Source organism: Kitasatospora sp. YST-16 (assembly GCF_026802215.1).
GTDB lineage: Bacteria > Actinomycetota > Actinomycetes > Streptomycetales > Streptomycetaceae > Kitasatospora > Kitasatospora cineracea.
In genome coordinates this window covers 6372671-6427580 of sequence record NZ_CP113837.1, presented here as the reverse complement: position 1 = coordinate 6427580, position 54910 = coordinate 6372671, and the positions used below count along the sequence as shown (strand labels likewise).

Sequence of the window (54910 nt, the reverse complement as noted above, 5' to 3'; positions counted from 1 at the left end):
TTCCCGTCCTCGTGCACGGCCGCCGGGCGGACGGTGAGCTGCGTGTTCCCGGCGGGCCTGCCGCCGCTGCGGTCGGCGACGGCGCTGGTGCCGGTGCGGGCGGACGCGCAGCTGCCCCACGGCCTGCGGACCGCGGGGCAGGTGCGGGTGGTGAGCGCGGACGACCGCGTCCCGGCGAACGACCGGACGGCGTTCGCGCTCACCGTCACGTGAGGGTCCGTCAGCGGTAGACCCGCAGGTAGTCGGCGCTGAACGAGACCGGCGCGCTGCCGCTCGCCGCCGGGTGGTACTGGCCGGCGCTGAGCGACAGGTTGAGGATCGGGTAGGCCGACCAGTTCGCGCCGACGCCGGTGCCGTCGGAGAACACCTTCGCCCCGTTGACGTACCAGTCGACCGAGTCGGCGCCGTAGTAGGTGCCGATGGTGACCCAGCGGTCGGGGGCGACCGCGTTCGCGTCGGTGTGGTACTTCAGGCCGGAGCGGATCCGGTTGGAGAGTTCGAGCAGGTTCGGGTTGTCGGGGTGGTACTCGAAGCTGTCGATCTCGTTGTTGCCGTCCTTCCAGGTCCACAGCGCGGGCCAGGCGCCGGTGCCGGCGGGCAGCTTCACCCGGGCCTCGATGTAGTCGCCGGTGCGGACCTGGAAGCCGTCCTTGCTGTACTCGGTGGTGAGCAGGCCGGTGTCCCAGGCCTGCTTGCCGTTCTCCAGGGTGTGCGCGGAGGGGGTGGCGGTGAAGGTGGCGACGCCGCCGGAGACGGTGACGGCGGACGGGGCCAGCCAGTCCAGCTTGTTGTCGTCGGGGTTGTGGCTGCCGTAGCGGTAGGCGCTGCTGCGGTCGCCGGTCCACTTGCTGCCCCAGGCGATCGGCCCGGAGAACTCCTCCGACCAGGTCAGCGACTTGCCCGGGACGGGCGCCTGGCCCGGGGCCGGGTCCGGCGCCGTCGGCGTGGTGGGCGTGGTCGGGGCCGTGGGCGTGGTCGGGGCCGTCGGCGTGGTCGGCGCGGTGGTGGCGCCGGCGACGGTGAGGGTGCGCGAGGGCAGGTTGTGCCAGCCGCCCGCGGTGTCCTGCCAGAACCCGAACTGGGTGTAGGTGCCGGCCGGCAGGGTGCGCGCGCCGGTGGTGACGGTGACGCCGCCGGAGCAGATCCGGACGTTGCTCGCGCTGCCGGGGAAGTCGAGGTTGGCGCCGGCCGCGTCGCGGATGCCGACGCCGACGGTCTTCGCGGTGAAGCAGCGGTTCGCGTGCAGGGTCAGCGAGGCGGTGCTCGCGCTGCCGGCGGTCATCCCGGCCGGGGCGAGCCGGTCCTGGACGACGGTGGTGCCGGTGGCGGCGCCGGCGGGTCCGGCGGCCAGCGGCACGCCGACCAGCGCGGCGGCGCCGGCCAGCACGCCGAGACGGGCGGGGGTGGCAAGGGGTGTGGGTCGCATGGGACGGGTTCCTCCGCGACGCCTGCGAGGTGAGCTGTCGGGTTCGGGCGCCGAGGCCGCCCGGCCGCGCGAAGGCGCGGCTTCACCCCGAGCCATGCCTGGGCCCGCCGCCGGGCAGGGGCGGGGGAAGGCGTGGCGTACTGCGGTGGGTCCCCCGCTCCCGCCCGTGGTCTGTGCTGTGGGACGACGCCGTCGGTCGGGCGGGATTCGGCGTCCCGTCGGCGGGTGCGTCCGGTCCTGGACGCACCCGCAGGCTAGGCAGATTGTCGCTTTGTCTCCAAGGGGCCGGGGCCCGCTGAGAGCACTCTCACATCGCGCTCCGTCATCCCGGCCGGGCGCCGACCTGGGCGGTCACGGCGGGGGCCCGGGCGAGTTCCAGGTGGTCGAGGCCGCCGAGCAGCGCGGTGCCGCCGACCGTCGGGACGCCGGTGGTGTCCAGCGCGCCGGCGGTGGACACCAGGCCGCCGCCGGGGCCGCGGGTCTCGTTCAGGATGCCGGGGATGTCCGCCGAGCCGCCCGCCGGCAGTGCGGTGGACGGGGACCTGAGCGGGTGGCGCACCGGGCATCCTCGGACGGGGGCGACGGGGGGTCCGGGCACGGTAGGGGCGGTGGCGCCCGGGCCCCGCGGGTCAGGGCCGCGCCCCGCGGGCGCCGCTGGTGGCGGTCCGGCACGCGGCGGCGGGGTGGTGCGGCGGTGACCCTGAAGTGAAGTGTTCGCGCCAAGGGTTCCACCGGATCCGACGGGGCGTCACACTGCTGGCATGCGAATGACTCTACGCGCGTTGAAGATCCGTGCCGCCTCGGTCGCCGCCCTCGGCCTGCTGACCCTCGCCCCGACCGCCGTGGCCGCCGGCCAGGCGCACGCCGCCGTCAGCGGGAACATCTGCTACACGGCGCTGCCCAGCCAGGGCCGCGACACCATCCGCCTGATCGACGCGGGCGGGCCGTTCCCGTACTCGCAGGACGGCGTGGTGTTCCAGAACCGCGAGGGCGTCCTGCCCGCGCAGTCCACCGGCTACTACCACGAGTACACCGTGATCACCCCGGGCAGCCCGACCCGCGGCACCCGGCGGATCATCACCGGCAAGGTCCACCACGAGGACTACTACACGGCCGACCACTACGCGTCGTTCCGCCGCGTCGACTTCGGCTGCTGACCGGAGCCCCGGTCCGATAGGTTGGGCGGGTGCGGCCGACCCGGTCGCACCCGCCCGCCGATCCGACCCGCCCGAAGGACCGAGGACCTCCATGAACGCCCCCCTGCCGGGCTTCGCCGGCCGCACCTACCTCTTCGAGGTCGACAACGGCGCCTCCTTCCGCAACTCCTACTCCGCGGACGGCACCCGGCTGCGCTGGGAGGGCCTCGGCGAGTCGGCCGGCCAGTACGAGGACGTCCCGCTGCACGTCGCGGCCGTCGCCCCCGGCGTCTGGTTCGTCTCCTGGACGGAGCGCAGCGGCATCACCGTCAGCCACGTCATGGACCTCACCGCCCTGACCGTGAAGGTCTTCTGGACCTGGGAGGGCGAGACCGGCCGGGTCGGCGAGCTGCACACCGGCACCCTCACCCCGGCCTGACCCTCCCCCGCCCTTCCGCCCCGGCGCCCACAGCCTCGAACGCTCGGCCCCTCAGGCTTTCAGCCGCTGCGACAGGAACCGGAACCCGGCCGGCAGCAGCTTGATCCAGGTCGTGTAGTTGTGCCCGCCGTCGGGGACGGAGGCCACCGCGGTGGCCAGCGGCGGCTTCGCGGCGGCGGTGAACGCGTCGGCCTCGGCGCGGAAGTCGCCGTCGCCCTTCTCGGCGCCGCTGAGCATGACCCCGGTGGCGGGCATCGGCAGGTTGCGCAGCCGCCACAGCAGGTCGGCCTCGTCGCGGCGCTGCTGGCTGCCCTTGAACAGGTCGCCGGTGGTGACGTCCTCGGCGGCCTTCAGGTAGCCGGAGATGGAGACGCCGCCCGCGAACACCTCGGGGTGGCGCATGGCGAGCTTGGCGGCGCAGTAGCCGCCGGTGGAGTTGCCCATCACGCCCCAGCCGCCGGGGCCGTCGGCGGTCCGGTAGGTGGCGCCGATCGCGCGCGGGACGTCCGCGGCGAAGTAGGTCTCGGCCTGCGTCCCGCCGGGGACGTCCTCGCACTCGGGGTCGGCGGGCATCGCGGGCGAGGGGCGCATCAGCACCAGGACGGTGGGCTGCATCCGGCCGGCCCGGATCTCGTCGAGGGCGACGCCCGGGTAGTTGAAGCGGGTGATCAGGGCCTTGGCGTCGCCGGGGAAGCCGGTCATGGCGATGACCGCGGGGAACCTGCGCCGCTCGTTGCCGGGCTGGAAGTACTGCGGCGGCAGGTAGACGTACCCGTCGGTGCTCAGGCCGGTGCGGGCGCCGGGGATCCGCACCGCGCGGATCGCGCCGACCCGCTCCGGGTCGCGCGGGCCGCCGGTGTTGACCGGTTCGCTGCCGGTCTCCTGGGCGGGCAGCACCGGGAGGTCCGGCGGGTCCGGCTGCCGGGAGGCCGTGGCGGACGGGGCCGGGGCGGCCTGGGCGGCGGGTGCGGCGGCGGCCTTCACAGCGACCGGGGCGTCCGGTCCGGTGCCCAGCAGGTCGTTCCAACTGCTGTAGAACGAGAAGTAGTTGTTGGCCAGCAGGCCGATCACGGCGAGCAGCGCGAGCTGGCTGCCGAGCAGCATGCCGATCCGTCCGAGCACCGCCCGCCAGTGCCGCCGGGCGAGGGCGGGCCACCACCAGACGGTCGCCCCGAGCGCCGCCACCGCGACCTCGATCGTGAACAGCAGCAGTGTCGTGCTGGTCAGCCCCATGCCCCGTGCTCCCCGTGCCTTCCGCTCGCGGTGTTCCCCGCGCGGCGCGGCCGGGCCGGTGGGCGGGGTGCGCGCGCGGGGGTGCGGCAAGCAGTATGCCCGCCGCCGGGGTGACGCCCGCACCCGCTCCCGCGGTTCCCCCGCCCCGGGCCGGTCGGTCCGGGGCGGGGGCGGGGGTGTCAGGCGTGGGTGCCGCCGTCGATCCGGATCTCGGTGCCGGTGACGAACGCGCCGTCGTCGGAGGCCAGCATGGCGATCACGCCGGCCACCGTCTCGGGGCCCGCGAAGCCCTGGCCGATCGCGGGCTGCAGCTTGGCGAACCACGCCATGTCGGCGTCCGCGGGCAGGCCCGGGTCGGCGGTCATGCCGGAGGCGATCGAGCCGGGCGCGACGCTGACGGCGCGCAGGCCCTGCTTGGCGTACTCGGCGGCGATGGCGTGCGTGAAGGACTGGATGCCGCCCTTGGACGCGGCGTACGCGGCCATGTAGGGGTGGGCGAAGGAGGCGGAGGTGGAGGAGAAGTTGACCACCACGCCGCGGCCGGTGGCCAGCAGCGCGGGCAGCGCCTCCCGGGTGACCAGGAAGGTGCCGGTGAGGTTGACGGCCAGCATCCGGTTCCAGAACTCCAGCGTGGTCTGCTCGGTGTGCGCGGAGCGCAGGATGCCCGCCGCGTTGACCAGCGCGTCCAGGCCGCCGAGGGCGGTGATGGCGCCGCCGATGCCGTCCCGGACGGACGCCTCGTCGGAGATGTCGACCACCGCGGTGGTCAGCCGGTCGGCGGTGCCGTCGGCCTCGGCCTGCTGCCGGGTGGCGGCGAGGCTGGCCTCGACCACGTCGGCGGCGACCACGGTGCCGCCCTCGGCGAGGATCCGGTGGACGGTGGCCTGGCCGATGCCGGAGCCGGCGCCGGTGATCAGGACGCGGCGGCCTTCGAAACGCTTCATGACGGGGGTCTCCCTGCGGTGCGGGTGGATCGGGAGGTCGGCTCGGCCTCTCGCCATGCACGGTACGCCTCGATGGCACGTTGTGCCACATCCGCATTCCGTGCCGTTCCCCGGCTAGGCTGGGCCCGCCCACACCACCGGCCGACCGCACCCACCGGGGGACCCGCAGAGATGTCCGAGCCCGACCGCCCGCAGCCCGACCGCCCGCAGCCCTCCCTCACCGAGCGCCGCAAGGCCGCCACCCAGCAGGAGATCGCCCTCGCCGCCGCCCGCCTGTTCGCCGAGCACGGCGCCGAGGGCACCACCGCCGAGGACGTCGCCCGCACCTGCGGCATCTCGCTGCGCACCTTCTACCGCTACTTCCGCACCAAGGAGGACGCGGTCGCCCCGCTGCTCGCCGAGGGCTCCCGCCAGTGGATCGCGCTGCTCGCCGGCACCGCCCCCGGCACCCCGCCGCTCACCGCCCTGCTGGACTCCGCCCGCGCCTCCCTCACCCCCGCCCCCGGCCGGGCCGCCGAGGCGCTGGACTGGACCCGCGGCCTGCTGCGCGCCATGCCCGCCGACCCGGCGCTGCGCGACGTCTGGCACCGCGTCCACCACGACGCCGAGAGCGCGCTGCGCCCCGTCCTGGCCCGGCTGGCCGGCCTCGACCCGGAGGGCCTGGACGCCCGGCTGCTGGCCGCCGCCGCGAACACCGCGATGCGGCTGGCCGTCGAGGCCTGGGCCGCCGGGGACGCGCCCCCCGCCGGGGCCGCCGCGCTCGCCGACACCGTCTTCCGCCGCCTCACCGGACCGCTCCTGCCGCCCGCTTGACGCTTGACGCTTGACGGGCCGCGGCCGCCGGGGCCTCAGACCGGGACGACGGCCACCGGGCAGTGCGCGTGGTGCAGAACGGCGTGCACGGGCGTGCCCAGCCGCAGGCCGAAGCGCGGTGCGGGCTCGTGCCGGGAGAGCACCACCAGGGCGGCGGTCCGGGACGCCTCCACCACCGTCGCGGCGGCGGAGCCGGTCAGCTGGTGGCTCTCCACCTCGACGTCCGGGTACTCCGCGCGCACCGGGTCGCAGGTGCGGCGCAGCAGCTGCTCGTGCAGCCGGGACTCCTCCCCCAGCTCGTCGACCATCGGCGCCATCCGCCCGACGTCGGCCACCACCGGCGACCAGGTGTGCACGGCCCGCACCGGCAGGCCCCGGCGGGCGGCGGTCTCGCAGCCGAAGCGCAGCGCGGCGGCGTCCCGCTCGTCGTGCAGGGCGACCAGCACCGGCCCGTCGGGGTGGTCGGTGCCGCGGACCACCACGGCCGGGCAGGTGGCGTGCGCGGTGACCCGCAGGCTGACCGAGCCCAGCAGCAGCGAGGCGAACCCGCCGTGGCCCCGGGTGCCGAGCACCGCGAGCGAGGCGTGCTCGGCGGCGGTCAGCACCGCCTCGGCGGCCTCCCGCGGCACCACGTCCCCGGTGATCCGCAGCCCGGGGTGGGCGGCCTCCAGGGTGGCCTGCACCGCCTCCAGCAGTTCCGCGGCCTCCCGCAGGATCAGGTCGGTGACGGTGGTCCCGGTGCGCGGCGAGAGGGTCACCGTCCCGGTGTTGACGGCGTGCACCAGGTGCAGTGCCGTCCCCCGCCACTCGGCCTCCCGGGCGGCCCACTCGGCCGCCTCCGCCGCGGGCACCGACCCGTCGACCCCCGCCACCACCCCGTTCGCTGCCCTGATCTCCATGGCGCACTCCTCCGGGCCGGGTCGCCCCGGCCGCTCCCCTCCAGCATGCGCCGCCCGCCCCGGCCCGGACAAACAGGGACGGCCGGGCCCCGGCGGCGGGGAGCGCCCGGGTCCGGCCGGGGCGGGCGCGGGCGTGCCCGGCGGGGCGTCAGTTGCCGGTGGTGGCCTGCCATTCGGCGCGGTAGTCGTCGAAGATGGTCTTCAGGTGGTGGCCGATCTTGAGGTAGTCGAGGTCGTCGAGGTTGGCCAGGGAGACCCGGACCGACCATTCGGGGCCGTCGAAGCCGCCGCCGTTGAGCAGGACGACGCCGGTCTGCTCGGCGAGCCGGAAGAGCGGTTCGGTGGGTTCGTAGTTCTTCTGCAGGTAGGCGGCGAAGTCGGGTCCCGAGGTGCGTTCGGCCTCGGCGAGCAGGTCGAGTTCGACGTAGTAGCCGGCCCGCTTCGGGTCCTCGGAGATCCGCATGCCGGAGCCCTCCAGCAGCAGGTCCAGGCGCTGCTTGACGACGGCCTGCACCTTGGCCTTGTACGCCTTGCCCTCGGGGAGCATCGCGAAGAGCGAGAACAGGGTGAGCTGGGCCTGCTGCGGGAGGGAGAGCCCGGCGGTGTGGTTGAGGGCGACCTGGCGGGAGTCGGCGACCATGCGGTCGATGAAGCGGATGCTGCCGGGGTCGAGGCTGAGGCTGCCGTAGCGCTTGGCGAGGCGGTCCTTCTCGGTCTGCGGGAGGGCGGCGAGGGCGTCGTCGATGACGTTGTCGCGCTGCAGGCCGATGACGCCCAGGCGGTGGCCGGTGGCGCCGTAGTGCTTGGAGTAGGAGTAGACGAGCAGGGTGTTGCGGGGCAGGTCGGCGGCGATGCTGCGGAAGTGGTCGACGAAGGTGCCGTAGACGTCGTCGGTGACGATGATCAGGCCGGGGTTGTCGGTGGCGACGATGGACTTGATCTGGTCGGCGACCCGCTGGGAGAGGGCGAGCGAGGGCGGGTTGCTGGGGTTGACCAGGCAGACGAGCTTGACGGCGGGGTCGGCGAGCTTGGCGACCTCCTCGGCGGGGTAGCGCCACTCGCGCACGCCGGCCTCGGCGAAGGAGGACGCCTGGACCTGGACGACGTCGAACTCGTAGGTGTCGAGTTCGGGAATCTCGATGTAGGGGGTGAAGACCGGCACCATCAGGGCGATCTTGTCGCCCTTGTGCAGGATGCCGTTCTTCATCAGGGAGTCGAAGACGTAGCACATGGCGGCGGTGCCGCCCTCGGTGGCGAACAGGTCGAGCTGCCCCTCGGGGGGCCGGCGGTCCATCAGTTCGTCCTGGAGGTAGCCGGTGACGATCTGTTCGGCGCAGGTCAGCATCCGGTCGGGGACGGGGTAGTTGTCGCCGATCGCGGCGTCGGCGAGTTCGTGCAGGAAGGCGTCGCGGTCGAGGTCGAAGCGGTCGACGGCGAGGCTGGTGCAGGCGGTGAGCAGTTCGATGCCGGGCAGTTCGGGGTGCGAGCGGGCGAAGTGGTCGTAGCGGGCGGCGATGCCCTTCTGCTCGGGCATGCCGCCGAGGTTGTCGGCGGTCCAGACCCGGCGGGACTCGGCGAGCGCGAAGTGGCCGAGGGCGAGCATCGCCTCGCGGGGGCCGGTGCAGACCCAGTTGGGGTTGCCGCGGCCCGCGTTGAGCATGTGGACGGTGGTCTTGTCCTTCTGCCCGGGCCGGTCGGCCTGGTAGTGCTCGGCGAGTTCGATGAACTCGCCCTTGAGCTCGAACGGGCTGAGCCGGGAGAGGCGCTGGATCTCCTCGCGGCTGATCGACGGCTTGCTCATGGTGCGGGTCCTTCCGGGAGGGGGCTAGCCGAGCAGGGCGACGATGACGGCGCCCCAGATGGTCAGCAGGACGTTCCCCGCGGCGTACGGGATGGTGTAGCCGAGGGTGGGGATCTGGCTGCGGGAGGCTTCGTTGATGGCGCCGATCGCGGCGGTGGTGGTCTGGGCTCCGGCGACCACGCCCATCAGGATCGGCGGGCGCATCCGGAACACGAAGTGGCCGACCAGCAGGCCGACGACCAGCGGGGCGACGGTGGCGACGGCGCCCCACACCAGCAGGCCCCAACCGGCCTGGGAGAGGCCGCTGGTGAAGCTCGGCCCGGCGTTGATGCCGACGATGGCGACGAACGCGCACAGGCCGAGGGTGTCCATGAACCACTGGGCGCCGGGCGGCACGTTGCCGAAGGTCGGGTACTTGCCGCGGATCCAGCCGAACACCAGGCCCATGATCAGCGCGCCGCCGGAGGTGGACAGGCTGATCGGGACGCCGCCGACGGTGAGCGCCGGGATGCCGATGCAGCCGCCGAGGAAGATGCCCAGGCCCACCCAGGTCATGTCGGTGGCGAAGCTGGTCGGCACCGGCTTGCCGATCGCCCGGGCGGCCGGCCCGACCAGCCGCTCGGGACCGGACAGCAGCAGGGTGTCGCCGCGTTCGAGCTGGGTGGTGAGCCGGTAGGGGAACTCCGCGCCGGAGCGGTAGACCTTGTCGACGAACACCCCGACCATGAACGGTTCGCGGCGGAGCTCCGCGATGGTCTTGCCGAGTCGGGCCTTCTCGGAGGCGACGACGTGCAGGTGCTCGGTGCGGTAGCCGAGCAGTTCGACGTCGTCGGTCTCCGGCCCGATGGCGGCGGCCGGGTCGAGTTCGACCAGGTCGTGGCGGAGCGCGCTGACGGCGAGCACGTCGCCGCGTTCGACGACGGTCTGCTGGTCGTGGTCGAGGATCTTGCCGTCGCGGCGGATCCGGGTGAGGTAGATCCGGCGTCCGGCGGCCTGCTCGCGCTGTTCGAACTGCTCGACGGTGGAGCCGATCGGGCCGTTGACGGCGGTGTAGGCGCGCAGCACGACCTCGTAGTAGCCCTCGGAGAGGTCGGGGTCGTCGGCGGGGGCGTCGAGTTCGGCGGCGAGTTCGCGGGAGTCGGCGGCGAGGTCGCTGTGCAGGAAGCGGGGGGCGATGTTGGCGAGCAGGATCGCGCACAGGATGGTGCCGAGCGGGTAGGTGACGGCGTACCCGATCGGGACGAGGTTCTGCTGGGCGGTGATCTGGTCCTGGCTGAGGCCGGGCAGTCCGCCGATGGCGTCCTGGGCGACGCCGATGACGGCGGACTGGGTGAGCGCGCCGCCGAGCAGTCCGGCGCCGAGGCCGGGGCCGTAGCCGAGCATCTCGGCGAAGCCCCAGCAGATCGCCAGGCCGCTGAGGCAGACCGCGAGGGTGACGGCGACCTGCGGCAGGCCGTCCTTCCTGAGGCCGCGGAAGAACTGCGGGCCGACCTTGTAGCCGAGGGCGAACAGGAACATGATGAAGAACACCGATTTGACGGTGCCGTTGACCTCGACCTCGGTCACCCAGCCGGTGAACAGCCCGGCGATCAGGCAGCCGGTGACGGCGCCCAGGCCGATGGCCCTCCAGTGCAGGCGGCCGACCAGGAAGCCGATCGCGACGGTCAGGAAGATCAGCAGTTCGGGGTAGGGCTTGAAGACGTGGTCGGTGATCCAGTCCATCGGGTCCTCATCCCCCGCCCAGGCCGACCAGGCCGACCAGCAGCGGTCCGGTCAGCGGCAGCAGGAAGTTGGAGATGGTGTAGGTGATGGTGTAGCCGAGCATCGGGACGCTGCTCTGGGCGACGTTGCCGACGGCGGTGATCGCGGGGGTGGAGCACTGCTGTCCGGCGATCGCGCCGACCAGGATCGGCGGTTCGATCTTGAGGAAGCGGCGTCCGATGAACAGGCCGAGGAAGGCCGGGATGACCACCATCAGGATGCCGGAGACCGGCAGCAGCACGGGGTACTGCTTGAGCAGCGGCCCGGCGTCGGGGCCGGCGGCCATGCCGGTGACGGCGATGAACATGGCCAGGCCGAGGTCCTTCATGGTCTGCGCGGCGGCGGGCGGGTAGGCGCCGAAGGTGGGGCGCAGCGAGCGCAGCCAGCCGAAGACCAGGCCGGAGATCAGGCAGCCGCCGCCGGTGCCGAGGGTCAGGTTGACCTCGCCGAAGTGGAGGTTGACCTTGCCGAGCAGGACGCCCAGGCAGATGCCGAGCGAGATGTAGATGTAGTCGGCGGTGTCGGAGCGGACGGTGGCGCCGACCTTGCCCGCGAACTTCTCGACCCGGGAGCGGGCGCCGACCACGGTGAGGGTGTCGCCGCGGTGCACCTCGGTCTCGCCGACGGCGGGCAGGTGGTGGTCGACGCGCTGGATGTCGGTGAGGAAGACGCCGCCGGTGACGTCGTGGTCCCGGTCGCGGACGGCGTTGAGGGTGTGTCCGGCGACCTCCTTGTTGGTGACCACGATCTGGCGGACCGCCATCGGGCTGTCCAGGCCGGGGACGCCGCTGGTCTCGGGGCCGAGTTCGTGCCCGGCGTCCAGCACGGCGGCGCGGCGGCCGACCACCAGCACCTGGTCGCCGCGGCGCAGCACCGGGTCGTCGTCGACGCCGAGCTTCTTGCCGCCGCGCTGGACGGCCTCGACGGTGACCAGCTGGCCGGAGCGTTCCTGGACCTGGCTGACCCGGGTGCCCTCGCCCTGCGAGACCAGGTAGGTGCGGCCGACCAGGGCGGGCAGCGAGGGGGCCTCGCCGGGCTCCAGTTCGCCGTCGCCGCCGCGCATCTTCTCCCAGACCTGCCGGGAGGCCTCGGGCAGCTTGATCCGCATCAGCAGCGGGAACAGCTGGCTGGTCAGCAGGACGATACTGATCAGGCCGAACAGGTAGCAGACCGAGTAGGCGGTGGCGACGTGCGCCTGCAGCTGGGTGGTCTGGTCGGCGGTGATGCCGGGGAGTTTGGCGATCGCGTCCTGGGCGGTGCCGACGGCGGCGGACTCGGTGGCGGCGCCGGCCAGGATGCCGGCGGCGGTGCCGACGTCCAGGTCGAAGCCCTTGGCGATGCCGAGCGCCATCAGGACGACGACGACCGCCTCCATGACGGACAGCACGCCGAAGCGCAGGCCCTTGGCGTTCATGTTGGCGAAGAACTGCGGGCCGGCGATGTAGCCGAGCGAGAAGATGAACAGGGCGAACGCCACGTTCTTGACGTCGGCGTTCACCGAGACGTGCTGGGCGCCGACCAGCATCGAGACGATCAGGACGCCGCAGATGCCGCCCAGTTGGATCGGTCCGACGCGCAGCTTCCCGACCAGGTAGCCCAGGCCCAGGCAGAAGAAGAGGGCGAGAACGGCGTTCTCACGCAGGAGGCTCATGGGCGTATTAGACCGGTTTACCACTGTTTGACCGGACTAACACGCCGTCATGATCACCCGGCTCGGCCCAGGCGCTCCAGCAGCACCTCCACGTGGCTGTGCTCCGGCTCCTTGACCGCGGTCAGCAGCACCAGGTCGTCCCGCGCCGCCAGTTCCCGCAGTTCGGCGAGCTCCTGCTGCACCCCGGGGGCGTCCAGTTCGGCCCGGTAGCGGCGGGCGAACTCCCGGTACTCCCCCTCGGGGCCGTGGAACCAGCGGCGCAGCTCGGTGGAGGGCGCCACCTCCTTGGCCCACCGGTCCAGGTGCGCGTCCTCCTTGCGCAGCCCGCGCGGCCACAGCCGGTCCACCAGCACCCGCACGCCGCCGTCCGGCGCCTCGTACACCCGCTCCACCCGTACGCTCATGCGCCCCACCGTAAGCACCGCGGGCCCGGACGGGCGGGAGCGGCGCGAACGGCGGGGCGCGGGAGCGTGCCGGGCCGGGCCGGGCGGGTCAGGCGGGGACCGGTTGCGCGGCGGGGGCGGGGGCCTCGCCGGGTTCGACCCGCAGTTCGGGGAGCAGGCGGTCCAGCCAGCCGGGCAGCCACCAGTTGCGGCGGCCGAGCAGGGTCATGGTGGCGGGCACCAGGACCATCCGGACCACGGTGGCGTCCACCAGGACGGCCGCGGCCATGCCCACGCCGATCATCTTGACGGTGATGTCGGGGTCGATGGCGAAGCCGGTGAAGACCGCCACCATGATCGCGGCGGCGCTGCTGATCACCCGCCCGGTGGAGGACAGCCCGCGCACCACGCTGCCGCGCGCGTCGCCGGTGGCCAGCCAGTCCTCGCGGACCCGGGAGAGCAGGAACACCTCGTAGTCCATCGACAGGCCGAACAGGATCGTGAACATCAGGATCGGCACCCAGCTGGAGACCGGCACCGCGTGCGGCAGCCCCAGCAGCCGGGCGCTCGCGTCGTGCTGGAAGACCGCCGTCATCACGCCGTACGCGGCGGCCACCGACAGCAGGTTCATCGCGGCGGCCTTGACCGCGATCACCGGCGCCCGGAACAGCACGGTCAGCAGGATCAGCGAGAGCGCCACCACGAACGGGACCACCACCCACAGCCGCTGCGAGAGCCGGTCGGAGATGTCGGAGAACGCGGCGACCGTGCCGGTGGCCTCGACCCCCGTCGGGAGTCCGCCGCCGCGCAGCCGCTGCAGCAGCTTCGCGGTCGCCCGGTCCTGCGGGCCGGTGGTCGGCTGCACGCTGATCACGGCCGCGTCCCGGGCCGCGTTGAACCGGGCCGGCTGGACCGCGGCGACCCCCGGGTCGGCCGCCATCCGCCCCTCCAGCGCGGGCAGTTCGGACTCCGGCAGCTTCCGCAGGTCGACCGCCAGCAGCAGCGGCCCGTTCGCGCCCGGGCCGTACGCCCCGGCGATCAGGTCGTACGCCTTGCGGGTGGTGTTGCCGGACGCCTGGCTGCCCGCGTCCTGCGGCCAGGTGCGCATGCCGAGCATCGGCGCGGCCAGGCCGAGCAGCACCGCCAGCGAGAGGACGGCCGCGGCCACCGGGCGGCGGCCCACCAGGCGGGCCCAGCGCTCGGTCCGGGTCGGGCCGGGCCGAGCGCCCGCGCCCCCGGCAGTGGCGGGCGCGGCGGGGGCGGCGGGGGCCCGGCGTTCGGCGCGGCGCAGCAGGCGCGGCCCGGCGAGCGCCGCCAGCGCGGGCACCAGGGTGAGCGCGGCCGCCATCACGGCGCCGACGGTGGCGAAGGTCGCGTAGCCGAACGAGGCGTACACCGACAGCCCCGCCAGCTTCAGGCCGAACAGCGAGACCAGCACGGTGGCCCCCGCCACCACCACCGAGGAGCCGGCCGTGGCGTTCGCCTCGGCCGCCGCCGCCCGGGCGTCCAGGCCCCGGCGCAGGCCCTCCACGTGCCGGGAGACCAGCAGCAGCGCGTAGTCGATGCCGACGCCCAGCCCCACCATCGACGCCACGGTCGGCGCGATCCCGCTGATGTCGGTGACGGCCGACAGCAGGGTGATCAGCCCGGTGCCCGCGCCGAGGCCGGCCAGCGCGACCAGCAGCGGCAGGCCCGCCGCGATCACCGTGCCGAGCGCGAGCACCAGGATCACCAGCGCGGCGACCATGCCGATCGCCTCGGCGGTGCCGTTGGGCGCGCTGAAGTTCTCCGGCAGCTCCCCGCCGAACTCCACCTGGTACCCGGCGTCGGTGGTGGACCGGGCCGCCGCCCGCAGCGCGTCCAGGCCCGCCGAGCCCTTGAAGTCGGTGACCTTGACGTCGTAACCGACCGTGAGCAGCGCGGTGTCACCGGCCCGCGAGGGTATCGGCCCGGTCACCGACAGCGCGTGCGGCAGCCCCGCCAACCGCTCCCGCAGCCCCGCCAGCGCCTCGGCCGGCAGCGCCCGGCCGCCCCGGTCGTGCACCACCACCCGGGCGCTGGTGCCGGAACTGTCCGGGAACCGCGCGTTCAACAGGTCCATGCCCGCGGTCGAACGCGTCCCGGGCACCCGGTAGTTGTCCCGCGGTTCTCCGCCGAACGCCTGTGCCGAGCCGAAGATCGCGCCGATCAGCAGCACCCAGGCCACGACGGTGCGCCAGGGCCGGGCCGCCGCGGCCCCGCCGAGGCGGCCGAGGAGAGTGGACATTGCGGAAGCCTTCCGTTCTACGGTCGATGCGGTGTCGAACCCCAGTGTGGAAGGCGGCTCTTGGAGCCCACTTGGCGGCCCTTCCAAGCCCCGGGCCGGGCGGCGCGGCGGGTGCTCGGAACGGCGGGGTGTCCGCCCCCGCGCGGAACTGCCCCCACCAGGAGGCCGGGCCGCCGGCGGGCTGTCTGCGGGCTGTCGGCGGGCTGTCAGTGGGATGACAGCGGCCTGTCGGCGCGCTCCCGCACGCTCTGAGGAGACGGGCGGCAGCGCCACGGCGGCAGTGCGGACGGCATCGACGCACCGCGACGCCCACCGCGGCGCCCACACCCGACACCCGCCCCGACACCCGCCCTGACACCCGTCCCGAGAGGAGGCCGCCATGACCGGCACCGCAACCACCACCACCGCCGCCGCCCCAGCAGCGGCGCCGCGCACCTACCCGTCCCTGCGCGCCGCCTGGATCCCGCTGGCCGCGCTCTGCCTGGCCTTCTTCGTCGAGATGGTCGACAACACGCTGCTGTCCATCGCGCTGCCGACCATCGGCCGCGACCTGGGCAGCGGCACCACCGCGCTGCAGTGGGTCACCGGCGCGTACTCGCTGACCTTCGGCGGCCTACTGCTGACCGCCGGCTCGATGGCCGACCGGCTCGGCCGCCGGCGGGTGCTGCTGGTCGGCCTCGCCGTGTTCGGCCTGCTGAGCCTGGGCGTCGCCCTGGTCACCGGCGCCGGGCAGCTGATCGCCCTGCGGGCCGGCCTCGGCGTCGCCGCCGCGGCGATGGCCCCGATCACCAACTCGCTGGTCTTCCGGCTCTTCGACGACGCGGCGCTGCGGATGCGGGCGATGACCGTGATGATCGTCGTCGGCATGTCCGGCTTCGTCCTCGGCCCGCTGCTCGGCGGCACCGCGCTGGCCCACGTGAAGTGGCAGTGGCTGCTGCTGGTCAACGCCCCGATCGCGCTGATCGCGGCCGTCGGCGTGCGCCTGGGCGTCCCCGCCGACCGGCCCGAGGACCTCACCCGCGACCGCCTCGACCTGCCCGGCGCCGTGCTGAGCGTCGCCACCATCGGCCTCGCCTGCTACTCGCTCACCAGCGGCGTCGACCACGGCTGGGGCTCCGCCGCCACGATCGGCTCGATCCTCGGCGCCCTCGTCGCGGGCACCGCCTTCGTGTGGCACGAGCGCCGCACCGCCGCCCCCATGCTCGACCTGAAGCTCTTCGCCGGCGGCACCGTCCGCGGCGCCGCGATCGCCCAGATCGGCACCGCCATCGCGATGGCCGCCGTCATGTTCGGCCTGATCCTGCACTTCCAGTACGCCTACGGCTGGAGCCCGGTCAAGGCCGGCCTGGCCAACCTGCCGATCATCGTGACGATGCTCGCCGCCACCCCGCTGTCCGAGTGGCTCGTCAAGCGCTTCGGCCACCGGGTGGCCTGCCTGGTCGGCGCCGCCTGCCTGGCCGGCGCGCTGGCCGGCCTCGCCTGGGGCGTCTCGCACGGCTACGCCGTCATCGCGCTCTGCATGGTCGTGATGACCGTCGGCCTGCGCACCGTCATGACCATCTGCGCCATCGCCCTGGTCGAGGCGGTGCCGGAGAACCGCACCTCGATCGGCACCGCCCTCAACGACACCGCGCAGGAGGTCGGCAGCAGCGTCGGCACCGCCGTCGTCGGCACCCTGATCGCCGCCCTGGTCACCACCCGGTTGCCCGCCGGCACCTGGGACAGCGGCCTGGTCGCCTCCTTCTTCCACGGCGAGCGGATCACCTACGCCGTGCTGGCGGTCGTCGTCGGCCTGGTCACCGCGTTCGGCGCACTCACCCTCACGGACTCCCACAGCACCGACGAGCACCCCGCCTGACCCCTCCGGCGCTTCGACCGCGACCGGCGGCCCCGCCCCTCCCGGCGGGGCCGCCGTAGCGGTGGTAGGCGCCGGAGACGACCGCCCGGGCCGGGCCGGTGGCGGGCCGGGCCGGTGGCGGGGGCGGCGCTCAGTCTCCGGGGCCGGGCCCGGGGTCGTTCTCGGGGCGGGCCAGGGCGGGTCGGTCCTCCGGGGCGGCCAGGGAGGCCAGTCCGGCCCGGGCTTCGGCCGCCCAGCCGGGGGCCTCCCAGCGGTGGGCGATCTCCTGGGCCTGCCGGAAGTGGGCGGCGGCCTCGGCGGGGCGGCCCAGGTGGCGGGCGAGGTCGCCCAGGGTGAGGGCGACCGGGCGGGCGGCGATCGAGGTGGAGGCGGCGCCCGCCACCAGGTGGCCCAACGGGCGGAGCTGGTCGAGGAGTTCGGCGGCCTCCTCGCGTTCGTCCAGGGCGATGACCAGGTCGGCGCGCAGTTGCAGGAAGAGCGAGCGGAAGTAGTCGGCCGGGATCTCGCGGCGTTCGCCCCGGGCCCGGCGGGCCTCGTCCGGGCCGTGGCCGGCGGCGAGCAGGGCGAGGGCGGTGACGTCGGCGATCAGGTGGCCGTACTGGGCGCGGTGCTCCTCGATCAGCGGGAGGATCTCGGCCAGCCGGCCCTGCCGGTGGGCGATCACCACCCGGATCAGCGCGGCCAGGCCGCCGGCGTGCAGCGAGGCGCGGGCGTGCAGTCCGGCCAGGCCCTGGTCGTAGAGGGCGGTGGCGGCGTCGATCCGGTCGGCGGCGAGTTCCAGCATGCCGCGCTGGAACAGGGCGACGTCGGCGAGTTCGGCCAGCCCGTAGCGGTGCGCGATCTCCTCGCCCGCGACGAGGTGGCGGCGCAGCGCGGGCAGGTCGGCGCGGGCGGCGGCCGCGGTGGCGGCGAGGTGTTCGGCCTGCCAGCGGTAGGCGGGCAGGTCGTGTTCGGCGGCCAGCGCGGCGAGTTCGGCGGCGGTGCGGTCCCGTTCGACGGAGGCCAGTTCGTAGTCGCAGGACCGGGCCCGGGCGGTGAGGGCGAGGCAGAGCAGGCGCGGGTCGCCCTCGGCGCGGGCGATCGCCACGGCTTCGGCTCCGGCGGCGGCGAGTCGGGCCGGGTCGACGCAGTCGAGTTCCTGGGTGAGGGCGTCGAGGAGGCGGCAGCGGGTGACGGGCGGCAGGTCGGTGCGGCGCAGCAGCCGGGTGAGCTGGTCGACGGCTTCCCGGTCGAAGACGCCGTAGGGGTGGGTGACCCAGGGGGTGGGTTCGGTCCAGGCGGTCCAGGCGGCGATCAGGAGTTCCTCGCGGCCGCTCTCCCGGGCGGTCCGGAGCGCCCGGTCCTTGGTGGCGATGGCGGCGGTGACCTGCCCGGCCCGGACCTGGGCCCGCAGCAGGGCGCCGAGCAGCTCGATCCGGCGGGCGGGGCGGTCCTCGCCGGGCTGTTCGGCGGCCCGTTCGAGGTTGTCGACGGCCTGCCGGAGCAGGCTGACGGCGCTGGGGTGGGCGTAGCGCCGTTCGGCGGCCTCGGCGGCGCGGACGCAGTGGTCGACCGCGAGGGCGGCGGTGGCGGTGGTCGCGGCCTGGGTGAAGTGGTGGGCCAGCGCGGTGAGTTCGCCGGGGCGCAGGTCGTGCAGGGCGTGGCCGATCCGGCCGTGCAGGCGGGCCCGGCGCAGGCCGCCGAGGTCGGCGTACAGGGTGTCGCGGACCAGCACGTGCGCGAACCGGACGGTGCCGGGCCGGGGTTCGAGCAGCAGGCCGCCCGCGACGGCGGCCTCGACGGCCTCGGTGGCGGTCTCCTCGTCCTGCTCGCCGGCCCGCAGCAGCAGGTCGACGTCGCTCTCCCGGCCGGCCACGGCGGCCAGCCGCAGCAGGTCGACGGCGGGGGCGGGCAGCCGCTCGAACCGGCGGCGCAGCACGTCCCGGACGCCCTGCGGGACCTGCCGCAGCGCGGTCGACTCGTCCTCCAGCGCGAGGAGTTGGGCGCTCTCGGCGAGGTAGAACGGGTTGCCGCCGGTGCGTTCGGCCAGTGCCCGGACGGTCTCGGGGCGGACCGGGGCCGCGCACACCGCCTCGATCAGCCGGCCGGCGTCCGGCTCGGCGAGCCCGCCGAGCGGCACCCGGACCGGCGAGCGGCGGGCCAACGTGGCCAGCACGTCGGCGAGTTCGCCCTCGCCCGGGCGCAGCGCAGCCACCAGCAGCAGGCCGCCGCCCGCGCCGAAGGCCGCCTGGTCGGCGGCCAACTCGCCCAGCAGTTCCCGTGTTTCCGGGTCGGCGGCGTGCAGGTCGTCCAGCAGGACGGCGAGCGGCGCCGCCCCGGCGGCGGCGTGCAGCCGGGCGACCACCGCGCGGTGCAGCCGGAACCGGCCCGACAGCGGGTCCTGGCGGTGGGCGGCTCCTGCGCGGCGGCGAGCAGCGGGGCCAGCAGCGGGTCGGCGGCGGTGGCCGGTTCGTGCCGGGCCAGCTCGCGCAGCACCTCGGTCCACGCCCAGGCCGCGGGGGCGCCCGCGCTCTCCGGGCAGCGCCCCGTCAGCACCCGCCAGCCGTCCGCCACCAGCTGCTCGCGCAACCGCCCCAGCAGCGTGGACTTCCCGGCCCCGGCCTCCCCGCTGACCAGGGCGAACGCCGCCGCACCGCGGGCCCGCGCCGCCGCACCCCGCAGGGCGGCCAGCTCCTCCTCCCGCCCGACGAACACCTGCGGGCGGCCGTCGGCGCCGGGCTCGGCGCGTCCGGGGCGCTCCGGCCGCGGGGCCGGGCCGGAACCGTCCACCGGACCGGAACCGTCCACCGGGCCCGCCTCACCTGCCCCGCCGGCGCCGCTTGCACCGCCCGCGCCGGGACGGGTCACCGCCCCGTTCGCCGGGCCGACTTGACGCGGCGTCAGCTCCTCGGTGCGCTGGTGCAGGATCGCGGACTCGACGGCGGTGAGCAGCGGCCCCGGGTCGAGGCCGAGTTCGGTGGCGAAGTAGCCGCGGGCGCGGCGGATCGCGGCGAGTGCGTCGGCCTGGCGGCCGCCGTGCCAGAGGGCGAGGGCGAGCAGCCGCCAGGCCTGTTCGCGCAGGGGGTGGTCCTCGACCAGGGCGGCGGCGTCCTGCGCCGCGGGGCCGGGGCGGCCGGCGGCGAGGTCGGCCTCGACGGCGGATTCCCGTGCGGTGGTGCGGAGTTCTTCGAGGCGGGCGGCTTCGGGGGCGGCCCAGGGCCGGTCGGCGAACTCGTGGTAGGCCGGTCCCTGCCAGAGGGCGAGCGCCTGCCGGAGGGGTTCGGCCCCGCCGGTCCGGGCGGCCGCGGCGAGCAGGTCCTCGAAGTCCCCGGCGTCGGTGCGGATGCCGCGCAGCGCGTAGCCGCCGGCCTCGCTGACCAGCAGCCGGGCCTCCTGGCGGGGGCCACGGCCGGGTTCCAGCAGGCGGCGCAGGTTGGAGACGTACGCCTGGAGGGAGGCGGCGGCCTTGGCGGGCGGGCGGCCGTCCCACAGGTCGTCGATCAGCCGTCCGGCGGGGACGGCGGTGCCGCGGGCGACCAGCAGGTGGGCGAGCACGCCGCGCTGGCGCGGGCCTCCCAACCGGGCGGCGGCCCCCGCCACTTGCGCCGTCAGCGTCCCGAGCACAGTGATCCGCACCATCGTGGGGCCGAGCCTATGCGATGGCCGGGCGCCACCGTCGCCCACCTGCGCTCCAAGTGGGTTCCAAGCCGCGCCAAGCCGCGCCGGGCGGCGTCCGGGCGGCGACCTGGAGGCGTCCCACCGGCTGTGGACGGCACCCCCGGCGGCTCCCGGGCGGCCGCCGGAGCCGTCCCCGTCCGGGCGTTGTGACGGGAGTGACGTGTGGGACGAGTGGACGACTTGTGCCAGGGCAACATCCGTCCATCACACCGGACTTCCGCGCTCCGCCCGGGCACGCCAGAGTAGAGGTGTCGGCAGGGGAGAAAGAGCGAAGAAAGCGAATGCCGGCAGCACGGGACCACACACCGGGAAAACCCGGAAAGTGCCGCAGCAGAATCTATTTCCCGAGGGAGAGACAATTCCGTGAACGCCACCCGTACGGCCCGAACCGCACTCGCCGGACTGCTCGTCGCCGGCCTCTCGACCCTGGTCGGGCTGGCCGTCCCGGTCCTCTCCTCCCCGCCCGGCAGCACCACCCGGGCCGGTGGCCCGGAGGTGTCCGCCACTTCCGCCCCGTCGCCCACCGCCACGCCGTCCGCGCACAGCGACGACGTGACCTGGGGCCAGTGACCCACCGATTACGCCAAGGAGCCCGCCATGCACGCCACTTCGAACTTCCTCGCCGATTCGCCGGAGTCCGCGGAGCGCACCGACCGCGTCCTCGGTGACACCCGCCGCAACCTGAACCAGGGCTGGGTCGTCGCCTGAGAAGGCGCCGGGGGGAATCCCCCACCCGGCGGCCGGTGAACGGCTGCCGCGCGGAGACCGGAATCGCGATCCACGACCACGGAAAAACGGAAACACCGACACACCGAAATACCGACACACGACCACGGAAAGGGGTGGACGACGTGAAACGCAATCACCACATGTTCGCCGGGGACGATCCGCACTTCTACGACCACCCCGTGGACCGCGCCGAGAAGCGCCGGTTCGCCGCCGCCGACCGTCCCGCCCCGGCGGGCTGGCGGAGCCACCAGGACGGGTCCTGGTTCTTCCTCACCCCCGAGCGGGCCGAACTGCCCGACCAGGGCTGGAAGATCCACGTCTCCGCGGTGCCGGCCGAGGCCGCCGAGGTGATCGACCTGGTCTCGGCGTACTGCCTGGAGGCCGGGCTGCCGCACAAGTTCCTGGCCACCCCCCGCATCCACCACCTGAACAACAGCAAGTACGCCCGCCGGGGCAGCAGCGGCAAGCTGATGACGCTCTACCCGGCCGACGAGGCCCGGCTGCGCACCGTGCTGGACGGGCTCGGCCCGCTGCTGGCCGGCCGCCGCGCCCCGTACGTGCTCGGCGACCTGCGCTGGCAGGACGGCCCGCTGTACCTGCGGTACGGCGGCTTCCTGGAGCGCTGGTGCACGCCGGAGAACGGCGAGCGGGTGCTGGCGATCGCGGCCCCGGACGGCACCCTGGTGCCGGACCGCCGCGACCCGTACTTCACCCTGCCGCCCTGGCTGGAGCCGCCGGAGTGCGTCGCCGAACAGCTGCGGGCCGACGAGGCCGCGGCCGCCGGACAGCCCGGACTGCCCTACGCGATCGAACGGGCGCTGCACTTCTCCAACGGCGGCGGCGTCTACCTGGCCCGGGAACGGGACGGCGACGGCGGCGACGGCGGGCCGGTGGTGCTGCGCGAGGCCCGGCCGCTGGCCGGGCTGGACGGGGCCGGCCGCGACGCGGTGGACCGGCTGCGCACCGAGGCCCGGGCGCTGCGGGCCCTGGCGGGGCTGGAGTTCGTGCCCCGGCTGATCGACGAGTTCACCGTCTGGGAGCACCACTACCTGGCGGAGGAGTACGTCGAGGGCGAGACGCTGCGCCAGTTCCTGGCCCGCTCCAACCCGCTGACCCGGCCCGAACCCTCCGCCGAGGACCTGGCCCGGTACACCGCGCGGGCCCTCGACATCATCGACCAGCTGCAGCGGGCGGTCGACGGGATCCACGCCCGCGGGTACGCGTTCGGCGACCTGCACCCGGCGAACGTGCTGCTGCGCCCGGACGGGCGGATCTGCCTGGTCGACTTCGAGGTCGCGCACCGCCCCGGCCTCGACCCCGAACCGGCCGTGGCCTGCCCCGGCTTCGTCGCCCCGCACGCCCTGTCCGGCTTCGCCCGGGACGACTACGCGCTGGACTGCATCCGGCTCTCGCTGTTCCTGCCGTACACCATGCTGCTCGACCTGGACCCCGACAAGGTGGACCAACTCGCCGACGCCATGGCCGAGTTCTTCCCGGTGCCGACCGCCCACACCGAACGGGTCCGGCGCGGCCTGCGCCGCCCCGGCCGGACCCCCGACGCAGGCCGCTCGGCCGACGCCAACCGGACCCCCGACGCCGGCCGAGCGGCCGGGCACCCCGGCGGGAGCCCGTTCGACCGTCCGGACGCCGAGGATCTGCCCGGGGCGCTCACCCGGGCGATCCGCGCCGCCGCCACCCCGCAGCGCGCCGACCGCCTCTTCCCGGGCGACCCGGCCGGCCTGAACGACGGCGGCTACACCCTGGCGCACGGCGCGGCCGGCGTCCTGCACGCCCTGCACAGCACCGGGCAGGACGTCGACGAGGAGCACACCGACTGGCTGTGGCGGGCCGCCCGCCGCTCCCGCGACCGGCGGCCCGGCCTGTACGACGGCCTGCACGGCGCCGCCCTCGTCCTGCACCGGCTCGGCCGCGAACCGGAGGCGTGGGAGGTCCTCCAGCGCGCCGGCACCACCTCCCCCGGGGACCTGTCGCTGCGCAGCGGACTGGCCGGCCTCGGACTCGTCCTGCACCGGCTGCACCGCGCCACCGGCGACGGCGGCCTGCGCGACGCCCTCGACCGCGCCACCGAACGGCTGGCCGCCGCCCTCGACCCGGCGGCGCCGCCCCGGCCGGGGCGGGCCTGCTGACCGGGCCGAGCGGGATCGCCGCGTTCTTCCTGCACCTGCACCAGGACAGCGGCGACCCGGCCCACCTCGACCTGGCCGCCCGCGCCCTGCGCGCCGACCTGGAGCAGTGCCGCACCAGCGAGGAGGGCGCGGTCAACCTGCTGGACGGCACCCGGCTGCTGCCCTACCTGGGCAACGGCAGCGCGGGCACCGGCCTGGTCCTCGGCCAGTACCTGCGGCACCGGCCCGACGACGAGGAGTTCGCCCGGGCCCTGGACGGGATCCTGCTGGCCGCCCGCGCCCGGCTGGTGATCTTCGGCGGGCTGTTCCACGGCCGGGCCGGCCTGCTGGCCCTGCTCGCCGAGCACCGCGACCGGCCCGGCGCCGCCGAGCGGATCGCCCGCCAGCGCCGCCTGCTGGCCTGGCACGCCGTCCCGTACCGCGACGGCACCGCGATCGCCGGCGACCAGCTGCACCGCCTGTCCACGGACCTCGCCACCGGCGCCGCCGGCGTCCTGCTGGCCGTCCACGCCGCCGCCGGCGCACCGCTGGACCTGCCCGGCGCCACCCTGCCGGCCCTGGTCGCCGGCCGCCCCTGAGCCCGCGCCGACGCCGGGCCCCACCTGCCCCTCCCGGGCGACCGTCCGGGAGCGACCGCACCACCGGAGAGAAGGAGAACCGCCATGTCCGAGGTCCTGAAGCTGCAGAACCTGTCCGTCGCCGACACCGACGAGGGCGAGCTCAACGACTGGAGCACCGTCTCCAACCACTGCGGCAGCAAGATCGAGGAAGACGCGCTCTAAGCCCTCCCCGCCCCACCGCACCGCACCGCACCGCACTGAACCACCCGCATCCCGACCCCCAGAAGGAGAACCGCCATGTCCGAGATCCTGAAGCTGCAGAACCTGTCCGTCGCCGACACCGACGAGGGCGAGCTCAACGAGTGGAGCACCGTCTCCAACTACTGCGGCAGCAAGATCGAAGAGGACGCGCTCTAAGTCCTCCCCCGCTCGACCCCCTGCACCACCAACCACCCGATCCCCCAGAGGAGTTCACCATGTCCGAGATCCTGAAGCTGCAGAACCTGTCCGTCGCCGACACCGACGAGGGCGAGCTCAACGACTGGAGCACCGTCTCCAACCACTGCGGCAGCAAGATCGAGGAAGACGCGCTCTAAGTCCTCCCCGCTCCACCACACCTGGTACCACCAACCACCCGATCCCCCAGAGGAGTTCACCATGTCCGAGATCCTGAAGCTGCAGAACCTGTCCGTCGCCGACACCGACGAGGGCGAGCTCAACGAGTGGAGCACCGTCTCCAACTACTGCCACAGCAAGATCGAAGAGGACGCCGTCTGATCCTCGCCGGACACCGGCCCCCGGTCGCGCCCCTCACCCCCGTACGGGCGCGGCCGGCCCTCGGCCGGGGCGGCCGGTGCCCTCCCGGGTGCCGGCCGCCCCGGCCGTTGCGCTCCCCGTCCTCAGCCCCCGCTCCCGCTCTCGACCCCCGCCCCCAGCCCCCAGCCCGCTCCGGACCCGGGAGGACCGCCGTGGCAGACGCCCCGCCCACCCCGCTGTACCGCAACCCCGACTACCAGCGCCTGTGGCTGGCCCACGCGCTGTCCGCGTTCGGCTCGCAGGCGACGTACATCGCGCTGCCGCTGGTCCTGCTGGCGGCCACCCACTCGATCACCGACTTCGGGCTGGTCACCTTCGCCGAGATCGTCTCCTCGCTGTTCGCCAGCTTCCCGGCCGGGGTGCTGGTCGACCGGCTGCGCCGCCGCACCGTGCTGCTCTGCTGCGACCTGGGCCGGGCCGCGGCCTTCGCGCTGTTCGCGCTGGCGGTGCTGGCCGGCCGGGTGAACCTGCCGCTCGCGGTGGGCCTCGCGGTGCTGAACAGCCTGCTCAGCGCCCCGTTCGGGCCGGCCGCCTCGGCGGCGCTGCGGCACGTGGTGCCGCGCGCCCAGCTGACCACGGCGGTGTCGATGGCGCAGGCCCGGTCGGCGGTGGCGACCCTGGTCGGGCCGATGCTGGGCGCCGCGCTGTACGCCGTCACGCCGGTGCTGCCGTTCGTGGTCGACGCCGCCTCGTTCGCCGCGTCCGCGCTGTGCGTGCTGTCGGTGCGGCTGCCGAAGGAGGCGCCGGGTGCGGGGCGGCCGAAGGCCGAACGTCCGCCGTTCCTGCGGGACTTGACCACGGGGCTGGTGGAGGTGCGGCGCAGCGCGTTCCTGCGGTACACGCTGGTGAACGCGGCGCTGGTGAACTTCGTGTTCAGCGGGATCGTGGTGGTGCTGGTCGCGCAGGGCGCTCAGGCCGGGTCCGGCGGCAGCTACCACAACGGGCTGGTCATCGCGATGTCCGGCGCGGGCAACCTGGTCGGCGCGGTGTTCTCGGCCCGGGCCGGGCGGACCCTGGCGCCGCGCACCCTGGTGCTGGCGGTCTGCTGGAGCACCGCGCTGCTGACCCCGCTGCTCGCGCTCGACCACGGGGTGCTGTTCACGGCGCTGGTGATCGGCCTGTGCGGGCTGACCTCGCCGGCCGCGAACGCGGTGATCTCCGCGGCCCGGCTGCACTCCGTCCCGGACCACCTGCTGGGCCGGGTGCAGACGGCGTGCGGGATCGCGCCCGCGCTGTTCGTCCCGTTCGGCCCGCTGGTCAGCGGCGCGCTGCTGGACCGCTTCGCGGCGTCCACCGTGCTGCTGCTGAACGCGGGCGTGCTGCTCGTCCTGGCCCTCTACAGCACGGTCAGCGGCGGCCTGCGCCGGATCCCGGACCTGCGCGAGCCCCGGGCGGCGGCCCCGGCGGCGAAGGGCCGGCCGGTGGAGCCGCGCCCGGTCGCCAACACCTGAACGGGGGGCGTCAGAGGGCGGTGCTGCCGGAGGCCAGGCGGACGGCCGAGAGCGGGACGAAGCCGCCGCTGCCGCCGCCGGTGTCCGGTTCGCCGAGGCGGCGCAGCATGGTGACGGAGATCCGCTGCGCCTGGGCCTTGGCGCGTTCGGTGACCGGCCCGGCGTGCCGGCCGTCGAGGGTGGCCCGCCAGAGCTGGACCCAGCGACCGAAGTGCGCGGCGGTGAGCGGGGCGACGGCGTGCAGGGCGGCGTGCGGGGCGAGCGCGTTGCCCCGGTAGGAGGCGGTGCGCAGCAGGGCGCTCTCCCAGAAGTCGGTGATCCGCGGGAGGTGCGCTTCGAGGTCGAGGCGGGCGATCTCGGTGAAGTGCGGGCCGATCAGCGGGTCGGCGAAGGCGGCGCGGTAGAAGAGCCGGAGGGCCTGTTCCAGGTCGGCCCGGCTGGTGATGTCCGGCAGTGCCACGGCGGTGTCCTCCTCGTGCTCCCACGCGCTGTCACGGGCGGTGGCGCTCCGCCGCGCCCGCCCGGCCAGGGTACGCCGGGGCGGGTGTCCACGGGCAGGGCCGTTGGTCCCGCCGGAGGTCCCCACCTGGCAGGATGCTGGTCATGAGCTTCCTCCCCGCGGACGACCGCTATGCCTCGATGACCTTCCGCCGCGCCGGGCGCAGCGGCGTGCAGCTGCCCGCCGTCTCGCTCGGCCTGTGGCACAACTTCGGTGACACCCAGCCGCTGGAGGTGCAGCGCGCGGTGCTGCGCCGGGCCTTCGACCGGGGGGTGACGCACTTCGACCTGGCGAACAACTACGGCCCGCCGTACGGCAGCGCGGAGCGCAACTTCGGCTACCTGTTCGCGCAGGACTTCCGCCCGTTCCGGGACGAGCTGTTCATCGCCTCGAAGGCGGGCTGGGACATGTGGCCGGGCCCGTACGGGGACGGCGGCAGCCGCAAGTACCTGCTGGCCAGCCTGGACCAGTCGCTGGAGCGGATGGGCCTGGACTACGTCGACGTCTTCTACTCGCACCGGTGGGACCCTTCCACCCCGCTGGAGGAGACGATGGGGGCGCTGGACACGGCGGTGCGCTCGGGCCGGGCGCTGTACGCGGCGATCTCCAACTACCCGGCGGAGCAGCACCGGGAGGCGGTGGCGATCCTGCGCGAGCTGGGCACGCCGTGCCTGCTGAACCAGGCCAGCTACTCGATCCTGAACCGGGAGCCGGAGCAGGGCCTGCTGGACGCGGTGGGCGAGACGCAGACCGCGCTGATCGCCTACTCGCCGCTGGCGCAGGGCCTGCTGACGGACCGCTACCTGTCGGGTGACGTGCCGGCGGGTTCGCGGATGTCGGTGGGCCACTTCCTGAAGGAGGAGGCGCTGACGGGGGCGAAGCTGGAGCAGCTGCGGGCGCTGGCGAAGGTCGCGGAGGGCCGCGGGCAGAGCCTGGCGCAGCTGGCGCTGTCCTGGGTGCTGCGGGACGAGCGGGTGGTGTCGGTGATCATCGGCGCCTCCAGCGTGAAGCAGCTGGACCAGAACCTGGACGCGCTGGCGGCCGGTCCGCTGACCGCGGCGGAGCTGGCGGAGATCGACCGGATCAGCAAGTAGCACGTGGCGTGCTGAACGGGCGGGCGGCCGGGGAGAGTTCGGCCGCCCGCCCGGGTTCACGGGTGGAGCTTCGGCAGCACGGTCTCGGCGACCCGGTACGCCTCCTCCAGCAGCGGGTTGCCGGAGAGGATGAAGGTGTCCACGCCCAGCTCCTGGAACTCCCGGAGCCGTTCGACGACCTGTTCGGTGGAGCCGACCACGGCGGTGCCGGGGCCGGGGCGGAACAGGCTCATCCCGGGCCACAGGTTGGGGTGCTCCTCCAGCTCCCGCGCGCGGGCCGGGACGCGGCCGCCGTGCTGGCGGAACTGGCGCTGCCAGCCGACGCCGTCCTCGCCGGCCCGGCCGCCGAGCTGGCGGGCGTAGGTGGCTTCGCTGGTGACGTCGAGCAGCCGGTCGGCGGCGGCCCAGGCCTGTTCCTCGGTGTCGCGGACGATCAGGTGCAGCCGCAGGCCGAGCCGCAGGGTGCGGCCGTGGGCGGCGGCGCGTTCGCGGACGCGTTCCAGCTTCTCCTTGAGCAGGTCCGGGGGTTCGCCCCAGGTGAGGTAGACGTCGACGTGTTCGGCGGCGACCTCGATGCCGGCCGGGGAGGAGCCGCCGAACCAGAGCGGGATGTGGCCCTCGCGCAGCGGCGGCAGGTCGCGCAGCGAGGCTCCGGCGTTCTTCAGCTGGTAGAACTCGCCCTCGTGGTCGAAGACTTCGCCGCTGGTGAGGCGCTTGACCAGGTTCCAGTACTCGGCGGACAGCCGGTAGCGGTCGTCGTGCTCGACGTGCAGGCCGTACTCGCGCAGTTGGTTGGTGGAGCCGTTGACCACGTTGAAGCGGAGCCGGCCGGGGCCGTGCAGGTGCTCGAAGGAGAGCGCCATCTTGGCCAGCAGGGTGGGCGAGACCAGGCCGGGGTGGACGGCCAGCAGGGGTTGGAAGCCGGGGCCGGTGGCGGCGGCCAGCGCGGAGCCGAGCGTCCACACGTCGTACTGGTCGGTGGCGAGCAGGGCGCCGGTGTAGCCCAGGCGTTCGACGGTGGCGGCGAGGTGCTGGAGGTAGCCGAGGTCGACCGGGCGGCGGCCTTCGGGCTCCCACGGGTAGTGGCCCTCGCGGGGGATCAGGTACCAGAGGACTTCGGTGGCCATGGTGCTCAGACCTCCCGGACGGCGGCGGCGCGGGAGATGGCGGCGGCGACGGGCTGCTCCAGTTCGGGCAGGTGGATGTCGGCGACGGTGACGGCCCGGTCGATGAAGCCGACCCGGTGGAAGATGTCGGCGGCCTCCTGCTGTTCGGCGGCGAACTCGGCGGTGGCGGGCTCCAGTTGCCAGGGCAGGGCGGCGAGCGCGGTGTGCCAGTCGGCGGCCTCGCCGCCCTGGTCCTCGGCGGCGAGGGCGGCGGCCTCGGCGGGGTGGGCGGCGGCCCAGTGGTCGGCGCGCTGGAGGGCGGTGACGATGGCGGCGACGATCTCGGGGCGCTGGACGGCGAGTTCGCGGCGGGCGAAGAACACCGAGCGGTCGGTGATGACGTCGCCGGTGCGGACCAGTTCGCGGAACTCGCCGGTGCGGCGGGCGGCGGCGAGTTCGGCGCCCTGGGCGATCCAGCCGGCGATGGCGCCGCTGCGCAGCCGCTCGGCCTCGTCCCCGGCGGGGCGCTCGGCGCTGATGTCGTCGCGGTAGGAGAGCCCGTGCTGGTCGAGGGCCTTGGCGAGCAGGTGGGTCTGCCAGGAGCCGATGCCGAGCACCACGCTGCCTCCCTTGAGGTCGGCGACCGACTGCACCGGGCCGTCGGCGGCGACCAGCAGCGCGCCGTGGTCGGGGCGGGGCGCGGAGACGGCGGTGTAGACGATGTCGTGCCCGGCGGCCTGGGCGGTGATCGGCGGGGTGGAGCCGGTGCCGCCGAAGTCGATGGTGCCGTCGGCCAGGTAGGGGCCGGTCCTGGTGCCGTCCGTGTAGTGGTGGAACTCGGCGCTCTCGCCGAGCGGGGCCAACTCCTGCTGGAGGTAGTCGAGTCGGGCCAGGTGGTAGAGGGAGGGGTTGGAGCGGTGCACACCGACGGTGACGGTCATGGCGGTCTCTTTCCTTGGAGCGGTGGCTAGTTGACGTGCTGTGGGGCGGGGTCCTGGTGCACGCCGAGGTCGGCGAGCAGGCGGCGGCGCAGCGCGGCGAAGTCGGGGTCGGCGGCGTCCCGGGGGCGTTCGACGGTGACGGTCTCGTCGCGGACGAGTGCGCCGTCGCGCAGCACGGCGACCCGGTCGGCGAGCCGGATCGCCTCGTCCACGTCGTGGGTGACCAGCAGGACGGCGGGCCGGTGCTTGCGGCACAGTTCGCCGACCAGGTCCTGCATGCGCAGCCGGGTGAGCGCGTCCAGGGCGGCGAACGGCTCGTCCAGCAGCAGGAGTTCGGGTTCCCGGACGAGGGCCCGGGCGAGGGCGGCGCGCTGGGCCTCGCCGCCGGAGAGGGTGCCGGGCCAGGCGTCGGCGTGGTCGGCGAGGCCGACCTCGGCCAGCGCCCGGCGGCCGGTCTCCTTGGTGGCGGCGCCGCGCGGCAGGCCGACGGTGACGTTGGCCAGGACGCGCTTGGACGGGATCAGCCGGGGTTCCTGGAAGACCACGGTGCGCGAGGGCGGGACGAGCACGGTGCCCTGGTCGGCGCGGTCGAGCGCGCCGAGGATCCGCAGCAGGGTGGTCTTGCCGGTGCCGGAGGCGCCGAGCAGGGCGAGGAACTCGCCGCGGGCGATGTCCAGGTCGACGCCGTCCAGGACGGCCCGGGTGCCGAACACCCGGCGCAGGCCGCGCAGGTGGACGGCGGGGGTGGTGGGGGTGCTCATCGTCCGGCCCCCTGCCGTCCACCGGCGGACCGCCAGGGCATCAGGACGCGTTCCAGGACCCGGACCGCGCCGTCGGCGGCCAGGCCGAGCAGGCCGTAGATCAGGATGCAGACGGCGAGCACGTCGGTGCGGGAGAAGTTCTGCGCCTGGGCCATCAGGTAGCCGATCCCCTCGGTCGAGTTGATCTCCTCGGCGGCGATCAGCGCGATCACGCTGAGCGTCATCGACAGCCGCAGCCCGGACAGCAGGGCGGGCAGCGCGCCGGGCAGCACCACCTCGCGGACGATCGCCCAGCGGGAGAGGCCGAAGCTGCGCATCGCCTCGACGAGTTTGCGGTCGGTGTTGCGGACGCCGCCGGAGGCGGAGACGTACATCGGGAAGGAGGTGGCCACGCCGATCAGGGCGATCTTCGCGGTCTCGGTGATGCCGAACCAGACCATGAACAGCGGCACCAGCGCCAGGAACGGGACGGTGCGCAGCACTTGGACCGCCGAGTCGAGCAGTTCCTCGCCGAGCCGGAAGAAGCCGGTGACCACGCCGAGCACCAGGCCGGCCCCGGCGCCGAACAGCAGGCCGAGGGCGGCCCGGGTGAGCGAGGTGGAGAGCGCGTCGCCGAGCTGCCCGTTGCCCCACAACTCCCCCACCGCTTGCAGGACTTGGCCGGGCGAGGCGAGCACGTCGGGGGTGAGCGCGCCGGTCGCCGAGGAGATCTGCCAGGCGGCGATCAGCGCGAGCGGGCCCAGGGTGCGCAGGGCGAGCGAGACGCCGCGCGGCCGGGCGGCGGTGGCGCGGGCCCTGGGGGCGACCAGCCCGGCCGCCCGGGCCTGCTCGGTGGTGACGGTCATTTCCCGCTCCCGGCGAGGGAGTTGACGTCGAGCAGGTAGGGCTTGACGTCGACCAGGGTCTTGGTGACGCCCTGGTCGGCGTAGAACTTGGCGACCACCGCGAACCGGGCCGCGTCGGCGTCGGTGATCGGCGAGTCCACGGCGCGCTGCTTGCCGAAGTCGACGGCGATGTCCTTCTCGGCGGGGGTGACGGCGGTCGGGCCGGCGTCGGTGAACACGTTGAGGTAGGCGGCCGGGTCGGCCTTCTCCTTGGCGCCGTTCTCGTGCAGGTAGCCGTAGAACGCCTTGACCACCTCGGGGTGCTTCTCGGCGAAGGACGAACGCACCGCCCACACCGCGTAGTTGTCGCTGCCGACGGCCTTGCCGTCGGCCAGGAAGTGGGCGTTCGCGTTGGCGATGGCGGGGATCGAGAAGGTGCCCCAGGTCGCCCAGGCGTCGACCTGGCCGGAGTTGAAGACCCCGGAGGTCTGGTCGGCCCGCAGGTAGACCCGCTGCACCTGGTCGGCCGGGATGCCGTTCTTCTCCAGGGCCTTGAGCAGCAGGTACTCGGAGGTGCCGCCCTGCGAGACGGCGACCTTCTTGCCGACCAGGTCCTTGATCTCCTTGATCGGGGAGCCGTTCTTCACCAGGATGCCCTCGCCCGCCTGGTCCGGTTCGGTCTGCGCGAACAGCTTGAAGCCGGGCTTCTGGGCGAGCGCGGCGACGGCCGAGGTGATCGAGCCCTGGGCGACGTCCAGCTGGTCGGCGTTCAGGGCCTGCGCGGCGGGGGCGAACGGCCCGGCGCTGCCCGTCCACACCACCTTGGCGTGCGCGGCGGCCAGCGCCGCGTCCAGCGAGCCGTCCTTCTTGCCCTTGGCGAGGAAGCCGGAGTTCCCGGGGTCGGGCACTCTCAGCACCACCTCGGCGCCGCCTTTTCCGTCGGCGGAGGCCGAGGCGTCCTTCGCGGACGAGCCGCAGGCGGTCAGGGCGAGCGCGGCGGCGGCGGTCAGGGCGGTGGCGGCGAGCAGGGTGCGGCGGCGGGCGGGGGTGCGCATGGGGTTCTCCAGGAAGGGCGGGCGGGTCAGGAACGGGCGGCGAGCAGGGCGCGGGCGGCGGCCAGCGGGGCGGGGTCGGCCCAGGCGTGGACGTCGACCCGGTCGGCGAGGAAGCCCTGGGCGTGCAGGAACTCCTGCTGCTGGGCGAGGAGTTCGAGGCGTTCGGCGGACAGGTCCGGATGCAGGGTGCGGTGGCTGCCCGCAGCGTAGGCTCCGGCGACGCCCTCCGGTCCGGCGCCGGTCTCGGCGCCGAGGATCCGGGCCACCTCCGCGGGCCGGTCGGCGGCCCAGTCGGCGGCCCGCAGCAGCACGGCGAGGAACCGGGCCACCAGCTCGGGGTGCTCGTCCAGCAGGTGCTGGTGGACGGTGATCGGGCGCGGGGTGCCGTTGTTGACCCGGTGGCGGCGGTCCGGCAGCGCGTCCAACTCGACGGCGGGGACGGCCCCGTGGCGGCGGGCGGCCTCCACGGCGAGCGCGCCCTTCACGTACACGGCGTCCACCCGGCCCTCGGCCAGCGCGGCCAGCTCGGCCTCCCACTGGCCGCCGCTGCGCCCGGCCTCGACGTCCACCCACTCGGCGTCCGCCGGGGCGAGTCCGGCCGAGGCCAGTGCGCCGTGGTGCCCGGCCAGCGCCATCGCCCGCCAGAAGTCGATGGCGATCGGGTGCCGGGGCACCGCGAGCCGGCGGCCGCGCAGCCCTTCGGCGGAGTCGATGCCGCTGCCCTCCCGGACGAGCACCGCCTGGCGCTCCTCGATCCAGGTCAGGCCGATCAGCCTGGTCCGCTCGCCGCGCGAACGCGCCCACAGCGCCGGGACGTTGCCGCCCTCCCGGAACAGGCCGGTCAGCGCGTGGGTGTAGTGGTGGTCGGCGGCGACCTCCGGCGGGACGTCCTGCAGCGAGCGCACCGCGATGCCCTCGGCCGCGAACTCCCGGGCCAGCCAGCCCTGGTCGGCGGCGATGCCGGTGGCGGTCGGCACGGGGCAGCGGGTGAACCACAGGGTGTCGGGGTACGGCGGCGCGGCGGGGGGCGTGCTCATGGCGGGGCTCCGGAGATCGGCAGGAGGCGCGCGGGCGTCGTTCCACATGGCGGGAACGGCCGGGCGGGGAAAGGGGGTTCGGGGAGCGGTCAGCGACAACAGGAGGAGTGGCACCGGTGCGGCTTCACGGTGGACCCCCTCCTGCTCGAACCGGCTGACGGACCGAGCGTTCCACCCGTCCGGGGGCGGAATCAAGCCTTGCCAGATGATGGGACCAGCTGTTCACGGCAGGCCGGACAGCCGCAACACTGCCGACACACTGCCGTCGTGATCACTCCCATATCCTGGAAACGGCACGGGAGTTGCCCGTCCACGAGCCGACCCGGAAGAGGTGCGATGCCCGGCTCCGGAACCCTCTCCGCCCCGCCGGCCGGTGCCCAGGCGGTCCACCGGGCCCTCGGCCTGCTGCACTGCTTCCACGACAACGGGCCCGACCTCAGCGCCTCCGAACTCGCCCGCCGCACCGGCCTGTCCGTCTCCACCGCGCACCGCCTGGCCCGCACCCTAGTCGCCACCGGCTTCCTCGACCAGGACGAGCACACCGCCCGCTACCGGCTCGGCCCGGCCGTCGCCGAACTCGGCCAACTCACCTTCCACCAGCGCGGACTGCACCTGGCCGGCCCCGAACTCGACCTGCTCGCCCGGCGCACCGGCGCCACCGCCGACCTCGCCATCCGCTCCGGCCCGCACGCCGTCATCCTGGTCGGCGGCTCCGTCCTGCCCTCCACCGGCCTCGGCCTGCGCCGCCCGCTGCACTCCACCGCCCTCGGCAAGGTGCTGCTCGCCTGGCCCTCCCCCACCGAGACCCCGCTGCGCGGCCCGCTCCCCGCCTACACCCCGCACACCCTCACCGACCCCGCCGCCCTCGACGCCGAACTCGCCCGCACCCGCGACCGCGGCTACGCCCTCAACGACGGCGAATCCGCCCCCGGCATCCGCACCCTCGCCGTCCCCGTCCTCGACCGCACCCCCACCGCCCGCTTCGCCCTCGCCGTCCGCTCCACCCCCACCCACCTCACCCCCGAAACCCTCCCCCGCACCCTCACCCACGCCCACACCTGCGCCCAGGCCCTGGCCGTCCTGCTCCTGCCCCCGGACCAGCGCTAGGCGTACCGCCCCGTGAGGTGGGGGACGCCGCCGGCGGAGGGGTTCCTGCGAGCGCGGCGCGTCCGCGGTGGTGATCGTGGGAGCGGAGCCACCGGTCCGGCCCAGGGGGCGGCGGGCTGGTCCGCTTGCCGGGAATCGGGTCACCACCAACGGGGTTGGTGGGGATGAACCGTTATTGGAGGGGTCATGCGAGCAATTCAGGTGTACGGGGTGGGCGGTCCCGAGGTGCTGCAGGAGGCCGAGGTGGACCAGCCGCGGCCGGGTCCGGGCGAGGCCCTCGTGGAGGTCGCCGCATCCGGGGTCAACTTCCTCGACGTCTACCACCGCGAAGGCCGGTACAGCCTCCCGCTGCCCTTCACCCCGGGCGCCGAGGGCGCCGGCACGGTCGTCGAAGTCGGACCCGGCGTCGCCGACGTCGCGGTCGGGGACCGGGTCGGCTGGGTGGAGGTTCCCGGCACGTATGCCGAGCGGGCCGTCGTGGACTCCTCCCGGCTGGTGCCGCTGCCCGACGACGTCGACTTCGAGACGGCCGCCGCCGTGCTCCTCCAAGGCATGACCGCGCACTACCTCGTCAAGGACGCCTACCCGGTCCAGGAGGGTGACACGGTGCTCGTGCACGCGGCTGCCGGTGGCATGGGGCTCCTTCTGACCCAGCTCATCACCCGCCTCGGCGGCAGGGTGATCGGTACGACGTCGACCGCGGCGAAGGCCGAACTGGCGAAGCGCGCCGGGGCCGCCGAGGTGGTCCTCTCCTCCGCGGTCGACGATCTCGCGGCCGAGGTGAGGCGGCTCAACGGCGGCCGGGGACTGCCGGTCGTCTTCGACGGCGTCGGTGCGCACACCTTCGATGCGAGCCTCGCCAGCCTGCGGCCCCGCGGCCATCTCGTGCTCTTCGGCGCGGCAAGTGGCGCCGTACCGCCGTTCGATCCGATGCGGCTCGCCCGCGGCGGTTCGCTGACCCTGATCCGGCCCAGCCTCGGGGACTTCATCGCCGAGCGGTCCGAACTGCTCCGCCGGGCCGCCGACGTGTTCGAGTGGGTGCGCTCCAAAGCGTTCGAGGTCACCGTGACGGGCCGCTACGCACTGTCCGAGGCCGCCCGGGCCCACAGCGATCTGGAGGCTCGGCGCACCACCGGCAAGCTGCTCGTCGTACCCGGTGCGACCGCTGTCGGGCGCCGCGAGGAGACGCAGAGCTGACCGTCGAGGGCGGGCCCGGTGTCGTGCTGCGGCCCGAGGGGCCGGGCCTCGCCGCGCCGGTGTCCGGACGGCGAAGGGCCCCGCCTGCACGTGTAGAAGCAGGCGGGGCCCTTGCCGTCCGGGGGTTGGCTACGCGGCGGGTGCGTACTTGTAGCCGACGCGGCGGACGGTGACGATGGTGTCGCGGTAGGCCGCGCCGAGCTTGCGGCGCAGGCGGGCGACGTGGACGTCGACGGTGCGGCCGTCGCCGACGTGGCCGTAGCCCCAGACGGTGTGGACGAGTTGGTCGCGGGTGTGGACGCGGTGGGGGTGCTCGGTGAGGTGGGCGAGGAGTTCGAACTCGAGGTAGGTGAGGTCGAGCAGCGAGCCGTCGACGTAGGCGTTGCGGCGGTCCAGGTCGACGGAGATGCCGCTGTCCGCGGGGCGGGTGAACGGCCGGGCGGCCGGAGCCTCGGCGGAGGCGAGCGCGGGGGCGGGGGCGGCGGTGCCCCGGCCTTCGGCGGGCACCAGGACCAGGTAGCCGACCAGCGGGGAGTCGGCCGCGCCGAGCTGCGCCAGCAGCCCCTGCGGGAGGACGGACTGCGGGAGGGCGGCGACCACGGCCGCGCCGTCCTGGAGTCCGGCCAACAGGCTCTCGGGAGCGAGGGCGGCGGGCGCGGCGGGCGCGGCGACCGGCCGCGGCGGGACGGCGGTCCGCCGGTGCTCGGTGAGCGGGGCGGGCCCGCCGGCGGGGGCGAGGTTCGGCAGGGCGCGGACCGCGCGCAGGTGCGGGGTCGAGGTGGCAGTGGCGGTGGCGGTGGCGTACGGCATGGTGAGGGCTCTTTCGCGCGTGACGGGCGGTGGGTGGTCGTCGTCTGCGCTTCCGGCGCACGGGGGGTGACGGTGGGTCAGGTCCGGGGCCGGGAGGCGCGGGGCGCGCGCCGACAGGTCTGGTCGAAGTGGTGGTTCCGGCGCGAGGGCCAGAACGGTTCGAGGAGGGTGCGAGGCTGCACGGTTGCTCTCCGGAGCGCGGCGGGGTCGACGGGGACGCGCGGAACCGCCACCGCCCGGCGAGGCGCCGGGGGGTGGCGGTGCGTCAGCGACAGCAGGCGCTGTAGATCCGGCCGTGGTCGATGTACCGACGGACGGTGAGCACGGGGAGCGCGGGGAGCACGGCGAGGCGGACCGGGACGGTCATGACGCTGCTCCTCCCCCGGAGTGTGTCGGAAGCCCGCGGCCAACGGCGGGCACGGGTACGAGACTTCCACGCCCGGTGCCCGGAAGGCAACCCACTGCACCGCCCCATCCGCGGGGCGAGACAGAAACCGTCCGCCATCCGGACAGCACCGCCGTGACCTGCGCGGATCCGAAAAATATCGGAGGCAGAACTACCTCGGGCGAGAGCCGCGCTACAGCTGGATCCCGGCCCGGGCCGCCGCGTGCTCGACCAGCCGGATCAGCAGTTCCCTGCCGTCCTCGCGCCGCCGGGCGTCGCACAGCAGCACCGGCACCCCGGCCGGCAGGTCGAGCGCGGCCCGGACGTCGTCGGGGGCGTACACCTCGGTGCCCTCGAAGCAGTTGACGGCGACCACGAACGGGATGCCGCGCTGCTCGAAGTAGTCGACCGAGGGGAAGGAGTCGGCCAGGCGCCGGGTGTCGGCGATGACCACCGCGCCGAGGGTGCCGCGGGCGAGTTCGTCCCAGACGAACCAGAACCGGTCCTGCCCGGGGGTGCCGAACAGGTAGAGGGCGAGGCCGGGCCTGAGGTCGATCCGGCCGAAGTCCATGGCGACGGTGGTGGTGCGCTTGGCCTCCACCCCGGCGGTGTCGTCGACCGGCCGGCCGATCTCGCTGAGCAGTTCCTCGGTGCGCAGCGGGCGGATCTCGCTGACCGCGCCGACCAGGGTGGTCTTGCCCGCGCCGAAGCCGCCGGCGATCAGGATCTTGACCGCGCCGACGCCCCAGGGGGCCTTGCGGGCGGCGGGGGTGGACGGGGCGTCAGAGTGCACGGAGGCCATTGATCACGTCTCGCAGCAGGCGCTCGTCCGGTTGCTGGGCGAGCTGGAAGGGTCGGGTGACGCTGATCAGCTCGGCGTCGTGGAGGTCGCCGAGCAGGACCCGGACCACGCTCACCGGCAGGTCGGTGTAGGACCCCAGCTCGGCGACGCTGAGCGGCTCGTCGCGGCAGAGTTCGAGGATCGCGTGGTGTTCCGGGTCGAGCGCGGGGTCGGTGCGGGAGCCGCCGGGGCCGGGCAGGGCCGGCACCGCGGCGGTGACGAGCGAGATCAGGTCGAACAGGCCGTCGTCGACCGGGCGGGCGCGTCCTCTGGTCATCGAGAACAGCCGGACCACCGGTCCGGCCTCGTCGTCGAACCAGCGGTCGTCCACCGGGGTGCGGGGGGCGAACAGGTCGACCGGCGGCTCGCCGGCCGGCCCCTGGTCGGCGGTCGCCCCGCTGAGGTCGGCCGGGGCGGGGGCCCCGGTCGGCTCGGTCGGCTCGGGCTCGCTCATCGGATCGGTCATCTCCCGGGCAGCGTGGTATCGGTCCTCGGTTCGGCGGCGAGGTGCTCGCCGACGCGCTTGACCAACAGTGCCATCTCGTAGGCGATCTGGCCCACATCGGATTCGGCGTCGCTGAGCACGGCCAGGCAGCTGCCGTCGCCGGCCGCGGTGATGAACAGGAAGGCGTCGTCCAGTTCGACCATGGTCTGCCGGACGCCGCCGACCCGGAAGTGCCGGCCGGCGCCCTTGGCGAGGCTGTGGAAGCCCGCGGCGACCGCGGCGAGGTGCTCGGCGTCCTCCCGGTCCAGGCCGCTGGAGACGCCGGTGGCCAGGCCGTCGCTGGAGAGGATCACCGCATGCCGAAGGGTCGCCACCCGGCCGACCAGGTCGTTGAGGAGCCAGTCGAGGTCCCCGGACGGCGGTGTTGTTGCGGTCATGATTCGGTTCCTTCTGCTGGTGCGGGCGGTGCGGTCGGCGTCGGGTGCGCCGGTGGGACGGAGCGGGCGGGGGGCAGCGCGTGCGGCACCGGCGCGGAGGGCAGCGCGACCCGCAGTCTGGGCGGCTGGCCGAGGGCCGGCGCCCGTACCGGGGTGGGCCGTTCGGGGGTGCCCGGGCTGTCGGCGGGCTCCGGTTCGGAGCGCACCACGGTGAGCGAGGCGGGCTGCAGCCGGTCGCCGCGGCCGCGGGCGAAGCCGCGCTGGAAGGAGGCGAACGCGGAGCGGGCCTCCTCGGGGTCGCGCTCGCGGGCGGGTTCGGCGGCCTCCGGTCCGGCGCCGGCCCGCAGTTGCGGGGCCAGGTTGGCCTGCCGGACCCGCTTGGGCAGCAGGCCGCCGGCCACCGGGGTGAGCGCGGGGCCCGCGGCGGGCCCGGCGGCGGGCTCGGCGGGTGCCGCGGCGGGCAGCGCGGGCCGTCCGCCGTCCTCCTCGCCGGGGCGGCGGTGGCGCCCGGTGCCCTCGGCGGCGGCCTGCTCGGCCGCGGCGGCGGTGCGGCGGCGCGGCAGCCCGCCGGGGGTGCTGGACGGTTCGGCGGCGGACGGGCGGGGCCCGCCGAGCACGGCGGCCGGGGCGGCGGGCGCGGCGTGCGCGCCCTGGCCGCGGACGGCCGGAGCGGCCGCGGCGGGCGCGGGCGGACGGCGGTGGGTGCCGGTGTCCTCGCCGCTCTGCCGGGGGGCGTCGGGGGCGGTCTCGACGGTCTCGGCGAGCAGTTCGCGCGGGACCAGCACGACCGCGGAGGTGCCGCCGTAGGGGCTGGGCCGCAGGTGCACCCGGATGCCGTGCCGGCGGGCCAGCCGGGAGACCACGAACAGGCCGAGCCGGTCGGTGTCGGCGAGGTCGAACTCCTGCTCCACGGCGAGGCGCTGGTTGATCTCCTCCAGGTGCTGCTCGCTCAGGCCGAGGCCGCGGTCGTCGATCTCCAGGCAGAAGCCGTGCGCGACCACCTCGCCCTGGACGGTGACCTGGGTCTGCGGCGGGGAGAACACGGTGGCGTTCTCGACGAGTTCGGCGACCAGGTGGGTGACGTCGGCGACGGCGGAGCCGAGCAGGCCGGTGCCGGGGAACGGGCGGACCTGGACCCGGGCGTAGTCCTCGACCTCGCCGACGGCGGCGCGCACCACGTCGACCATCCGGACCGGCTTGCGCCAGGCGCGGCCGGGCGAGCCGCCGGAGAGGATGATCAGGCCCTCGGCGTGCCGGCGCATGCGGGTGGTGAGGTGGTCGAGCCGGAACAGGTCCTCGAGTTCGCGGGGGTTCTCGGTGCGGCGCTCCATGGTGTCGAGCAGGGTGAGCTGGCGGTGCAGCAGCACCTGGGAGCGGCGGGCCAGGTTGACGAAGACGGCGGAGACGCCGCGGCGCAGTTCGGCCTGTTCGACGGCGGCCTCGACGGCGACCCGCTGGACTTCGTTGAAGGCCCGGCCGACCTGGCCGATCTCGCCGGTGCCGAACTCGAGTTGGGGCACTTCGGCGACCACGTCGACGGCGTCGCCGCGGCGCAGCCGGAGCATCACCGAGGGCAGCCGGGTGGCGGACAGGTCGGCGGCGGCGTTGCGCAGGCCGACGAGTTCGCGCACCAGGCGGCGGCCGGTGCGGTAGGAGATGACGAGGGACAGCACGACCGCGGCGAGGCCGATCAGGCCGGCCGTGCCGCCGCGCACCAGCGACCGGATCGCGTTGTCGCGGGCCTGGGTGCCGAGGTCGGCGGCGAGCCGGGCGTTGATGGCGTCGATGTCGGTGAGGACGGCGGCCGCGGTCTCGTCCCAGTAGTCGACGGAGCCGCCGCGCACTTCCAGGGCGCGGTCGGCGGCCTTGTCGAAGCCGGTCTCGGCGGCGGTGAGCAGGCTCCAGTTCTGGCCCATGCGCAGCGCGTTGTAGGACTGCCGGTCCTGGGTGTCGAGTTCGGCGATGTAGATCCGGAACAGGGCCTGCTGGGCGTTCATGGCGTCCAGGGCGACCTGCTGCTTGCGGGGGTCGGAGGCGGCGGCGGAGCTGCCGGCCCGCAGGGCGCGCATCGCGGCGCTCTCCTGGGAGAGGTACTCGCCGGCCCGGGAGAGCTCGACCAGGATGGTGCCCTGGCGGGGCAGCGAGCCGGTCTGCTTGGCGATGAAGGAGGAGCGGAACGCGAACACCGGGTTGATCAGGTCGCTGTAGTCGCGCAGGGCGCCGTCCCAGCTCTGCTTGAGCCGGCCGATCTGGCTGCGGATGGCGCCGAGTTGGTCGGCGACCGAGAGCACGTCCTGGTAGCGGGCGCGCTGGTCGGCGTCGAGCTTGCCGGCGTCGTGGCTGCTGCCCTGGTAGCGCAGCAGCTGCAGGTCGCGGTCGGTGGTGGTGCGGGCCTTGTCGTAGGCGGCGGCGTAGTCGGCGTTGCCGGGGGCGGCCAGCCGCAGGACGGCGGCGGAGCGTTCCTGCTGGAGGTCGTAGGCGTACTGGTCGGCGGGGTTGCCGAAGGCGGTGTAGGTGGAGCTGAGGTCGAGCTGGTTCCACACGTCGCCGGTGGTGACGAGGGTGGCGTACACCCACAGGCCGCTGAGCGCCGCGAGGGGCACCAGGAGCAGCGCGACGATCCTCGCGCGGATCGAGCTGCGGCGCAGGCGCATACGGGTCCTTAGTGGTCCTCGGGCGGAAGGTCTGTGGGACGCGGGTGGGCGGGGCGCGGCCGGGCGCGCGCGGGCAGGGGCGGGTACCGGAGGGTTCGAGAGCCGCGAGCCTACTACTTCCTGACCATCCGTTCGTAGGGTGAAAGTGCATCGTGATCGGCTGTTGTCCGGATCGTCCTTTAATTTCCCCGCCGGGTCCTGGCATGGCCCCGACCTGCGGGCCTTCCTCCGGTGCGGGGTGTTGCCGGTCGGTGACTCTGGGCAGCGCCGCGCCGATCGGGTAGCTTCGCCGGTACCGCGGTCCGGCCGCCGGCCGGCCGTGCGGGCCGACCCGGCGGGCAGGGTCCGGACCGGCGGACCGGGGCGGGATCGGGGGGTACCGTGCGAGAGTTCAGCAGCCCCGCGGCGGGCGGCGCGCCGACCGGCGGCCTGGCCGACTCGGTGTTCGACCGGGCGGAGCGGGAGCCGGGACTGGTGCTGATGTCCCGGCTGGTGGACGGCGTCTGGGAGCCGGTGACGGCGGCCCGGTTCCGCGACGAGGTGCTGGCGCTGGCCCGGGGCCTGCTGACCCGCGGGGTGCGCTACGGCGACCGGGTCGCGGTGATGTCGGCGACCCGCTGGGAGTGGACGCTGTTCGACTACGCGCTCTGGGCGGTCGGGGCGATCCCGGTGCCGGTGTACCCGACGGCCGCGCCGGACCAGGTGCGCTGGATCCTGGCGGAGACCTCGGCGGTGGCCTGCGTGGTGGAGGACGAGGACCAGGCGATGACGGTCGGCGCGGTGTGCGACGCGCTGCCGGAGCTGACCGGCATCTGGCAGCTGGACCGCGGCTGCGTGGCGCAGTTGGCGGCGGACGGCGCGGGCGTGCCGGACGCGCTGGTGCACCGTCAGCGGCTGGGGGTGTCGCCGGACTCGCTGGCCAGCGTCATCTACACCTCGGGCACCACCGGCCGTCCCAAGGGCTGCCTGCTGACCCACGGCAACTTCGCGTCGGTGGCGGACGCCGTGCTGGCGGGCTGGGACGAGGTGATCCGGGACACCGGGGGCGAGCAGCCCGCCACCCTGCTGTTCCTGCCGCTGGCGCACGTGTTCGGGCGGCTGACCCAGGTGGCGGCGGTGCGCGGCGGGATCCGGATCGGCCACCACGCGAAGCTGGCCTCGGAGAGCCTGCTGCCGGCGCTGGCCGCGTTCCGGCCGACCTTCCTGCACGCGGTGCCGTACATCTTCGAGAAGATCCACCGCCGGGCCCGGGAGGCCGCCGAGGCGGCCGGGCGGCTGGAGCTGTTCGAGCAGGCCGAGCGGGTGGCGGTGGAGTGGGCGGCGGCCTGGGAGCGCCGGGCGCACCGCACCGGCCCGGGCCCCTCCCCGGCGCTGCGGCTGCGGCACGCCGCGTACGAGCGGATGGTGTACCAGCGGATGCGGGCGGTGCTGGGCGGCCGGGTGCGGGCGGTGATGACCGGCGGATCGATGCTGGGCCGGGAGCTGGGGCTGTTCTTCGCGGGCGCGGGCATGACGGTGTACGAGGGCTACGGCCTGACCGAGTCGTCCGCGCCGGTGACCGCGAACCCGCCGCGGCGGCCGAAGTTCGGCACGGTGGGCCGTCCGCTGCCGGGGTCGACGGTGGCGATCGCCGAGGACGGCGAGGTGTGGGTGAAGGGGCCGGGCGTGTTCTCCGGGTACCTCAACCACCCGCGCTGCTCGGACGAGGCGCTGTGCCGGGGCTGGCTGGCCACCGGGGACCTGGGCGAGCTGGACGAGGACGGCTACCTGACGCTGACCGGCCGCAAGAAGGAGGTGATCGTCACCTCCAGCGGCAAGAACCTGGCGCCGGCGGTGCTGGAGGAGCGGGTGCGGGCGCACCCGCTGATCGCCCAGTGCCTGGTGGTGGGCGACAACCGGCCGTATCTGGCGGCGCTGATCACGCTGGACCCGGTGGCGCTGGCGCACTGGCTGCGGGCCCGCGGGCGGCCGCCGCTGGAGGTGCGGCAGGCGCTGACCGACCCGGAGCTGCACCAGGAGGTGCAGCGGGCGGTGGGGGCGGCGAACACCACGGTGTCGCGGGCCGAGTCGATCCGGGCGTTCCGGTTGCTGCCGCGCGAGTTCTCGTTGGAGGAGGGGCTGTTGACGCCCTCGCTGAAGATCCGCCGGACGGCGGTGGCGGAGCGCTACGCGGCGGACATCGAGGAGCTCTACGCCGGTTGACCGATCTCGGCCGCCTCTTGAGCGGTACCGCTTGACCGCCGGGATTGGTCCAGTCCATTGTGTGCACCGGCCTGGTGCGGCAGGGCCCCCACCGACCCCCGTCCCTCCGGGAGTCGATCCTCCGCCCGTCCCCCACACTGGAGTTGACCCGTGATCGGTTCCGCCCGCCGCCGTCTCGCGGCCCTCGCCGCCACCGCCGCGCTGGCCTCCCTCGCCACCGCGCCGGCCGCGCACGCGGACGCCCCGGCCCCCGCGCCGAACCTGGCCACCAACCCCGGCTTCGAGATCCCCACCCTGCCGCTGGCCGACTGGGGTTCGGTCCCCGGCTGGCACTGCGCGCCCGGCGAGGGCGCGGTCACCGCCGCCGCCCGCACCGGCGGCGCCGCACTGGCGATCACCCCCGCCTCGGCCGACTCCACCGGTCGGTGCACCCAGACCCTCGCGGTGCGCCCGAACACCGCCTACACGTACCGCGCCTGGGTGCACGGCTCGTACGCCTTCCTGGGCGCGAGCGGCACCGGCCACGACGTCCCCCCGGCCTGGACGGCGTCCACCGGCGACGGCTGGCAGCAGCTGTCCACCTCGTTCACCACCGGCGCGGCCACCACCTCGGTGCAGCTGTACGTGCACGGCTGGTACGGGCAGGGCCCGGTGGCGGTGGACGACGTCTCGGTGACCGGCGACAGCCCGGCGCCCGCGGCGTTCACCACCGGCGTGCCGACCACCGACAAGGTGGTCTTCCTGACCGTCGACGACGGCTGGTTCCGCACCCCGGAGGCGGCGCAGCTGATCGCCGACCGGAAGCTGCCGGTGACGGTCTTCCCGCTGCCGATGCCGGAGGGCTTCGAGCCGGACTACTTCAGCAAGGTCACCGCCGCCCCCGGCTCGGCGATCGAGGACCACAGCGTCTCGCACCGGGACCTGACCACCCTGTCGCCGGCCGAGCAGCAGGCCGAGATCTGCGACGCCCGGGACGCGGTCACCGCGCACTACGGCACCGTCCCGACCGTCTTCCGGCCGCCGTACTTCGCCTGGAACGCCGACGTCCTGCAGGCGGCCGCGAACTGCGGCATGACGCACGTGCTGACCGCGAGCGCCGACTTCACCTCGGGCGCCTCGAACATCGCCCACCCCGGCGGGCTGCAGCCCGGCGATGTGATCATCATGCACTTCACCGATACCCTGGCCGACGACCTGCGGCGCGCGCTGGACGCCGCCGAGCAGGCCGGCCTGCGGCCCGCGGCGCTCACCGACTACCTGCGCTGAGCCCGGGGGTACAGGACGCCGGTGGCCGGGCTCCTCGCACGAGCCCGGCCACCGGTCATTCGTCCCCCACGGACGTCTTGCGGGCACTACCCCCGGCAGGTCACGCCGCGGCGCTGAACGACGGCAGGTAGCCGCTCGCCTGGCCGCTCGCGTTCGGGTGGTAGCTGTCGCTGATCGGCAGCGTGGTGCTGTTCAGCCACTGGGTCGAGGAGCCGCAGATCTCGTGGCCCGCGAAGACCGTCCGGACGTCCTTGAAGGTGAACCCGGCGTTCGCCGCCTGCTTGGCGATGACCGTGTCCAGGGTGTCCGCCGCGCTGTTGATCGCGGTCCGCTTGGTGTCCGAGATCCCGAAGATGCAGCTGCCGGGCACCTGGTAGAGGTGCGGGTAGCCCAGCACCACGACCTTCGCGTTCGGCGCCTTCGACTTGATCTGCCCGTAGAGGTTGGAGAGCTTGCCCGGCAGGGTGGTGGTGGCGTAGCTCTTCGCGGTGTCCACCGCGCTCAGGCAGGAGCTCTCGCTGTTGAGCACGCAGGTCTGCATCGTCGAGGCGAAGCCCGCGTCGTTGCCGCCGATGGTGATCGACACCAGCGTGGTCGAGGTGTTCAGCACGCCCAGCTGATTGGCGATCACGTCGCCCGTGGTCGCGCCGGAACAGGCCACGAACGAGAACGAGGTGGGGGCGTGCGCGGCGTTCCACAGGTACGGGTACGCCTTGGTGCTGCGGCTGCAGCTGCCGCTCTCGCTGGTGTAGCTGCCGGAGCCGACACCGGCCGAGTAGGAGTCGCCGAGCGCGGCGTAGCGCACCCCGGCGGCGTTCGCCTGGGTGGCGGCGGCGAGGGTGGTGATGGACAGGGCCGCCGCGGTGAGGGCGACGGATACGACACGGACGCGAGACATCTGATCCTCCATGAGTGACGCAGGCCACACATTGGATACCAGCCAGTAGCCTCGGGGGGAAGCGGTCATGCCAAAGAAATTGACGAACACTCACCGAACAGCTCCCGAACGGGTGCTACGCGCGCAGACCCATCCCTGACCTGGGCTGCAGAAATAACCCGGACGATCCGTCCGGTCACCGGAACCGGTCTTCGCCCGCCGCGAGCCCGCCACCGCCCGACGCGAGCCCGCCGCCGCCCCGCGCGCCCCGCGCCGCCGTCAGCGCAACCGGCAGCCCGCGGACGGCAGTTCCTCGATCGTCTCGTCCGCCCGCACCGGCGCCCCCACCACGCGGCCGCCGCCGCCACCGCCGCCCGCGCCTGCCGCAGCCCGGGCAGCCCCCAGCCGAGCAGCTCCACCGCCAGGCCCGGCGCCACCAGCAGCCGCCGGTAGTGCCGCCCCGAGGCCGGGTCCGGCGCCGAGGGCCCCACCCCGCGCAGCGCCGCCGCCATCCGCACCCGCGCGCACTCGTGCCCGCCGTTGGCCGACCCCACCCGGTCGTACAGGTAGCCGAGGTAGACCGGCCCGTCGATCACCGCCTGCGCCTCCTCCGCCGCCTCCCGGGCCAGCGCCCGCCCCGGGTCCCCCGCGTCCTCCGGCTCCAGCGAGCCGCCCGGCAGGCTGACGATCCCGTCCCGCGGGTTCACCAGCGTCAGCACCCGCCCGTCCGGCGCGAACAGCCACCCCCAGGACTGCTTCACCGGCAGCCCGGCCGGCACCGCCTCCCCCGGCCGCCACGGCCACCCCGCGTTCGGCCGCCGCCGCACCCGCCCGAGCAGTGCGGAGATCTCCGGGCTGTACTCGATGCCCATCCCACACCCTCCTCCGGCCGCCCGCGGCACCATCCGATGATCTTCCCCGAACACCCGACCGATGAACAGTCCCGACCGCCACCCGGGTCACCGCCCGCCGCCGCACGCGTCCCGAGCGCTGTCCGCCACCTGTGATACTCGTACCGGAGCACCGGCGAGACGAGGGGTGGCGGGACATGCTGCGGGGAGCGTCGGCGTGAGGCTGCTGCACACCTCGGACTGGCACCTGGGGCGGTCCTTCCACCGGGAGAACCTGCACGCGGCGCAGCGGGTCTTCCTCGACCACCTGGTGGCCACCGCGGCCGCCGAGCGGGTGGACGCGGTGCTGGTCGCGGGGGACGTCTACGACCGGGCGCTGCCCGGGCTGGAGGCGGTCGCGCTGTTCGACGAGGTGCTGTGGCGGCTGGCCGAACTGGGCGTGCCCACGGTCTTCGTCTCCGGCAACCACGACTCGGCCCGCCGCCTCGGGGTGGCCTCCCGGCTGATCGACCGGGCCGGCATCCACCTGCGCACCGACCCGGACGCGCTGGCCGACCCGGTCCTGCTCGCCGACGCGCACGGGCCGGTCGCGGTGTACGGGCTGCCCTACCTGGAACCGGCCCTGGTGCGCGAACGGCTCGGGGTCGAACGGGGCGGCCACGAGCAGGTGCTGGCCGCCGCGATGGACCGCGTCCGCGCCGACCTGGCCGCCCGCCCCGCCGGCACCCGCGCGGTGGTGCTCGCGCACGCCTTCGTCACCGGCGGCGCGGCCAGCGACAGCGAGCGGGACATCGCGGTCGGCGGCGTGCAGTCGGTGCCCGCCGAGGTGTTCGACGGCGTGCACTACGCGGCCCTCGGCCACCTGCACGGCTGCCAGACGCTGGCCCCGCACCTGCGCTACTCGGGCTCCCCGCTGGCGTACTCGTTCTCCGAGGCCGACCACGAGAAGTCGATGTGGCTGGTCGACCTGGACGCGGCGGGCGCCGTCGAGGCCCGCCGGATCCTCTGCCCGGTGCCGCGCCGGCTGGCCCGGCTGGAGGGCCGGCTGGACGACCTGCTCACCGACGGGCGGTACGAGTACGCCGTCGACCGCTGGGTGCAGGCCACCCTGACCGACCCGGTCCGCCCGGCCGACGCGATGGAGCGGCTGCGGGCCCGCTTCCCGCACACCCTGAACCTGCTGTTCGAACCGGAGGGCGGCGAGCGGGCCGCCGAGGCGTCCTACGCCCGGCGGGTGCGCGGGCGCACCGACCAGGAGGTGGTGGAGGGCTTCGTCGCCCACGTCCGCCCCGGCCGGGAACTCGACGGCGACGAGCAGTCCTGGCTGCTGGAGGGCCTGGAGTCGGTGCGCCGCGCCGCGGCCGACCGGGCCGAGGAGAACGCCCGATGACACCCCCTCACCCCGCCACCCGGGAGCGCACCCGATGAGGCTGCACCGGCTCACCGTCACCGCCTTCGGCCCGTTCGCGGGCACCGAGCGGATCGACTTCGACCTGCTCTCCGCCGCCGGCCTGTTCCTGCTGCGCGGGGCGACCGGCGCGGGCAAGAGCAGCGTGCTCGACGCGGTCTGCTACGCGCTGTACGGCGAACTGCCCGGCACCCGCCGCAGCAACGGGGTGCGCAGCGACCACGCCGCGCCCGGCGTGCGCACCGAAGTGGTCCTGGAGGCCACCCTCGGCGGGCGGCGGCTCGAAGTCACCCGCAGCCCCGAGCAGTGGCGGCCGAAGAAGCGCGGCACCGGCCTGACCGCCGACAAGGCGCAGACCCTGCTGCGCGAGTGGGCCGCCGACGCCGGGCAGGGCGAACCCGGCTGGGTCGCGGTCAGCAAGTCCCACCAGGAGGCCGGCGAGGAGCTGACCCGGCTGCTCGGCATGAGCCGGGACCAGTTCTGCCAGGTGGTGCTGCTCCCCCAGGGCGACTTCGCCCGCTTCCTGCGGGCAGACTCCAAGCAGCGCGCCGACCTGCTCGGCCGGCTCTTCGACACCGGCCGGTTCGAGCAACTGGAGCGCTGGACCGCCGAGTTGCGGCTCCGGCACGAACGCGAGGTGCACGGCGGCCGGCAGCGGATGCACGCCCTGGCGGCCCGCGCCGAGGAAGCCGCCGGCCCGGCCGCCGCCGACGCCGCCGACCACCGACCCGGCGAGGACGCCCCCGTCGCCGACGTGCTCGCCTGGGCCGCGATGCTGCGGAGCACCGCCGCCGAACGCGCCGGGGCCGCCGCCCTGTGGCTGGCCGCCGCCGAGACCGCCCGGACCGCCGCCCGCACCCGGCTCGAAGCCCAGCACGCCCTGGCCGAACGGCAGTCCCGCTACCACCGGGCCCGGCAGGAACTGCTGCGCCTCACCGACCGGTCCGCCCAGTCGGCCCCGGCCCGGGCCCGGCTGGCCTCCGCCCTCGCCGCCGAGGCCCCCGCCCTGCTGCGCGCCCCGCACCAGCAGGCCCGGGCCGCGCACGCCGCCGCCGCCGACGCCGAGGCCGCCCGCCGCGCCGACCTCGCCGCCCGCGCGGCCGCCGCCGGCTGGAGCGGCCCGCTCGACACCCCCGACGACCTGCTCGCCGTCGAGGACGCGGCCCGCGCCGAGGCCGCCCGGCTGGAGGCCGCCCGCGCCGACGAGGCCCGGCACGGCGCCCTGCTCGCCGAACGGGCCAGGCTGGAACGCCGTCGCACCGACGCGGAGGACCTCGCCGACGAGGCCCGGCGCTGGCTGGACGCCTACGAGGACCGGCTCGCCCGGCTCCAGGAGGAACGCGACGCCGCCCGCGAGGCCCGCACCGAACTCGACCGGATCGACACCCGGCACGCCGAACTCGCCCGCCGCCGGGACGCCGCCGCCCGCCACCTGCGGCTGCTCGGCGAGCACACCGCCGCCCAGGACCTGGCCCGCACCCTGACCGGCGCCGCCCAGGACGCCCGGCAGCGCGCCCTCGACCTCCAGGAGCGCCGACTCGCCGGCATGGCCGCCGAGTTGGCCGCCGCCCTGGCCTCCGGCGCCCCCTGCCGGGTCTGCGGCTCACCCGAGCACCCGGCCCCCGCCGAGCCCTCGGCCGACCAGGTCACCGCCGAGGACGAACGCCGCGCCCGCGCCGCCCAGCACACCGCCGAGGCCGAACTCGCCGCCGCCACCGAACGGGTGGGCGCCCTCGCCGCGCAGGCCGCCGCCGCCGAAGCCGCCGCCGACGGCCGCACCCCCGGCGAACTCGCCGCCGAAGCCGAGGAACTGGCCCACCGGCGGCGCACCGTGCTGCACACCGCGGAACGCTGGCTGCCCCTCGGCCAGCAGCTCGACCAGCTCGAACGCGACGGCGCCACCCGCCGCGAACAGCACCGCCAGGCCGGCGAGCTGACCGCCCAGCTGACCGGCCAACTGACCGCCCTGACCACCGAACTCGCCACCCTGGACGGCCGGATCGCCGCCGCCCGCGGCGACGCCCCCACCGTCGCCGCCCGGGCCGCCGCCGTCACCGCGCTGGCCGGCGCCGCCACCGCCGCCCTGAACGCCGCCCGGGCCACCGCGCACGCCGCCGACCGCCGCACCGAGACCGCCGACGCACTGCGCCGCGCCGCCCTCGCCGCCGGCTTCGCCGGCCTGCCCGAACTCGACGCGGCCGTCCTGCCCCCCTACGAACTCGACGCCCTGAAACGGCAGTTCAAGCAACTCGACGCGGACCTCGAACTCGCCGCCGCCCAACTCGCCGACCCCGCCCTGCGGGCCGCCGCCGAACTCCCGCCCGCCGCCGCCGAATCCGCCCGCACGGCCGCCGCCCGCGCCGACGAACACCTCGCCCGCGCCCGCTCCGCCCACGACCAGGCCCGCCACCGGGTCGCCGACCTGGCCCGGATCGGCGCCGCCCTGACCGCCCTGGCCACCGAACTCGCCCCCGTCCTGGACGCCCACGCCCGGATCAGCCGCCTCTCCGCCCTGCTCGCCGGCGCCCCCGCCGAGAACGCCCTGCGGATGCGCCTGGAGTCCTACGTGCTGGCCGCCCGCCTCGAACAGGTCGCGGCCGCCGCCAGCCGCCGCCTGCTCAAGATGTCCGGCGGCCGCTACACCCTGGTCCACAGCGACGGCCTGGTCTCCGGCAACCGCCGCTCCGGCCTCTCCCTCCACGTCGTCGACGCCTGGACCGGCCGCGAACGCGACACCGCCACCCTCTCCGGCGGCGAGTCCTTCTTCGCCTCCCTCGCCCTCGCCCTCGGCCTCGCCGACGTCGTCACCGACGAGGCCGGCGGCATGCCCCTGGACACCCTCTTCATCGACGAGGGCTTCGGCACCCTCGACGAGAACGCCCTCGAAGAGGTCATGGACGTCCTCGACTCCCTGCGCGAACGCGACCGCGCCGTCGGCATCGTCAGCCACGTCCCCGACCTCCGCACCCGCATCCCCGCCCAACTCCTGGTCCGCAAGCACCGCACCGGCTCCACCACCCACCACACCACCCGCGCGGACACCTGACCGGCCCGCGCCCCGGGCGCCGCTACGCCAGGAAGTCCGCCGCCAGGCGGTCCCACGCGCGGACGTCGGCGAGGGTGCGGGAGACGTGCAGGCGGGCGTCGGGGAGGTGGGCGGCGAGGGTGCGGGCGGTGAGCAGGGGGTGGAGCGGGTCGGTGTCCCAGGCCAGCAGGAGGGTGGGGTGGGGGAGGCCGCGGAGGGTTTCGGGGGCGGGGAGGTCGGAGTCGGCGGCGGCCCGGAAGGCCGCCGGGAGGAGGGGTTCGGGGAGGTCGAACTCGGTGGTGTACTGCGGGACTTCGGCGAGGACGGCGGGCGGGCCGGAGACCCTCGTGGCGGCGTCCAGCGCTCCCCGGCCGCGCCGTTCGACCAGGGTCGCGGCGGCCCGCAGCCCGTTGCGGCGGGGTTCCCGGGCGGTCCAGGCGACGGCGGGGATGGCGAGGACCAGGCGGTCGAAGCGTTCGGGGCGGGCGAGCGCGGCCCACAGCACGGTGGCGGTGCCCATCGACGCGCCGAAGGCGGTGACGGGCGCGTCCGGCGAGAGGTGGTCGCAGAGGGCGAGCAGGTCGTCCGCGAGCGAGGCGTAGCGGTAGTCGGCGGGCACGGCCCGTCCGGTCGACTCCCCGTGGCCGCGCGCGTCGTAGCGGGCCATCCGGTGCGTCGCGCCGACGGCGGCCCAGTCGAACAGTCCGGCCCGCCGCTCGTGGGCCCGGCTGGACAGTGCCCCGTGGGCGTGCACGGCGAGCGGGGCGCCGTGGGGGCCGGTGACGGAGTACGCGAGGGTGGCGTGCGGCCGCTCCAACGTCCCTGCGGCGGGCGCCCCGTGGACGGGCGGGGGTGCGGAGGAGGTCATGTCAGCCGGAGCACGCGGCGCGCTGGGCCTGCTGCCAGGTGCAGACGGGGCAGAGCGGGCTGCCGGGCGCGTCGGCCGGGTACTCGCTGGGTTCGCCGCACAGGACGCACGCGGCGCGCTCTCCCGGGCCGCCGGGCCGCAGTCCGCGCAGGGACCGCTCGGGATCGGCGGACACCTCGCAGACCGGCCCGTCCACCGGGGAGGAGGACGAGGGCGAGGAGGGGGACGGGGGCTGCTGGTCCGCTGCGGGTTCTCCCATGGGTCCCAAGGGTACGGCCCCGCCCGGCCGGGCCCCCGCCCCACCCGGCGGGCCCGGCTGTCCGGGTGCGGGTGGGAGTCAGCCGAGGAAGGAGAGGCGGAGCTTGCGCTGCGGGTTGTCGCCGTTGGTGTCGATCAGGACGACGGACTGCCAGGTGCCGAGGGCGATCCGGCCGTTGATCACGGGCAGGGTGGCGTGCGGGGCGACCAGGCCCGGCAGGACGTGGTCGCGGCCGTGGCCGCGGCTGCCGTGCCGGTGGTGCCAGCGGTCGTCGGGGGGCAGCAGGGCGCGCAGGGTGGCGAGCAGGTCCTCGTCGCTGCCGGAGCCGGTCTCGATGACGGCGATGCCGGCGGTGGCGTGCGGGACGAAGACGTTGAGCAGTCCGTCGCGGCCGTCCGCGACTTCTCTGAGGAAGGTGTGGCACCGGTCGGTGACGTCGAGGGCGACCTCGTCCCGGCCGGTGGCGATGTCGAGGGTCTGGGTGTGGAAGGTGTCGGACATGGGGCCATCCTGGCCGATCTTGGTGCGCGCCCCGTAGGGGCACCGGCCGATCGCCACCCGACCGCCAGGGTGCTCGCCAGGGCGCGCCAGCACACCGCCACGGCGCGCCAACCCGGCCCCGGGGAGCGGGCCGACCCGCCTCCGGGGAGCGCGGACCGGCCCAGGGGACGCCGAAGGCCCGACGGACCGCCGGTCCGTCGGGTCGTGGCAGCGGGCGGTGGTCCGGCGCTCCCGGGCGCTCGCGCGCCCGGTGGGCGCCGGGTCAGCGGCGGTTGCCGAACAGGCTCCGCTTGAGGCGGCGCAGCGGGGCCATCAGGGAGACCCGGGCGCTGCGGCGCGGCGAGGCGGCCGCGGCGGGGGCGCTGGGCCCGCGCGGGGTCAGTTCCCTTATCAGGCCGAGTGCCTCCGCGGTGTCCACCGCCGAGAGCGCGGGCGCGCCGAGGACGGCCAGGTGCCGGTCGATCCGGCGGCCGGTCGTGCCGACGCCGCACTGGATCGCGGGCACCCGGGGCCGCGGCCGCACTTGCATCTGTTCCATCTGTTTCCCACCCCTACGAGGCGCCAGGGCCGTGAGGCGAAGACTATCCGGCTATGACGGCCTTCACACAACCGTCCTGGTGTTCTGCCACCGTATCGTGCGAACGGAACTGACGCTTCACCAGGGCCCGGTGGTCTCGGTCACGACTACGCATCGGTTGATGGTGCACCATCCAAGCGCTGAAGGGGCGTCAGGCGCTGCGGCGGTCCGGGGCGTTGCCGGGGCGTGTCGGCGCCCGCGGGTGCGCCGGGCGCGCGAACGGCCGCCGGGCCCGCACCGGTTCGACCGTTTCGACCGCCCCGGCTCCGGGGCGGTCAGCGCAGTTCGACCTCCTCGACCCCCTCGACCTGGCCCGCCGCCCGCCGGGGCGCGGTGCCGGGCGGCGGGTCGAGCAGCGCGGAGAGGCCGAAGCCGCACAGGCCGAGGCCGAGCAGGGCGGTGAGCACCAGGACGGTGAGCCAGGCGCCGGGTTGGCGCCAGGCGACCAGTGCGCCGTAGCGGACCAGGCCGGTCAGGCCGAGCAGTCCGGTGAGCACCATGGCGGCCATCCCGCCGCGGACCCGGCGCAGTTCGGACTCGCGGGCGGCGAGCAGCAGGGCGGCGCCGAAGGTGAGGGGCCAGGCGCCGAGGGCGCGGACGTCGAGCGGGCGGGCGGTCCAGGGCCAGTGCGCGGCGAACGGGCCGGGGCGGACGGCGAGGGCGAGGCCGAGCAGGGCGAGCAGGGTGCCGCCGCAGGCCATCGGGGCGGCGACCCACCAGGGCAGCCGGGGGTGCGGGCGGGGGCGGGGCCGCGGGTGCGGAGCTGGGCGGCGAGGGCGGCCAGGCCGATCGGCGGGGCGGCGAGGTGGGCGGCGAGCCAGCCCCAGGCGGCGAGGAAGCCGAGCAGCGGGCCGCCGTCGAGGTGCAGGTCGCGGCGGCCGGCCAGGGTGGTGGCGAGCATCAGCGGCATCAGCAGGCAGGTGGCGGCGGTGGCCACCCGGACCTCGGCCCAGCCGCGGGCGCGGGCGGCGAGGGCCAGCATGGCGGCGGCGCCGCCGTAGCCGGAGCCGAGCAGGGCGGCGGTGACGGGGGACATCGCCCAGGCGAACAGTTCGTCGGTGGCGCCGGCGGCGGGCCACAGGGCCAGGAAGGCCCAGCCGGCGGCGAGGGCGAGCGGGGCGAGCAGGAGGGCGCGCAGGAGCGGGCTGACCGGGCGTACGGGCGCTGTGGCGGCCATCCTCGGCTCACCCCCACTTGTGAGACGTGGCGTCAATATAGGAGCGGCTCGCGGGCCGGGCAATGCCCCGCACACGGCGCCCCCGCAGTCAGGACGTCCCGAGTTCAGAAATTGAACACAGAAGAGGGATTGACGGGACAGAAACCTCCAAGCAATATCTGTACCGACACGGGATAGCGGGGAACACCCACCCATCCCCGGTCGGGTGATTTCGAGTATGAACGAATCACCCGACCATCCCGTTACACTTCCGACACCACGGTGAGTCACTGTCCGGCCGTCTCGACGCTGCGGCGGCCCGACTCCGACGTGGTGGACGGACCGGCGGTCGATCGTTGAGGGTCGGTCGGACCGCCAACCGGGCTGCCGGTGCCGCCGCTGGTACGGCGCGGCACCGGCGGTCGCGTTTGTGCCGTCCGCGACACCCCGGTCCACCCCGACCACCTGCGCCCGGGGTGCCGCGGCCCGGCCCCTCCCGGCTCCCCGCCGTTCCCCGCCGTTCCCCGCCATTCTCTGCCCCTCCCCGCGTTCCCGACCGCTCCCCGGGAGCGCCCCGCGCCGCTCGGTAGAGTGTCCGTACCGGGCGACCAGCCGGCAGCCACCCCATCCTTCGCGGAGTGAACGCACGTGCCACCCCTGCTCAGCATCGTCCTGCCCGTTCACGGCGTGGAGCGCTTCCTGCCGCAGTGCCTGGACTCGCTCCGGGCCGACGGCGCCGCCCCCGGCGAGGTCGAAC

The 54910-nt window shown here is 75.0% G+C and carries 51 protein-coding genes (2 of these 51 cut by a window edge); 20 read left to right on the top strand and 31 right to left on the bottom strand.

Going from position 1 to position 54910, the window contains the following annotated elements; translation table 11 throughout:
* Positions 1–213, top strand: partial view of a hypothetical protein gene (locus OU787_RS29000; protein WP_268661135.1) — the 3' portion only. Its footprint begins 237 nt before the window's first position; the window shows 213 of its 450 coding nt (coding positions 238–450); its start codon lies beyond the left edge, outside the window; the stop codon is at positions 211–213.
* Between the two features lie 7 nt (positions 214–220).
* Here the strand turns inward: OU787_RS29000 and OU787_RS28995 are convergent, their stop codons facing one another.
* Together OU787_RS28995 and OU787_RS28990 are read right to left on the bottom strand one after the other, a co-directional pair.
* Positions 221–1426: a glycoside hydrolase family 16 protein gene (locus OU787_RS28995; protein ID WP_081966935.1), complete on the bottom strand. Its 1206-nt coding sequence runs from the start codon at positions 1424–1426 to the stop codon at positions 221–223.
* 322 nt (positions 1427–1748) lie between these two features.
* On the bottom strand, positions 1749–1985 hold the full coding sequence (locus tag OU787_RS28990) for a hypothetical protein (RefSeq protein ID WP_268661134.1): 237 nt from the start codon (positions 1983–1985) through the stop codon (positions 1749–1751).
* A gap of 202 nt (positions 1986–2187) precedes the next feature.
* On the opposite strand from OU787_RS28990, the gene OU787_RS28985 reads away from it, so the two are divergent.
* Both OU787_RS28985 and OU787_RS28980 read left to right on the top strand, forming a co-directional pair.
* A complete protein-coding gene (locus tag OU787_RS28985; RefSeq protein ID WP_030460503.1) occupies positions 2188–2583 on the top strand; it encodes a ribonuclease domain-containing protein in 396 nt (131 codons plus the stop codon).
* 91 nt (positions 2584–2674) lie between these two features.
* Positions 2675–3001 carry a MoaF-related domain-containing protein gene (locus OU787_RS28980; RefSeq protein WP_030460502.1) on the top strand — a complete coding sequence of 109 codons (327 nt, stop codon included), beginning with the start codon at positions 2675–2677 and terminating at the stop codon, positions 2999–3001.
* A gap of 51 nt (positions 3002–3052) precedes the next feature.
* On the opposite strand, the gene OU787_RS28975 is transcribed toward OU787_RS28980, so the two are convergent.
* On the bottom strand, positions 3053–4234 hold the full coding sequence (locus tag OU787_RS28975; protein WP_268661133.1) for an alpha/beta hydrolase: 1182 nt from the start codon (positions 4232–4234) through the stop codon (positions 3053–3055).
* Positions 4235–4413: 179 nt separating this feature from the next.
* Positions 4414–5178, bottom strand: a complete 765-nt coding sequence (locus tag OU787_RS28970) for an SDR family NAD(P)-dependent oxidoreductase (RefSeq protein WP_268661132.1) — start codon at positions 5176–5178, stop codon at positions 4414–4416.
* A gap of 171 nt (positions 5179–5349) precedes the next feature.
* On the opposite strand from OU787_RS28970, the gene OU787_RS28965 reads away from it, so the two are divergent.
* The gene (locus OU787_RS28965; RefSeq protein WP_030460499.1) at positions 5350–5991 is read left to right on the top strand and encodes a TetR/AcrR family transcriptional regulator; all 642 of its coding nucleotides are present in this window, start codon (positions 5350–5352) and stop codon (positions 5989–5991) included.
* A gap of 35 nt (positions 5992–6026) precedes the next feature.
* Here the strand turns inward: OU787_RS28965 and OU787_RS28960 are convergent, their stop codons facing one another.
* The 6 genes from OU787_RS28960 to OU787_RS28935 all read right to left on the bottom strand — a co-directional run bounded on the left by OU787_RS28960 (position 6027) and on the right by OU787_RS28935 (position 14752).
* On the bottom strand, positions 6027–6890 hold the full coding sequence (locus tag OU787_RS28960) for a universal stress protein (RefSeq protein WP_268661131.1): 864 nt from the start codon (positions 6888–6890) through the stop codon (positions 6027–6029).
* Between the two features lie 148 nt (positions 6891–7038).
* Complete coding sequence (locus OU787_RS28955) at positions 7039–8691, bottom strand: bifunctional aspartate transaminase/aspartate 4-decarboxylase (protein ID WP_268661130.1); 1653 nt, start codon at positions 8689–8691, stop codon at positions 7039–7041.
* Positions 8692–8715: 24 nt separating this feature from the next.
* On the bottom strand, positions 8716–10413 hold the full coding sequence (aspT, locus tag OU787_RS28950; protein WP_268661129.1) for an aspartate-alanine antiporter: 1698 nt from the start codon (positions 10411–10413) through the stop codon (positions 8716–8718).
* 7 nt (positions 10414–10420) lie between these two features.
* Entirely contained in the window at positions 10421–12103 is a 1683-nt protein-coding gene (aspT, locus tag OU787_RS28945; protein ID WP_268661128.1) for an aspartate-alanine antiporter, read from the bottom strand.
* Positions 12104–12156: 53 nt separating this feature from the next.
* Complete coding sequence (locus tag OU787_RS28940; RefSeq protein ID WP_268661127.1) at positions 12157–12507, bottom strand: DUF488 domain-containing protein; 351 nt, start codon at positions 12505–12507, stop codon at positions 12157–12159.
* A gap of 88 nt (positions 12508–12595) precedes the next feature.
* A complete protein-coding gene (locus tag OU787_RS28935; protein WP_051817008.1) occupies positions 12596–14752 on the bottom strand; it encodes an MMPL family transporter in 2157 nt (718 codons plus the stop codon).
* A gap of 379 nt (positions 14753–15131) precedes the next feature.
* On the opposite strand from OU787_RS28935, the gene OU787_RS28930 reads away from it, so the two are divergent.
* Positions 15132–16610 carry an MFS transporter gene (locus OU787_RS28930; RefSeq protein WP_268661126.1) on the top strand — a complete coding sequence of 493 codons (1479 nt, stop codon included), beginning with the start codon at positions 15132–15134 and terminating at the stop codon, positions 16608–16610.
* Positions 16611–18686: 2076 nt separating this feature from the next.
* On the opposite strand, the gene OU787_RS28920 is transcribed toward OU787_RS28930, so the two are convergent.
* Positions 18687–20228, bottom strand: a complete 1542-nt coding sequence (locus tag OU787_RS28920) for a BTAD domain-containing putative transcriptional regulator (RefSeq protein WP_268661125.1) — start codon at positions 20226–20228, stop codon at positions 18687–18689.
* 402 nt (positions 20229–20630) lie between these two features.
* Between OU787_RS28920 and OU787_RS28915 the strand changes: the two genes are divergently transcribed.
* The 7 genes from OU787_RS28915 to OU787_RS28885 all read left to right on the top strand — a co-directional run bounded on the left by OU787_RS28915 (position 20631) and on the right by OU787_RS28885 (position 25970).
* Positions 20631–20837 carry a hypothetical protein gene (locus tag OU787_RS28915; protein WP_268661124.1) on the top strand — a complete coding sequence of 69 codons (207 nt, stop codon included), beginning with the start codon at positions 20631–20633 and terminating at the stop codon, positions 20835–20837.
* Positions 20838–21118: 281 nt separating this feature from the next.
* Complete coding sequence (gene lanKC, locus OU787_RS28910; RefSeq protein ID WP_268661123.1) at positions 21119–23143, top strand: class III lanthionine synthetase LanKC; 2025 nt, start codon at positions 21119–21121, stop codon at positions 23141–23143.
* Between the two features lie 662 nt (positions 23144–23805).
* Positions 23806–23925, top strand: coding sequence for a class III lanthipeptide (locus OU787_RS28905; RefSeq protein WP_193588068.1), 120 nt, complete (start codon positions 23806–23808; stop codon positions 23923–23925).
* A 75-nt stretch (positions 23926–24000) separates the two neighbouring features.
* Entirely contained in the window at positions 24001–24120 is a 120-nt protein-coding gene (locus OU787_RS28900; protein WP_268661122.1) for a class III lanthipeptide, read from the top strand.
* Positions 24121–24179: 59 nt separating this feature from the next.
* Positions 24180–24299: a class III lanthipeptide gene (locus OU787_RS28895; protein WP_193588066.1), complete on the top strand. Its 120-nt coding sequence runs from the start codon at positions 24180–24182 to the stop codon at positions 24297–24299.
* Between the two features lie 61 nt (positions 24300–24360).
* The gene (locus tag OU787_RS28890) at positions 24361–24480 is read left to right on the top strand and encodes a class III lanthipeptide (RefSeq protein WP_198545003.1); all 120 of its coding nucleotides are present in this window, start codon (positions 24361–24363) and stop codon (positions 24478–24480) included.
* Positions 24481–24671: 191 nt separating this feature from the next.
* Entirely contained in the window at positions 24672–25970 is a 1299-nt protein-coding gene (locus OU787_RS28885; RefSeq protein ID WP_035955449.1) for an MFS transporter, read from the top strand.
* A 10-nt stretch (positions 25971–25980) separates the two neighbouring features.
* Here OU787_RS28885 and OU787_RS28880 read toward each other — a convergent pair whose 3' ends face one another.
* A complete protein-coding gene (locus tag OU787_RS28880) occupies positions 25981–26430 on the bottom strand; it encodes a group III truncated hemoglobin (RefSeq protein WP_030460488.1) in 450 nt (149 codons plus the stop codon).
* 143 nt (positions 26431–26573) lie between these two features.
* On the opposite strand from OU787_RS28880, the gene OU787_RS28875 reads away from it, so the two are divergent.
* Positions 26574–27563 (top strand): aldo/keto reductase, encoded by a 990-nt coding sequence (locus OU787_RS28875; RefSeq protein ID WP_268661121.1) that lies wholly within the window; start codon positions 26574–26576, stop codon positions 27561–27563.
* A 56-nt stretch (positions 27564–27619) separates the two neighbouring features.
* Here the strand turns inward: OU787_RS28875 and OU787_RS28870 are convergent, their stop codons facing one another.
* The 6 genes from OU787_RS28870 to OU787_RS28845 are packed head-to-tail and all read right to left on the bottom strand — an operon-like array spanning position 27620 to position 33287.
* On the bottom strand, positions 27620–28690 hold the full coding sequence (locus OU787_RS28870) for an LLM class flavin-dependent oxidoreductase (protein WP_268661120.1): 1071 nt from the start codon (positions 28688–28690) through the stop codon (positions 27620–27622).
* 5 nt (positions 28691–28695) lie between these two features.
* Positions 28696–29610, bottom strand: coding sequence for an ABC transporter substrate-binding protein (locus OU787_RS28865; protein WP_268661119.1), 915 nt, complete (start codon positions 29608–29610; stop codon positions 28696–28698).
* 26 nt (positions 29611–29636) lie between these two features.
* Positions 29637–30371, bottom strand: coding sequence for an ABC transporter ATP-binding protein (locus OU787_RS28860; RefSeq protein WP_268661118.1), 735 nt, complete (start codon positions 30369–30371; stop codon positions 29637–29639).
* Positions 30368–31216, bottom strand: a complete 849-nt coding sequence (locus OU787_RS28855) for an ABC transporter permease (protein ID WP_268661117.1) — start codon at positions 31214–31216, stop codon at positions 30368–30370. The genes OU787_RS28860 and OU787_RS28855 overlap by 4 nt, the downstream gene beginning before the upstream one ends.
* Entirely contained in the window at positions 31213–32250 is a 1038-nt protein-coding gene (locus tag OU787_RS28850) for an ABC transporter substrate-binding protein (protein WP_268661116.1), read from the bottom strand. The genes OU787_RS28855 and OU787_RS28850 overlap by 4 nt, the downstream gene beginning before the upstream one ends.
* 26 nt (positions 32251–32276) lie before the next feature.
* Positions 32277–33287, bottom strand: coding sequence for an ABC transporter substrate-binding protein (locus OU787_RS28845; RefSeq protein WP_268661115.1), 1011 nt, complete (start codon positions 33285–33287; stop codon positions 32277–32279).
* A gap of 336 nt (positions 33288–33623) precedes the next feature.
* On the opposite strand from OU787_RS28845, the gene OU787_RS28840 reads away from it, so the two are divergent.
* Complete coding sequence (locus OU787_RS28840) at positions 33624–34394, top strand: IclR family transcriptional regulator (RefSeq protein WP_268661114.1); 771 nt, start codon at positions 33624–33626, stop codon at positions 34392–34394.
* A gap of 210 nt (positions 34395–34604) precedes the next feature.
* A complete protein-coding gene (locus OU787_RS28835; RefSeq protein WP_442788578.1) occupies positions 34605–35591 on the top strand; it encodes a quinone oxidoreductase family protein in 987 nt (328 codons plus the stop codon).
* Positions 35592–35720: 129 nt separating this feature from the next.
* Here OU787_RS28835 and OU787_RS28830 read toward each other — a convergent pair whose 3' ends face one another.
* The 5 genes from OU787_RS28830 to OU787_RS28810 all read right to left on the bottom strand — a co-directional run bounded on the left by OU787_RS28830 (position 35721) and on the right by OU787_RS28810 (position 41163).
* The gene (locus tag OU787_RS28830) at positions 35721–36401 is read right to left on the bottom strand and encodes a winged helix-turn-helix domain-containing protein (protein WP_268661113.1); all 681 of its coding nucleotides are present in this window, start codon (positions 36399–36401) and stop codon (positions 35721–35723) included.
* 578 nt (positions 36402–36979) lie between these two features.
* Positions 36980–37588, bottom strand: coding sequence for a GTP-binding protein (locus OU787_RS28825; protein WP_030462669.1), 609 nt, complete (start codon positions 37586–37588; stop codon positions 36980–36982).
* Positions 37569–38081, bottom strand: coding sequence for a DUF742 domain-containing protein (locus OU787_RS28820; protein ID WP_268661112.1), 513 nt, complete (start codon positions 38079–38081; stop codon positions 37569–37571). Before OU787_RS28820 ends, OU787_RS28825 begins: the two co-directional genes overlap by 20 nt.
* 8 nt (positions 38082–38089) lie before the next feature.
* On the bottom strand, positions 38090–38509 hold the full coding sequence (locus tag OU787_RS28815) for a roadblock/LC7 domain-containing protein (RefSeq protein ID WP_030462671.1): 420 nt from the start codon (positions 38507–38509) through the stop codon (positions 38090–38092).
* On the bottom strand, positions 38506–41163 hold the full coding sequence (locus tag OU787_RS28810) for a sensor histidine kinase (protein WP_268661111.1): 2658 nt from the start codon (positions 41161–41163) through the stop codon (positions 38506–38508). Before OU787_RS28810 ends, OU787_RS28815 begins: the two co-directional genes overlap by 4 nt.
* 381 nt (positions 41164–41544) lie before the next feature.
* Between OU787_RS28810 and OU787_RS28805 the strand changes: the two genes are divergently transcribed.
* Positions 41545–43365, top strand: coding sequence for an AMP-dependent synthetase/ligase (locus OU787_RS28805; protein WP_268661110.1), 1821 nt, complete (start codon positions 41545–41547; stop codon positions 43363–43365).
* A gap of 150 nt (positions 43366–43515) precedes the next feature.
* Entirely contained in the window at positions 43516–44631 is a 1116-nt protein-coding gene (locus tag OU787_RS28800) for a polysaccharide deacetylase family protein (RefSeq protein ID WP_268661109.1), read from the top strand.
* A gap of 100 nt (positions 44632–44731) precedes the next feature.
* On the opposite strand, the gene OU787_RS28795 is transcribed toward OU787_RS28800, so the two are convergent.
* A complete protein-coding gene (locus OU787_RS28795) occupies positions 44732–45529 on the bottom strand; it encodes an SGNH/GDSL hydrolase family protein (protein ID WP_030462675.1) in 798 nt (265 codons plus the stop codon).
* 65 nt (positions 45530–45594) lie between these two features.
* Positions 45595–46380, bottom strand: a complete 786-nt coding sequence (locus OU787_RS28790) for a hypothetical protein (RefSeq protein ID WP_268661108.1) — start codon at positions 46378–46380, stop codon at positions 45595–45597.
* A gap of 196 nt (positions 46381–46576) precedes the next feature.
* Between OU787_RS28790 and OU787_RS28785 the strand changes: the two genes are divergently transcribed.
* Positions 46577–47749 carry an exonuclease SbcCD subunit D gene (locus tag OU787_RS28785; protein WP_268661107.1) on the top strand — a complete coding sequence of 391 codons (1173 nt, stop codon included), beginning with the start codon at positions 46577–46579 and terminating at the stop codon, positions 47747–47749.
* A 34-nt stretch (positions 47750–47783) separates the two neighbouring features.
* Entirely contained in the window at positions 47784–50813 is a 3030-nt protein-coding gene (locus tag OU787_RS28780) for an AAA family ATPase (protein ID WP_268661106.1), read from the top strand.
* Between the two features lie 22 nt (positions 50814–50835).
* Here the strand turns inward: OU787_RS28780 and OU787_RS28775 are convergent, their stop codons facing one another.
* From OU787_RS28775 to OU787_RS28750, 6 genes are all read right to left on the bottom strand, one after another.
* On the bottom strand, positions 50836–51660 hold the full coding sequence (locus tag OU787_RS28775) for an alpha/beta fold hydrolase (RefSeq protein ID WP_268661105.1): 825 nt from the start codon (positions 51658–51660) through the stop codon (positions 50836–50838).
* Position 51661: 1 nt separating this feature from the next.
* Positions 51662–51919: a hypothetical protein gene (locus OU787_RS28770; protein ID WP_268661987.1), complete on the bottom strand. Its 258-nt coding sequence runs from the start codon at positions 51917–51919 to the stop codon at positions 51662–51664.
* Between the two features lie 78 nt (positions 51920–51997).
* Complete coding sequence (locus tag OU787_RS28765) at positions 51998–52420, bottom strand: secondary thiamine-phosphate synthase enzyme YjbQ (RefSeq protein WP_030462680.1); 423 nt, start codon at positions 52418–52420, stop codon at positions 51998–52000.
* A 262-nt stretch (positions 52421–52682) separates the two neighbouring features.
* A complete protein-coding gene (locus OU787_RS28760) occupies positions 52683–52958 on the bottom strand; it encodes a hypothetical protein (RefSeq protein ID WP_030462681.1) in 276 nt (91 codons plus the stop codon).
* Positions 52959–53272: 314 nt separating this feature from the next.
* Positions 53273–53497, bottom strand: coding sequence for a hypothetical protein (locus OU787_RS28755; protein ID WP_268661104.1), 225 nt, complete (start codon positions 53495–53497; stop codon positions 53273–53275).
* The gene (locus tag OU787_RS28750) at positions 53470–54174 is read right to left on the bottom strand and encodes a hypothetical protein (protein ID WP_268661103.1); all 705 of its coding nucleotides are present in this window, start codon (positions 54172–54174) and stop codon (positions 53470–53472) included. Before OU787_RS28750 ends, OU787_RS28755 begins: the two co-directional genes overlap by 28 nt.
* Positions 54175–54801: 627 nt before the next feature.
* Between OU787_RS28750 and OU787_RS28745 the strand changes: the two genes are divergently transcribed.
* A protein-coding gene (locus OU787_RS28745; protein WP_268661102.1) for a bifunctional glycosyltransferase/CDP-glycerol:glycerophosphate glycerophosphotransferase crosses the window boundary here: on the top strand, positions 54802–54910 show its 5' end (the start). The gene runs 2072 nt beyond the window's last position; only the first 109 of its 2181 coding nucleotides appear in the window; it begins with the start codon at positions 54802–54804; its stop codon lies beyond the right edge, outside the window.

Excerpts from the sequence above, each read along its gene's own strand:
- OU787_RS28995 (WP_081966935.1), bottom strand. The coding sequence starts at position 1,426 with ATGCGACCCACACCCCTTGCCACCCCCGCCCGTCTCGGCGTGCTGGCC.
- OU787_RS28985 (WP_030460503.1), top strand. The coding sequence starts at position 2,188 with ATGCGAATGACTCTACGCGCGTTGAAGATCCGTGCCGCCTCGGTCGCC.
- OU787_RS28980 (WP_030460502.1), top strand. The coding sequence starts at position 2,675 with ATGAACGCCCCCCTGCCGGGCTTCGCCGGCCGCACCTACCTCTTCGAG.
- OU787_RS28975 (WP_268661133.1), bottom strand. The coding sequence starts at position 4,234 with ATGGGGCTGACCAGCACGACACTGCTGCTGTTCACGATCGAGGTCGCG.
- OU787_RS28970 (WP_268661132.1), bottom strand. The coding sequence starts at position 5,178 with ATGAAGCGTTTCGAAGGCCGCCGCGTCCTGATCACCGGCGCCGGCTCC.
- OU787_RS28965 (WP_030460499.1), top strand. The coding sequence starts at position 5,350 with ATGTCCGAGCCCGACCGCCCGCAGCCCGACCGCCCGCAGCCCTCCCTC.
- OU787_RS28960 (WP_268661131.1), bottom strand. The coding sequence starts at position 6,890 with ATGGAGATCAGGGCAGCGAACGGGGTGGTGGCGGGGGTCGACGGGTCG.
- OU787_RS28955 (WP_268661130.1), bottom strand. The coding sequence starts at position 8,691 with ATGAGCAAGCCGTCGATCAGCCGCGAGGAGATCCAGCGCCTCTCCCGG.
- aspT (WP_268661129.1), bottom strand. The coding sequence starts at position 10,413 with ATGGACTGGATCACCGACCACGTCTTCAAGCCCTACCCCGAACTGCTG.
- aspT (WP_268661128.1), bottom strand. The coding sequence starts at position 12,103 with ATGAGCCTCCTGCGTGAGAACGCCGTTCTCGCCCTCTTCTTCTGCCTG.
- OU787_RS28940 (WP_268661127.1), bottom strand. The coding sequence starts at position 12,507 with ATGAGCGTACGGGTGGAGCGGGTGTACGAGGCGCCGGACGGCGGCGTG.
- OU787_RS28935 (WP_051817008.1), bottom strand. The coding sequence starts at position 14,752 with ATGTCCACTCTCCTCGGCCGCCTCGGCGGGGCCGCGGCGGCCCGGCCC.
- OU787_RS28930 (WP_268661126.1), top strand. The coding sequence starts at position 15,132 with ATGACCGGCACCGCAACCACCACCACCGCCGCCGCCCCAGCAGCGGCG.
- OU787_RS28920 (WP_268661125.1), bottom strand. The coding sequence starts at position 20,228 with ATGGTGCGGATCACTGTGCTCGGGACGCTGACGGCGCAAGTGGCGGGG.
- OU787_RS28905 (WP_193588068.1), top strand. The coding sequence starts at position 23,806 with ATGTCCGAGGTCCTGAAGCTGCAGAACCTGTCCGTCGCCGACACCGAC.
- OU787_RS28900 (WP_268661122.1), top strand. The coding sequence starts at position 24,001 with ATGTCCGAGATCCTGAAGCTGCAGAACCTGTCCGTCGCCGACACCGAC.
- OU787_RS28895 (WP_193588066.1), top strand. The coding sequence starts at position 24,180 with ATGTCCGAGATCCTGAAGCTGCAGAACCTGTCCGTCGCCGACACCGAC.
- OU787_RS28890 (WP_198545003.1), top strand. The coding sequence starts at position 24,361 with ATGTCCGAGATCCTGAAGCTGCAGAACCTGTCCGTCGCCGACACCGAC.
- OU787_RS28875 (WP_268661121.1), top strand. The coding sequence starts at position 26,574 with ATGAGCTTCCTCCCCGCGGACGACCGCTATGCCTCGATGACCTTCCGC.
- OU787_RS28870 (WP_268661120.1), bottom strand. The coding sequence starts at position 28,690 with ATGGCCACCGAAGTCCTCTGGTACCTGATCCCCCGCGAGGGCCACTAC.
- OU787_RS28865 (WP_268661119.1), bottom strand. The coding sequence starts at position 29,610 with ATGACCGTCACCGTCGGTGTGCACCGCTCCAACCCCTCCCTCTACCAC.
- OU787_RS28860 (WP_268661118.1), bottom strand. The coding sequence starts at position 30,371 with ATGAGCACCCCCACCACCCCCGCCGTCCACCTGCGCGGCCTGCGCCGG.
- OU787_RS28855 (WP_268661117.1), bottom strand. The coding sequence starts at position 31,216 with ATGACCGTCACCACCGAGCAGGCCCGGGCGGCCGGGCTGGTCGCCCCC.
- OU787_RS28850 (WP_268661116.1), bottom strand. The coding sequence starts at position 32,250 with ATGCGCACCCCCGCCCGCCGCCGCACCCTGCTCGCCGCCACCGCCCTG.
- OU787_RS28845 (WP_268661115.1), bottom strand. The coding sequence starts at position 33,287 with ATGAGCACGCCCCCCGCCGCGCCGCCGTACCCCGACACCCTGTGGTTC.
- OU787_RS28840 (WP_268661114.1), top strand. The coding sequence starts at position 33,624 with ATGCCCGGCTCCGGAACCCTCTCCGCCCCGCCGGCCGGTGCCCAGGCG.
- OU787_RS28830 (WP_268661113.1), bottom strand. The coding sequence starts at position 36,401 with ATGCCGTACGCCACCGCCACCGCCACTGCCACCTCGACCCCGCACCTG.
- OU787_RS28825 (WP_030462669.1), bottom strand. The coding sequence starts at position 37,588 with ATGGCCTCCGTGCACTCTGACGCCCCGTCCACCCCCGCCGCCCGCAAG.
- OU787_RS28820 (WP_268661112.1), bottom strand. The coding sequence starts at position 38,081 with ATGAGCGAGCCCGAGCCGACCGAGCCGACCGGGGCCCCCGCCCCGGCC.
- OU787_RS28815 (WP_030462671.1), bottom strand. The coding sequence starts at position 38,509 with ATGACCGCAACAACACCGCCGTCCGGGGACCTCGACTGGCTCCTCAAC.
- OU787_RS28810 (WP_268661111.1), bottom strand. The coding sequence starts at position 41,163 with ATGCGCCTGCGCCGCAGCTCGATCCGCGCGAGGATCGTCGCGCTGCTC.
- OU787_RS28795 (WP_030462675.1), bottom strand. The coding sequence starts at position 45,529 with ATGTCTCGCGTCCGTGTCGTATCCGTCGCCCTCACCGCGGCGGCCCTG.
- OU787_RS28790 (WP_268661108.1), bottom strand. The coding sequence starts at position 46,380 with ATGGGCATCGAGTACAGCCCGGAGATCTCCGCACTGCTCGGGCGGGTG.
- OU787_RS28780 (WP_268661106.1), top strand. The coding sequence starts at position 47,784 with ATGAGGCTGCACCGGCTCACCGTCACCGCCTTCGGCCCGTTCGCGGGC.
- OU787_RS28775 (WP_268661105.1), bottom strand. The coding sequence starts at position 51,660 with ATGACCTCCTCCGCACCCCCGCCCGTCCACGGGGCGCCCGCCGCAGGG.
- OU787_RS28770 (WP_268661987.1), bottom strand. The coding sequence starts at position 51,919 with ATGGGAGAACCCGCAGCGGACCAGCAGCCCCCGTCCCCCTCCTCGCCC.
- OU787_RS28765 (WP_030462680.1), bottom strand. The coding sequence starts at position 52,420 with ATGTCCGACACCTTCCACACCCAGACCCTCGACATCGCCACCGGCCGG.
- OU787_RS28760 (WP_030462681.1), bottom strand. The coding sequence starts at position 52,958 with ATGGAACAGATGCAAGTGCGGCCGCGGCCCCGGGTGCCCGCGATCCAG.
- OU787_RS28755 (WP_268661104.1), bottom strand. The coding sequence starts at position 53,497 with ATGGTGCTCACCGGACTGCTCGGCCTGACCGGCCTGGTCCGCTACGGC.
- OU787_RS28750 (WP_268661103.1), bottom strand. The coding sequence starts at position 54,174 with ATGGCCGCCACAGCGCCCGTACGCCCGGTCAGCCCGCTCCTGCGCGCC.